Annotated in this window: 59 protein-coding genes (2 of these 59 cut by a window edge); 14 read left to right on the forward strand and 45 right to left on the reverse strand. The window is 70.9% G+C overall.

What is annotated here, in order from left to right; all coding sequences use genetic code 11:
* On the reverse strand, positions 1-186 hold the 5' portion of the coding sequence (locus tag LL239_RS02160) for an SDR family NAD(P)-dependent oxidoreductase (protein ID WP_228161792.1). The gene continues 549 nt to the left of window position 1, outside the view; the window shows 186 of its 735 coding nt (coding positions 1-186); the start codon lies at positions 184-186; the stop codon falls past the left edge of the window.
* 83 nt (positions 187-269) lie between these two features.
* Between LL239_RS02160 and LL239_RS02165 the strand changes: the two genes are divergently transcribed.
* On the forward strand, positions 270-1,118 hold the full coding sequence (locus tag LL239_RS02165; RefSeq protein ID WP_228161793.1) for an N-acyl homoserine lactonase family protein: 849 nt from the start codon (positions 270-272) through the stop codon (positions 1,116-1,118).
* A gap of 13 nt (positions 1,119-1,131) precedes the next feature.
* Here LL239_RS02165 and LL239_RS02170 read toward each other — a convergent pair whose 3' ends face one another.
* From LL239_RS02170 to pcaH, 8 genes are all read right to left on the reverse strand, one after another.
* Positions 1,132-2,283, reverse strand: coding sequence for a serine hydrolase domain-containing protein (locus LL239_RS02170; RefSeq protein WP_228161794.1), 1,152 nt, complete (start codon positions 2,281-2,283; stop codon positions 1,132-1,134).
* 61 nt (positions 2,284-2,344) lie between these two features.
* A complete protein-coding gene (locus tag LL239_RS02175) occupies positions 2,345-3,220 on the reverse strand; it encodes an NAD(P)-dependent oxidoreductase (RefSeq protein WP_228161795.1) in 876 nt (291 codons plus the stop codon).
* Complete coding sequence (gene pcaC / locus LL239_RS02180; RefSeq protein ID WP_228161796.1) at positions 3,213-3,602, reverse strand: 4-carboxymuconolactone decarboxylase; 390 nt, start codon at positions 3,600-3,602, stop codon at positions 3,213-3,215. The genes LL239_RS02175 and pcaC (LL239_RS02180) overlap by 8 nt, the downstream gene beginning before the upstream one ends.
* 111 nt (positions 3,603-3,713) lie before the next feature.
* Positions 3,714-4,121: a 4-carboxymuconolactone decarboxylase gene (gene pcaC / locus LL239_RS02185; protein ID WP_228161797.1), complete on the reverse strand. Its 408-nt coding sequence runs from the start codon at positions 4,119-4,121 to the stop codon at positions 3,714-3,716.
* Complete coding sequence (locus LL239_RS02190; RefSeq protein ID WP_228161798.1) at positions 4,118-4,882, reverse strand: alpha/beta fold hydrolase; 765 nt, start codon at positions 4,880-4,882, stop codon at positions 4,118-4,120. The genes pcaC (LL239_RS02185) and LL239_RS02190 overlap by 4 nt, the downstream gene beginning before the upstream one ends.
* A complete protein-coding gene (locus tag LL239_RS02195) occupies positions 4,879-6,204 on the reverse strand; it encodes a lyase family protein (protein ID WP_228161799.1) in 1,326 nt (441 codons plus the stop codon). Before LL239_RS02195 ends, LL239_RS02190 begins: the two co-directional genes overlap by 4 nt.
* On the reverse strand, positions 6,194-6,751 hold the full coding sequence (gene pcaG, locus LL239_RS02200; protein ID WP_228161800.1) for a protocatechuate 3,4-dioxygenase subunit alpha: 558 nt from the start codon (positions 6,749-6,751) through the stop codon (positions 6,194-6,196). The genes LL239_RS02195 and pcaG overlap by 11 nt, the downstream gene beginning before the upstream one ends.
* Complete coding sequence (gene pcaH / locus LL239_RS02205) at positions 6,748-7,560, reverse strand: protocatechuate 3,4-dioxygenase subunit beta (RefSeq protein WP_228161801.1); 813 nt, start codon at positions 7,558-7,560, stop codon at positions 6,748-6,750. Before pcaH ends, pcaG begins: the two co-directional genes overlap by 4 nt.
* Before the next feature lie 90 nt (positions 7,561-7,650).
* On the opposite strand from pcaH, the gene LL239_RS02210 reads away from it, so the two are divergent.
* Entirely contained in the window at positions 7,651-8,403 is a 753-nt protein-coding gene (locus LL239_RS02210) for an IclR family transcriptional regulator (protein ID WP_228161802.1), read from the forward strand.
* 87 nt (positions 8,404-8,490) lie between these two features.
* Complete coding sequence (locus tag LL239_RS02215) at positions 8,491-9,672, forward strand: 4-hydroxybenzoate 3-monooxygenase (protein WP_228161803.1); 1,182 nt, start codon at positions 8,491-8,493, stop codon at positions 9,670-9,672.
* Positions 9,673-9,678: 6 nt separating this feature from the next.
* On the opposite strand, the gene corA is transcribed toward LL239_RS02215, so the two are convergent.
* The 4 genes from corA to LL239_RS02235 form a co-directional block, all read right to left on the reverse strand.
* A complete protein-coding gene (corA, locus tag LL239_RS02220; protein WP_228161804.1) occupies positions 9,679-10,677 on the reverse strand; it encodes a magnesium/cobalt transporter CorA in 999 nt (332 codons plus the stop codon).
* 43 nt (positions 10,678-10,720) lie between these two features.
* On the reverse strand, positions 10,721-11,053 hold the full coding sequence (locus LL239_RS02225) for a DUF3140 domain-containing protein (protein WP_228161805.1): 333 nt from the start codon (positions 11,051-11,053) through the stop codon (positions 10,721-10,723).
* 74 nt (positions 11,054-11,127) lie between these two features.
* A complete protein-coding gene (locus tag LL239_RS02230) occupies positions 11,128-11,997 on the reverse strand; it encodes an EamA family transporter (RefSeq protein ID WP_228161806.1) in 870 nt (289 codons plus the stop codon).
* 19 nt (positions 11,998-12,016) lie between these two features.
* On the reverse strand, positions 12,017-13,285 hold the full coding sequence (locus tag LL239_RS02235; RefSeq protein ID WP_228161807.1) for a serine hydrolase domain-containing protein: 1,269 nt from the start codon (positions 13,283-13,285) through the stop codon (positions 12,017-12,019).
* A gap of 184 nt (positions 13,286-13,469) precedes the next feature.
* Here LL239_RS02235 and LL239_RS02240 point away from each other — a divergent pair, with 184 nt between their 5' ends.
* Entirely contained in the window at positions 13,470-14,123 is a 654-nt protein-coding gene (locus LL239_RS02240; RefSeq protein WP_228161808.1) for a biliverdin-producing heme oxygenase, read from the forward strand.
* Between the two features lie 7 nt (positions 14,124-14,130).
* On the opposite strand, the gene LL239_RS02245 is transcribed toward LL239_RS02240, so the two are convergent.
* The 8 genes from LL239_RS02245 to LL239_RS02280 all read right to left on the reverse strand — a co-directional run bounded on the left by LL239_RS02245 (position 14,131) and on the right by LL239_RS02280 (position 23,871).
* Positions 14,131-15,507, reverse strand: a complete 1,377-nt coding sequence (locus LL239_RS02245; RefSeq protein WP_228161809.1) for an ATP-dependent DNA helicase — start codon at positions 15,505-15,507, stop codon at positions 14,131-14,133.
* Between the two features lie 111 nt (positions 15,508-15,618).
* Positions 15,619-16,050, reverse strand: a complete 432-nt coding sequence (locus tag LL239_RS02250) for a MerR family transcriptional regulator (RefSeq protein ID WP_228161810.1) — start codon at positions 16,048-16,050, stop codon at positions 15,619-15,621.
* A 54-nt stretch (positions 16,051-16,104) separates the two neighbouring features.
* A complete protein-coding gene (locus LL239_RS02255; protein ID WP_228161811.1) occupies positions 16,105-17,229 on the reverse strand; it encodes a serine hydrolase domain-containing protein in 1,125 nt (374 codons plus the stop codon).
* Positions 17,226-18,818 (reverse strand): CocE/NonD family hydrolase, encoded by a 1,593-nt coding sequence (locus LL239_RS02260; RefSeq protein ID WP_228161812.1) that lies wholly within the window; start codon positions 18,816-18,818, stop codon positions 17,226-17,228. The genes LL239_RS02255 and LL239_RS02260 overlap by 4 nt, the downstream gene beginning before the upstream one ends.
* Positions 18,819-18,855: 37 nt before the next feature.
* Positions 18,856-19,710 carry a carbohydrate ABC transporter permease gene (locus tag LL239_RS02265; RefSeq protein ID WP_228161813.1) on the reverse strand — a complete coding sequence of 285 codons (855 nt, stop codon included), beginning with the start codon at positions 19,708-19,710 and terminating at the stop codon, positions 18,856-18,858.
* A 2-nt stretch (positions 19,711-19,712) separates the two neighbouring features.
* Positions 19,713-20,624, reverse strand: a complete 912-nt coding sequence (locus tag LL239_RS02270) for a carbohydrate ABC transporter permease (RefSeq protein WP_228161814.1) — start codon at positions 20,622-20,624, stop codon at positions 19,713-19,715.
* Complete coding sequence (locus LL239_RS02275) at positions 20,609-21,928, reverse strand: ABC transporter substrate-binding protein (RefSeq protein ID WP_228161815.1); 1,320 nt, start codon at positions 21,926-21,928, stop codon at positions 20,609-20,611. Before LL239_RS02275 ends, LL239_RS02270 begins: the two co-directional genes overlap by 16 nt.
* 14 nt (positions 21,929-21,942) lie before the next feature.
* Positions 21,943-23,871 (reverse strand): glycoside hydrolase 5 family protein, encoded by a 1,929-nt coding sequence (locus tag LL239_RS02280; RefSeq protein ID WP_228161816.1) that lies wholly within the window; start codon positions 23,869-23,871, stop codon positions 21,943-21,945.
* 93 nt (positions 23,872-23,964) lie between these two features.
* Between LL239_RS02280 and LL239_RS02285 the strand changes: the two genes are divergently transcribed.
* The 3 genes from LL239_RS02285 (at position 23,965) to LL239_RS02295 (ending at position 26,708) form a co-directional block, all read left to right on the forward strand.
* A complete protein-coding gene (locus tag LL239_RS02285) occupies positions 23,965-24,573 on the forward strand; it encodes a TetR/AcrR family transcriptional regulator (protein WP_228161817.1) in 609 nt (202 codons plus the stop codon).
* Positions 24,574-24,662: 89 nt separating this feature from the next.
* A complete protein-coding gene (locus LL239_RS02290) occupies positions 24,663-25,499 on the forward strand; it encodes an NAD(P)/FAD-dependent oxidoreductase (RefSeq protein ID WP_228161818.1) in 837 nt (278 codons plus the stop codon).
* 126 nt (positions 25,500-25,625) lie between these two features.
* Positions 25,626-26,708 carry a hypothetical protein gene (locus tag LL239_RS02295; protein WP_228161819.1) on the forward strand — a complete coding sequence of 361 codons (1,083 nt, stop codon included), beginning with the start codon at positions 25,626-25,628 and terminating at the stop codon, positions 26,706-26,708.
* Between the two features lie 13 nt (positions 26,709-26,721).
* On the opposite strand, the gene LL239_RS02300 is transcribed toward LL239_RS02295, so the two are convergent.
* The 14 genes from LL239_RS02300 to LL239_RS02365 form a co-directional block, all read right to left on the reverse strand.
* Positions 26,722-28,719 (reverse strand): cytochrome c oxidase assembly protein, encoded by a 1,998-nt coding sequence (locus LL239_RS02300; RefSeq protein ID WP_228161820.1) that lies wholly within the window; start codon positions 28,717-28,719, stop codon positions 26,722-26,724.
* Between the two features lie 79 nt (positions 28,720-28,798).
* Entirely contained in the window at positions 28,799-29,086 is a 288-nt protein-coding gene (locus LL239_RS02305) for an HU family DNA-binding protein (RefSeq protein ID WP_022878194.1), read from the reverse strand.
* Positions 29,087-29,309: 223 nt separating this feature from the next.
* A complete protein-coding gene (locus LL239_RS02310; RefSeq protein WP_228161821.1) occupies positions 29,310-30,182 on the reverse strand; it encodes a hypothetical protein in 873 nt (290 codons plus the stop codon).
* A 131-nt stretch (positions 30,183-30,313) separates the two neighbouring features.
* Positions 30,314-30,619, reverse strand: a complete 306-nt coding sequence (gene rpsN / locus LL239_RS02315; protein WP_022878196.1) for a 30S ribosomal protein S14 — start codon at positions 30,617-30,619, stop codon at positions 30,314-30,316.
* A gap of 2 nt (positions 30,620-30,621) precedes the next feature.
* Positions 30,622-30,792 carry a 50S ribosomal protein L33 gene (gene rpmG / locus LL239_RS02320; protein WP_013584775.1) on the reverse strand — a complete coding sequence of 57 codons (171 nt, stop codon included), beginning with the start codon at positions 30,790-30,792 and terminating at the stop codon, positions 30,622-30,624.
* Positions 30,792-31,028 carry a 50S ribosomal protein L28 gene (rpmB, locus tag LL239_RS02325; RefSeq protein ID WP_013584774.1) on the reverse strand — a complete coding sequence of 79 codons (237 nt, stop codon included), beginning with the start codon at positions 31,026-31,028 and terminating at the stop codon, positions 30,792-30,794. The genes rpmG and rpmB overlap by 1 nt, the downstream gene beginning before the upstream one ends.
* A gap of 139 nt (positions 31,029-31,167) precedes the next feature.
* The gene (locus LL239_RS02330; RefSeq protein WP_228161822.1) at positions 31,168-31,869 is read right to left on the reverse strand and encodes a DNA-3-methyladenine glycosylase; all 702 of its coding nucleotides are present in this window, start codon (positions 31,867-31,869) and stop codon (positions 31,168-31,170) included.
* Complete coding sequence (locus LL239_RS02335) at positions 31,866-33,272, reverse strand: hypothetical protein (protein WP_228161823.1); 1,407 nt, start codon at positions 33,270-33,272, stop codon at positions 31,866-31,868. The genes LL239_RS02330 and LL239_RS02335 overlap by 4 nt, the downstream gene beginning before the upstream one ends.
* The gene (locus tag LL239_RS02340; RefSeq protein WP_228161824.1) at positions 33,262-34,119 is read right to left on the reverse strand and encodes a TIGR03943 family putative permease subunit; all 858 of its coding nucleotides are present in this window, start codon (positions 34,117-34,119) and stop codon (positions 33,262-33,264) included. Before LL239_RS02340 ends, LL239_RS02335 begins: the two co-directional genes overlap by 11 nt.
* Positions 34,112-35,167, reverse strand: a complete 1,056-nt coding sequence (locus LL239_RS02345) for a permease (protein WP_374197604.1) — start codon at positions 35,165-35,167, stop codon at positions 34,112-34,114. The genes LL239_RS02340 and LL239_RS02345 overlap by 8 nt, the downstream gene beginning before the upstream one ends.
* Positions 35,127-35,534, reverse strand: a complete 408-nt coding sequence (locus LL239_RS02350; RefSeq protein ID WP_228161826.1) for a Fur family transcriptional regulator — start codon at positions 35,532-35,534, stop codon at positions 35,127-35,129. Before LL239_RS02350 ends, LL239_RS02345 begins: the two co-directional genes overlap by 41 nt.
* 41 nt (positions 35,535-35,575) lie before the next feature.
* Positions 35,576-36,436 carry a metal ABC transporter permease gene (locus tag LL239_RS02355; RefSeq protein ID WP_228161827.1) on the reverse strand — a complete coding sequence of 287 codons (861 nt, stop codon included), beginning with the start codon at positions 36,434-36,436 and terminating at the stop codon, positions 35,576-35,578.
* Positions 36,433-37,245 carry a metal ABC transporter ATP-binding protein gene (locus LL239_RS02360; RefSeq protein WP_228161828.1) on the reverse strand — a complete coding sequence of 271 codons (813 nt, stop codon included), beginning with the start codon at positions 37,243-37,245 and terminating at the stop codon, positions 36,433-36,435. Before LL239_RS02360 ends, LL239_RS02355 begins: the two co-directional genes overlap by 4 nt.
* Positions 37,242-38,255 (reverse strand): metal ABC transporter solute-binding protein, Zn/Mn family, encoded by a 1,014-nt coding sequence (locus LL239_RS02365; protein ID WP_228161829.1) that lies wholly within the window; start codon positions 38,253-38,255, stop codon positions 37,242-37,244. Before LL239_RS02365 ends, LL239_RS02360 begins: the two co-directional genes overlap by 4 nt.
* A 226-nt stretch (positions 38,256-38,481) precedes the next feature.
* Between LL239_RS02365 and LL239_RS02370 the strand changes: the two genes are divergently transcribed.
* Positions 38,482-39,924, forward strand: coding sequence for an MFS transporter (locus LL239_RS02370; RefSeq protein WP_228161830.1), 1,443 nt, complete (start codon positions 38,482-38,484; stop codon positions 39,922-39,924).
* Between the two features lie 157 nt (positions 39,925-40,081).
* On the opposite strand, the gene LL239_RS02375 is transcribed toward LL239_RS02370, so the two are convergent.
* The 6 genes from LL239_RS02375 to LL239_RS02400 form a co-directional block, all read right to left on the reverse strand.
* Entirely contained in the window at positions 40,082-40,726 is a 645-nt protein-coding gene (locus tag LL239_RS02375; protein WP_228161832.1) for a hypothetical protein, read from the reverse strand.
* 191 nt (positions 40,727-40,917) lie between these two features.
* A complete protein-coding gene (locus LL239_RS02380; RefSeq protein WP_228161833.1) occupies positions 40,918-42,231 on the reverse strand; it encodes a dihydrolipoamide acetyltransferase family protein in 1,314 nt (437 codons plus the stop codon).
* Positions 42,232-42,326: 95 nt separating this feature from the next.
* The gene (locus tag LL239_RS02385; protein WP_228161834.1) at positions 42,327-43,304 is read right to left on the reverse strand and encodes an alpha-ketoacid dehydrogenase subunit beta; all 978 of its coding nucleotides are present in this window, start codon (positions 43,302-43,304) and stop codon (positions 42,327-42,329) included.
* Positions 43,301-44,431: a thiamine pyrophosphate-dependent dehydrogenase E1 component subunit alpha gene (locus LL239_RS02390; protein WP_228161835.1), complete on the reverse strand. Its 1,131-nt coding sequence runs from the start codon at positions 44,429-44,431 to the stop codon at positions 43,301-43,303. The genes LL239_RS02385 and LL239_RS02390 overlap by 4 nt, the downstream gene beginning before the upstream one ends.
* Positions 44,432-44,523: 92 nt before the next feature.
* Positions 44,524-45,978, reverse strand: coding sequence for a glycoside hydrolase family 43 protein (locus LL239_RS02395; RefSeq protein WP_228161837.1), 1,455 nt, complete (start codon positions 45,976-45,978; stop codon positions 44,524-44,526).
* An 8-nt stretch (positions 45,979-45,986) separates the two neighbouring features.
* Positions 45,987-47,063, reverse strand: coding sequence for a histidinol-phosphate transaminase (locus tag LL239_RS02400; RefSeq protein WP_228161838.1), 1,077 nt, complete (start codon positions 47,061-47,063; stop codon positions 45,987-45,989).
* 57 nt (positions 47,064-47,120) lie between these two features.
* Here LL239_RS02400 and LL239_RS02405 point away from each other — a divergent pair, with 57 nt between their 5' ends.
* The 4 genes from LL239_RS02405 (at position 47,121) to LL239_RS02420 (ending at position 50,580) form a co-directional block, all read left to right on the forward strand.
* Positions 47,121-47,525, forward strand: a complete 405-nt coding sequence (locus LL239_RS02405; protein WP_228161839.1) for a phage holin family protein — start codon at positions 47,121-47,123, stop codon at positions 47,523-47,525.
* 34 nt (positions 47,526-47,559) lie between these two features.
* Entirely contained in the window at positions 47,560-48,066 is a 507-nt protein-coding gene (locus tag LL239_RS02410) for a low molecular weight protein-tyrosine-phosphatase (RefSeq protein ID WP_228161840.1), read from the forward strand.
* 26 nt (positions 48,067-48,092) lie between these two features.
* Positions 48,093-49,472 (forward strand): adenylosuccinate lyase, encoded by a 1,380-nt coding sequence (gene purB / locus LL239_RS02415; RefSeq protein WP_228161841.1) that lies wholly within the window; start codon positions 48,093-48,095, stop codon positions 49,470-49,472.
* 70 nt (positions 49,473-49,542) lie between these two features.
* The gene (locus LL239_RS02420; protein WP_228161889.1) at positions 49,543-50,580 is read left to right on the forward strand and encodes a zinc-binding dehydrogenase; all 1,038 of its coding nucleotides are present in this window, start codon (positions 49,543-49,545) and stop codon (positions 50,578-50,580) included.
* A gap of 154 nt (positions 50,581-50,734) precedes the next feature.
* On the opposite strand, the gene LL239_RS02425 is transcribed toward LL239_RS02420, so the two are convergent.
* Together LL239_RS02425 and LL239_RS02430 are read right to left on the reverse strand one after the other, a co-directional pair.
* Positions 50,735-51,079, reverse strand: coding sequence for an amino acid transporter (locus LL239_RS02425; RefSeq protein ID WP_228161842.1), 345 nt, complete (start codon positions 51,077-51,079; stop codon positions 50,735-50,737).
* Positions 51,076-51,711: an acyl-CoA synthetase gene (locus LL239_RS02430; protein ID WP_228161843.1), complete on the reverse strand. Its 636-nt coding sequence runs from the start codon at positions 51,709-51,711 to the stop codon at positions 51,076-51,078. The genes LL239_RS02425 and LL239_RS02430 overlap by 4 nt, the downstream gene beginning before the upstream one ends.
* A 313-nt stretch (positions 51,712-52,024) precedes the next feature.
* Here LL239_RS02430 and LL239_RS02435 point away from each other — a divergent pair, with 313 nt between their 5' ends.
* Together LL239_RS02435 and ppsA are read left to right on the forward strand one after the other, a co-directional pair.
* On the forward strand, positions 52,025-52,894 hold the full coding sequence (locus LL239_RS02435; RefSeq protein ID WP_228161844.1) for a pyruvate, water dikinase regulatory protein: 870 nt from the start codon (positions 52,025-52,027) through the stop codon (positions 52,892-52,894).
* Entirely contained in the window at positions 52,891-55,308 is a 2,418-nt protein-coding gene (ppsA, locus tag LL239_RS02440; protein ID WP_228161846.1) for a phosphoenolpyruvate synthase, read from the forward strand. Before LL239_RS02435 ends, ppsA begins: the two co-directional genes overlap by 4 nt.
* 21 nt (positions 55,309-55,329) lie before the next feature.
* On the opposite strand, the gene LL239_RS02445 is transcribed toward ppsA, so the two are convergent.
* Both LL239_RS02445 and LL239_RS02450 read right to left on the reverse strand, forming a co-directional pair.
* Positions 55,330-55,812 (reverse strand): hypothetical protein, encoded by a 483-nt coding sequence (locus LL239_RS02445; protein ID WP_228161848.1) that lies wholly within the window; start codon positions 55,810-55,812, stop codon positions 55,330-55,332.
* 11 nt (positions 55,813-55,823) lie between these two features.
* A protein-coding gene (locus LL239_RS02450) for a sporulation-delaying protein SdpB family protein (protein WP_228161849.1) crosses the window boundary here: on the reverse strand, positions 55,824-56,096 show its 3' portion. 744 nt of this gene lie beyond the right edge of the window; only the last 273 of its 1,017 coding nucleotides appear in the window; its start codon lies beyond the right edge, outside the window; it ends in the stop codon at positions 55,824-55,826.

Below are 56,096 nucleotides of genomic sequence, written 5' to 3' on the forward strand. Positions count from 1 at the left end.
GACGTCGGCCCGCACCGCGTCCACGCTGTCCGCGCCCAGCTCGCGCTCGAGTCTCTCGACGCCCTCGAGGTCGCGGTCCACGGCGACGACGCACCAGCCGTCCGCGACCAGTCGACGCGCGATGGCTTCGCCGATGCCGCGTCCCGCGCCCGTCACCAGTACGACCCGCTCGCTGTGCGCGGTCATGTGGACTCCTTCCGTCGGGATCGCGCCACCGCGCGGATCCGTGGCTGTCTGATAGTCCGATAGGCCGGCGATAGGATGCGGTGATGATCCCCGCGGCCCCCTGTCTCGCCGACGCCGCCGTTGCGCTGTGCGCCGCCGGCGGGGAGACCTGGGAGGTCCTGGCGGTGCGCCAGGGCAGCCTGCTGACGCGACGATCGCACGTGTTCCTCAACCACGACGTCTACGGCGAACCCGACGGACCACTGCTCATGACCTACTCGTTCTGGGTCCTGCGCAACGCCGGACGTGTGGTCCTCGTCGACGCGGGCATGTCCGAGAACGGCGCCCGTTCCCGCGGGCGCGAATACGAGAGGTCCACCACCGCCGCCCTCGCCGGACTCGGCATGACCCCCGACGACGTCTCCGAGGTCATCGTCTCCCACGCCCACTACGACCACATCGGCGGGCTGTCCGAGCTCTCCGGGCGGCCGGTGACGATGGCGGCAGCGGAGTACGCGTTCTGGGGCACCGACCGGTCGCGCCGCCCGCTGCTGCGCAGCGTCGTCGACGAGGTCGACCTGGAGCACCTGGATGCCGTGCGCGCCGCGGGCCGCCTGACCCTCGTCGAGGGCGTCCACGAGGCAGCCCCGGGCATCGTGCTCCTGCCGGCGCCGGGCCACACTCCCGGCGAGCTCGCCGTGCTCGTACGCACGACGACGGGGGTGGTGATCCTGGCGTGCGACGCGGTCCACCTCGACGAGGAACTCGATCGCGACATGCCCTTCCGCCACCAGACCGACCTCCTCGAGATGTACGAGACCCTCGAGATGATGCGGGCCCTGCGAAACCACCCCGCCGTAACCGCGATCGTCAGCGGTCACGACGGCGCCGTCGCGTCGCGGCATCCGTCGCGGGCCGGGTCCGAGCACGTCACGGTCATCGCCGAACGCTGAAGGGCACGCGCGGTCAGACGACCGCCGCGGCGACCATGTCGGACAACCGCTGGTAGCGCGCGATGTTGTCGGACTGCGTGAGGAGCCCCGCGCTCAGGCCGACGAACGAGACGTCGGAGACGGGGTCGACCCACACCAGCCCGGTCCCCGCTCCGTAGTTCCCGAACGTCGAAGGGCTGGTCAAGGTACCGAGCTGAGTAGTGAACATCCCCTCGCCCCGCACGTTGAACCCCAGGCCCAGGTGCGCCGGAGGCACCGCGTCGCCGTTGCGAAGGGCGACGGTGCGGTAGAGCTCGTTCGGCATGTCTCCCGTCCACACGGTGCGGGCGAGTTCGATCATGCGCGGCGACAGGATCCGCACGTCCCCCGCGCTGCCTCCGCGGCGGAGCATCTCCATGAACCGCTGCAGGTCCCCCGTCGTCGAGGCCGAGCCGGCCCATACCGCCTCGTTGCGCTCGGCCGTGTAGAGGCCGTAGTCGCCGGGGCTGGTCCGCGACCGCGACGTGATCGGCAGGACGCCACGCATCTCCGGCACCGCGTGGCGTTCGCGCATGTGGGGAAGGATGCCGAGGTTGGTGTCGGTCATCCCGAGGGGCTCCCACAGGTCCTCGCGCAGGATGCGCCCGATGTCCCGTCCCGCGGGATCCGTGCGTCGCAGCACCTCGCCCAGCAGAACGTGACCCGCCATCGGGGCGTAGTCGCAGCGCGATCCGGGCTCGACCGCCCCGTGGACGTGGGCGACGACGGCGGCGACGGACTCCTCGAGCTCCTCCAGCAGCATCCCGGGCACGGGCTCCCAGACCCCGGGCATCCCGGTGGTGTGGGTCAGGAAGTGGAAGATCGTCGCGCGGTCACGCGGACGCCCGGCGAACTCGGGCACGATGTCCACCATCGGCGTGGTCAGGGCGAACCGCCCGAGCTCGACCGCGCGCAGGACGAGCACGTTGACGAACGCCTTCGTGATCGAGAAGACGCTGAACACCGTGTCGGTGCGGATGGGGCGCGTGCCCGCCTGGTCCGCGTGACCCAGGGCCAGATCGAGAACCGTCTCGCCGCCCCTGGCGACCTTGATGGCCGCGCCGAAATACCGGCCGCGGTCGATGTCGGCCTGCACCACGCGCTCGATCTCGCGCAGACGCGCGGCATCCATTGCAATGTCGCCCATGTTTCCTCTTCCTCGAGTTGTTCCGGCCCGCGGGCCGCGTATCCGTGACCTTGGCCGGTCGTCAGCGGGATCGCGCCGCGGCGGCATCCCGCAGCCAGCGGACGATCTCGGTGTGGTCCGCGTCGGCGGGCAGGCTCTCGCGCGCCTCGGCCCAGCGCTGCACGGCGGCGTCGCCGAGTTCGACCGGCATCCCGAGGCGGTGACCCAGATCGCTCGCGATCCGCATGTCTTTGAGCATCAGCGCCAGGCTGAAGCCGGAGTCGAACGTGCCGGGCAGGACGAAGTCCGGCCACTTCTTCTGGGTCGAGCCGCTCCGACCGCTGGAGGTGTTGATGGCTTCGAGCATCGTGGCCGGGTCGAGGCCGAACCGCTCCCCGATCAGGACGGCTTCCGACGTCGCCCACAGGTGCGTCGCCGACAGCAGGTTGTTGAGGGCTTTGAGTGCGTGGCCGGCTCCCACCGGACCGACGTGGCGGACCGACCCGAGCGCACCGATGACGTCCGCGGCGCGCGAGGCGGCGGCGTCGTCGCCGCCCAGCATGATCGTGAGCGTCCCGGCGACGGCCCCGCCGACACCCCCCGAGACGGGCGCGTCGACGAGCGCGACACCCAGGGTCGCCAGGCGGTCGGCGACGGCCTGCGTGCGGGTGGGGGCCGAGGACGACATGTCCACGACGAGGGCCCCTTCGGGCAGCGCGGCCGCGAGCCCCCCGTCGAACAGGACCGCCTCCACGACGTCCGAGTCCGGCAGCATCAGGACGACGACCTCGGCGGCGGCCGCGGTGGCGCTGTCGACGGCCGTCCCGCCCGCCGCGGTCAACGCCGCGCGCGCGGCATCCACGGGGTCGTATCCGCGCACGAGGTGACCGGCGCGCACGAGGCGCGCGGCCATCGGCGCACCCATCTTGCCCAGACCGACGAACCCGACCTCAGTCATCGCTGGCGCGCAGTTCGTTCAGGGTCGCTTCGGCGATGCGGAACGACTCCAGGGCTGCCGGGACGCCGCAGTAGATCGCGGTCTGCATCAGCACTTCCTGGATCTCCTGCTCGGTGACGCCGTTCGCCACGGCGCCGCGCACGTGCACACTGAGCTCGTGTCCGCGATTGAGGGCGGTGAGCATGGCGAGGTTGATCATGCTGCGTGTGCGGTCGTCGAGACCGTCGCGGGTCCACACCGCTCCCCAGCAGTACTCGGTGACCAGCTCCTGCATGGGGCGGGCGAAGTCGCTGGCGGCCGCGAGCGAGCGCTCGACGTGCTGCTCGCCGAGCACCTTCTTCCGCTTGGCCAGGCCCGCTTCGTACAGTTCGTTGGTTGCCATGAGAACTCCGTCGGTCGTGATAGCTGTCAGACAGCTAGACACTAGCCGACGATCCTGAGCGGGACAACCGGATGCGGTCGACCACCGCACCGGTCGCCCGGAGGTTTCGACTCAGAGGGCGTCTTCGTCCGCGAAGACCTCGCTCGCGATGCGGAACGCCGTGTTCGCGGCGGGGACGCCCGAGTAGATCGCGGACTGCAGGATGACCTCGCGGATCTCGTCGACCGTGAGGCCGTTGCGCAGAGCGGCGCGCAGATGCATCGCGAGCTCCTCCTGGTGACCGTGCGCGATGAGCGAGCTCAGCACCGCGACCGAACGCGAACGGCGGTCGAGTCCCGGACGCGACCACACGTCGCCCCACGCGACGCGCGTGATGAAGTCCTGCCAGTCCGCGGTGAGCTCGGTCGCGGCGGCGGTCGCGCGGTCGACGTGCGCGTCCGAGAGCACCTCCCGGCGCACCGCCATGCCCTGGTCGTAGCGCTCGGCGTCGGTCAGTCCGGTTCCGTCGGGGCGGGTCATCGGGTCTCCTCGGGGGATGCGAAGAACGAGCGGAGCAGGGATGCCACGGCCTCCGGCTGCTCCGCGGGCGGCAGGTGTCCGGCGTCGTCGATGCGCACCGCGCGGCCGCGGGCGACGCCGTCCGCGATCTCGACGGCCTTCTCCTCGGGCGCGACGGCGTCGAACTCGCCCCAGGCGGCGAGCACCGGCACCTCGATCTCCCCGAGCGACGACCGCACGTCGTATGCGGCGAGCGCCTCGCAGCACCGGGCGTAGCTCCCGTCGTCGGCGTCCTGCAGGGCGTGGAGCAGCCGACCGGTCAGCTCGGGGCGGCGGGCGACGGAGTCGGGCGCGAACCACCGCTGCGCCGAGGCGATGATGAGGCTCGACGTGGACTGCGACCGCGCCTGCGCGGCCCGGTCGATCCAGGCCTGCGGTTCGCCGAGCTTCGCACCGGATGCCACGATCGCGGCCGCCCGCAGCCGGGATCCGTGGCGCAGCGCCAGCTCGAGCCCCGTCGCGCCGCCGAGAGAGACCCCCGCGTAGAAGAACGTCTCGTCCGCGACGGCCGCGGCCACGGCATCCGCGAGATCGGCGACGGTGAACGGCTCGGTCGCGACGGGACCGACGCCGTGGCCGGGGAGGTCCCAGGCCGAGACGCGGTAGTCATCGGCCAGAAGCGGCACGACGTCTTCCCACAGGATCGTGGACGTGCCGAGCGAAGGGCCCAGCACGACGAGAGGGGCGTCGGCGGGTCCGACGGGGGCGGTGAGCGCGATCATCGGGGGTCCTCCGTGCGAGCCAGGCGTGGCGCGAGCCCGACGTATCCCGCCGGGTCGAGCAGCGCATCCAGATCGAGGTCGCGGGTCTCGGGCAGTGCCCGCAGCGCCTCGCCGAGGTCGCCGTCGCCGCCGACGAGCGCCGCGAAGCGGTCCGCCCCGATCAGCGGGACGAGCACGCCCCGCAGGCGCTCGCTGACGATCCGGCCGCCGGTGAGCGCGAGGTTCCGGGCCACGGCATCGGTGTCGATCCGCAGGTGCGCCGCGAGCGAGGACGCGTGCCACGCGGCCCCGAGCGCGAGCCGCAGCAGCTCCCGCAGCGTCGGCCATTCGGCGTGCCAGGCGCCGTCGGGGCGCTCGTCGACGGCGAGTGCGGATGCCAGGTGCAGCGTCGCTGTCAGCTGCGGCGCGCGCAACGCGGCGGAGCGGATGAGAACCGCCTCGGCCGGGTTCTGCTTCTGCGGCATCGCCGAGGACCCGCCGCCGGTGCCCTCGGAGATCTCGCCGATCTCGGTGCGGCTGAGGGTCGCGACATCGGCGGCGAACGTGCCGACAGCGTCGATCGCCTGCGCGAGCGCGTCGCCGAGCTCGGTCACGGGCCAGCGCGTGACGTGCCACGGGGCGTCGGGCACATCGAGTCCCGCGGCCTCGGCGTACGCCGCGGGCAGGGCGGCCGCGGCATCCACCGATCCGGCGATCTCGACGAAGGACGCCAGGGTCCCCGCGGCCCCGCCGAGCTGCGCGGGGAAGACGAGCGCGTCGAGCCGCTGAACCGACCGGAGGATGCCACGCTCCCACGCCGCCGCGCGGGCACCGACGGTCGTCGGCACGGCGTGCTGCGTGAGCGTTCGGGCCGCCGCGACGGTGTCGGCGTGCGCCTCGGCGAGCGCGCGCAGCCACTGCCCGGTGTGGGTGAGGGAGGCGATCACCTGCTCCACCGCGGCACGGGCGACGATCATCGTCGCGGTGTCGAGGATGTCCTGGCTCGTCGCACCGCGGTGGATCCATGGTCGACACTCGGTGGGGACGCGGCCCTTCAGCTCGCCGACGAGCGGGATCACCGGATTGCCGCCGGCCACCGCCGCGGCCGCGAGCGCATCGAGGTCGATGCCCAGCGAGGGCGAGCCGTACTTCTCGTCCAGGCCGAACGCGTGGTCGACCGCGACCGTGATCTCGCGGGGGGCGATCCCCCGGTCGGCGTAGGCCGTGACGAGCGCGCATTCCGCGCGGACGAGCGCGTCCAGGTACGCCCGATCCGAGACGAGGATGTCGTGACCGACGGTCGCCGGCGAAAGGAGCCCGGCGTCGAGGGGGTCAGAAGGCAAGGAAGACCGTCTCCTTCTCGCCCTGCAGTCGGATGTCGTGGTGGAGGTGTCCGTCGGGCGTACGCGTCGCCACGAGGCTAGCGCGCTCGTCCGCGTCGAGCGAGGACAGCAGCGGGTCGGCGGCGAGCGCCGCGTCGTCGCCGGGGACGTAGATGCGGGTGTGCAGCTTGTTCGGAAGGCCCCGGGCGAACACGATCGCCGCGAAGAACCCGGGCCGCCCCGCGGATGCCCCGGGCGTGCGCGTCCAGAACTCGTAGTGCCCCTCGTCGTTCGTGAACGCGCGGCCGAAACCGGTGAACGTGTGGTCGTCACGGCGGAACGCGCCCCGCGCACGGGGCACCGAGCCGTCGGCATCCGGCCCGAAGATCTCGACGAGCGCGTCGGGGATGGGGGCTCCCGCGCCGTCGAACACGGTGCCCGACAGCACGATCGCGCCCGGCGAGTGCGGGAAGACGACCTCGTGCTGCTTCGGGAACTCCAGACCGTAGGCGAAGAACGGGCCGACCGTCTGGCCGGGGGTGGGGCGGTGGGTCTTCGGTGGGATCATGCGTCGCCCTCCTGCTCGAAGTACGTCTGGTCGGGGCCGTCGACGACGATGTCGAAGCGGTAGCCGGTCGCCCACTCGGGAGAGGTGAGGTCGTGGTCGTAGACGCCGACGAGGGCGTCGCGGTCCTTCTGCCGATGGATGCTGTTGTAGATCGGGTCGAGCGCGAACAGCGGGTCGCCGGGGAAGTACATCTGCGTCACGAGGCGCTGCGTGAAGGACGTCCCGAACACCGAGAAGTGGATGTGGGCCGGCCGCCAGGCGTTCCGGTGGTTCTTCCACGGGTACGGACCCGGCTTGATCGTCGTGAACGCGTACTCGCCCGCGTCGTTCGTGATCGCGCGCCCCGCGCCGGTGAAGTTCGGGTCGAGCGGGGCGGGGTGCTGGTCGCGCTGGTGGATGTAGCGCCCGGCGGAGTTGGCCTGCCAGATCTCGATGAGCTGGTTCGCCAGCGGCCGCCCCCACGAGTCGAGCAGCCGACCGCGCACCGTCATGCGCTCGCCGAGCGGCTCACCGGCGTGCTGGAGAGTGAGGTCGGACTCGATCGCCGCGACGTCACGCTGCCCGAACGCGGGCGAGAACAGCTCGATGGTCTCGGGGTCGACGAGCTTCGGGTTCTTCGTGGGGTGGCGCAGGACGCTCGACCGGTACGCGGGGAAGTCGTACGCGGTCGCCGGCAGCTTCTCGCCCGCGGCCTCGCGGGCCTCGAGTGCGGCATGGGCGGCCTGGATCTCGCGGGTGATTTCGTCCTGCGTCGCCTGGTCGGGGGCGGCGAGGAGCGACTCGGGCGCGGCGGCGGGGGTGCGGGTCATCGGGTCTCCTTCGACCGGACCATGTTCCGGCACGCGCCGCCGACGCGCCAGCACGTTCCCGCTGAATGGGAGTCATGCCATTCTGGCCTCATGGCCAACTCCCCCTCGGGTGACTCGGTGACCGACCGCCTGGTCCGCATCCTCGAGACTTTCACCCCCACGCGGACCGCGCAGACGACGGCCGACATCGGCCGCCGTGCCGGTCTGCCGAGCTCGTCGGCCCACCGCATCGTGAACGAACTGGTGGATGCCGGGCTCCTCGAGCGCGACGAGGAGCGCAGGGTGCGCGTCGGCATGCGGCTGTGGGAGCTGGCCACCCGTTCGTCGCACGCGCTGCGGCTGCGTCAGGCGGCACTGCCGTTCATGGAGCGGGTGCAGACGCGGGTGCGCGAACACACCCAGCTCGCGATCCTCGAGCAGGAGGAGGCGCTCTTCCTCGAGCGTCTGAGCGCCCCCGACTCGGGAGCGAACATCACGCGGGTCGCCGGGCGCCTTCCGCTGCACGCGTCGTCGTCCGGCCTCGTCCTGCTCGCCTTCGCCCCGCGTGACCTGCAGGAGAGGGTGCTCGGCCGGCCGCTGGCCGCGGTGACGCCCGCCACGATCGTCGACCCTGCGGCGCTGCGGCGCACGCTCGCCGAGATCCGCACGCTCGGGCGGGTCATCGCACCCGGCTACGTCGACGAGGTCTCCACGGGCGTCGCGGTGCCCGTCCGCGACGAGACGGGTGCCGTGATCGCCGCACTGTCGGTGGTGCTCCCGCGCGACGCCGAGACGCAGTTCGCGCTCGGGGAGCTGCACCGCGCCGCCCGCGACACCGAGCGCGCACTCGGGTACCGGCGCTGACGCGCGGCATCCCGTTCATTGGGAATGGGGCGGCGGCGGCGCGGCATCCACGCCAGCATCGGCGGGGTACCCGTCGAAGGAGACGCCATGACCACCACCCTCCGCACCCGCGTCGCGATCGTGGGCGCCGGCCCCGCGGGGCTGCTTCTGTCGCACCTGCTCGATGCCGCCGGCATCCCGTCGATCGTCATCGATCAGCGCTCGCGCGACGAGATCGAGAGCACGATCCGCGCCGGGATCCTCGAGCAGGGCACGGTCGAGCTGCTCGACACCCTCGGCGACGCGTCGCGCGTCCGCACCGTGGGCCACCGTCACGACGGCATCGAGCTGCGGTTCGCCGGCGAGGGCCACCGCATCGACTTCCCCGCCCTCGTCGGCCGCTCCGTCTGGCTCTACCCGCAGCACGAGGTGCTGAAAGACCTCGTCGCCGCGCGGCTCGCGGCCGGCCAGGACCTGCGTTTCGGCGTGACGGCCGAGAGCGTCCAGGATGCCGAGACCGACCGGCCGCGCGTCATGGCCCGTGATGCGGACGGACAGCCCCTCGAGATCGAGGCGGAGTTCGTCGTCGGCTCGGACGGATCGCGCAGCGTCGCCCGCGCCGCGGTGACCGGCTCGAGCACGGGCGGCTACTTCCGCGAGTACCCGTTCGCATGGTTCGGCATCCTGTGCGAGGCGCCGCCCAGCGCGGAGGAGCTCATCTACAGCAACTCTCCCGACGGCTTCGCGCTCATCAGCCAGCGCTCGGCGACCGTGCAGCGGATGTACTTCCAGTGCGACCCTGAGACCGACACCGCCGCGTACTCCGAGGCGCAGCTGTGGGACGAGCTGCAGAAGCGCGTGCCCGGAACGACGCTGAAGGAGGGGCCGATCTTCCAGCGCGACGTGCTGCGATTCCGGAGCTTCGTCGCGCACGAGCTGCTCCGAGGCCGTGTCGCGCTGGTCGGAGACGCGGCGCACACCGTGCCGCCCACCGGCGCCAAAGGCATGAATCTCGCGGTCGCCGACGTGCGACTGCTCGCCGACGCACTGCGCGCCCTCCTCCTCGAGGACGACGCGCGCCCGCTCGAGACGTACCCCGAGCGGGCCCTGCGGCGCATCTGGAAGGCGCAGCACTTCTCGTGGTGGATGACGAGCCTTCTGCACGTCGCCCCGGATGCCACGGACTTCGACCGCCGCCGCCAGCTCGGCGAGTTGCGCTCGGTCGTGGAATCGGCCCACGGCCAGGCCTATCTGGCCGAGGCGTACACCGGGTGGCCGCTCGGAGCGTAGCCCGGATCACAGCCAGCGCTTGCGCTTGAAGGTCACCCAGAGCCCCAGGGACGTCGCCGCCATCAGAGCCAACGCCATCGGGTAGCCGAACACCCAGTCGAGCTCGGGCATGTTCGTGAAGTTCATGCCGTAGATGGCCCCGACCAGCGACGGCCCGAACAGGATCGCCGCCCAACCCGAGATCTTCTTGACCTGCTCGTTCTGCTCGAGGGAGGTCTCGGTCTGCCGCTGCGCGACGAGCGTCGCGTTTACGGTGAGGGCGTTGTCGAGGATCGCCCGCAGCGCCGCCACCTTGTCGCTCTGCCGCAGCACGTGGTCGAGCACGTCGCGCAACGATCGCTGCAGCTCGATGTCGACGCCGTACTTGTCGGCGCCGCGGAGGAGCGCCTGCAGCATGTCGCGCAGCGGATCGGTCGCTCGTTGGAAGTGGATCACTTCCCGCGCGAGCTCGTAGATGCGCTGCGTGAGCTCGGCGTCTCCGCCGGCGAAGAGCTGGTCCTCGATCTCGTCGACGTCGTTCTGCAGCCCACGGGCGACGGGATCGTACTGATCCACCACCTCGTCGAGGATCGCGTAGAGCACCGCCTCGGGTCCGCGCGCGAGGAGTTCGGGATTCTGTTCCATCCGGCGGCGCACCCGGGAGAGATCGGGGACTTCGGCGTGCCGCACCGTCACGACGTACTCGGGCCCGATGAACACGTGGAGCTCGCCGAACTCGACGGTCTCGGTCTCGTCGATGTAGCGCGCCGGACGCAGGACCGCGAACAGGTTGTCACCGTACCGCTCGAGCTTGGAGCGCTGATGGCCCGCGAGCGCGTCCTCGACCGCGAGGGGATGGAGCGAGAACTCCGCGGCCACCCGCTCGAGCTCCTCCGGGGACGGGCGCAAGAGCCCGATCCACGCCATCCCGCCGTGCGCCTCCATGTACTCGAAGGTCTGGTCGAGGCTCGAGGGGTTCTCGATGCGGCGACCGTCGACGTACACCGCACTGTCGATGATGGGCATGTGTCCGTTGTCTCCCCGGGCGGATAAGTGAGGGCGGCGGCGATCAATCCTTGTTCGGATCGTGGCCCCAGTTCATCAACGAATACCGCCAATCGGTGTCGCTCACGTCGCCCTTCGGCCGCTGCGCGCTGTGGCGCTTCACGTAACCGACGACCTTCCGCATGTGCGCGAGGTCCGCGTCGGTGAGGTCGGCCTTCTTCGTGCCGAGGATCTCCACGATGCGCCGACCGCTGCGATGCCCGGTCGACTCGCCCCCGCCGTCCTTCTGCCCGACGGCCTTGGAGTCGTCGGTGTCGAGCCACTTCTTCAGCTCGCTCGCGGTCATGTTGACCGCGTCGTCGAAGTCCGCGCGGGTCTGCTCGTCGTCGTCGCTCATCCCGCCATCCTCGTGCTCCGCGAGGCGCCCGGACGTCCCCTTGCGCCCCGCGCCGTGACGTGGCATCCGTTCGATCAGCCGACCGGCTCGGGCTCGGCACGCCGAGAGGCGCCCGTGACCGCGCCGATGCTCGCCACGATCACGAGGGCGATGCCGGCGATCTCGAGCCACGACAGGTGCTGACCGAGCAGCAGGAAGCCGGCGACGGACGCCGTGGCCGGCCCGAGGCTCATCATGATCGCGAACGCCGACGCCGGCAGACGCCGCAGGGCGATGAGCTCGAGCGCGTACGGGATCGTCGACGACAGCAGTGCGACGGCGGCGCCGAGGGCGAGGATCTCGCCTCGCAGCAGGACACCGCCGGCCTGCGCGATGCCGAAGGGCAGAGCGATCACGGCGCCCACCGTCATCGCCAGGGCGAGGCCGTCCAGGCGCGGGAACTCCCGTCCCACCCGCGCGGAGGCCAGGATGTACAGCGCCCAGCTCACGGCGGCGGCGAGGGCGAAGGCGACGCCGAGCGAGTCGAGCCTGTCCCATCCGCCGGCTCCGAGCGACACGACGCCCGCGAGTGCGAGACCTGCCCACAGCCATCGCGCCATGCCCGTCGCGGTGATGATCGAGAGGGCGAGCGGTCCCAGCACCTCGATCGTGACCGTGACCCCGAGCGGGAGCCGCTCGAGTGCGAGGTAGAACAGCCCGTTCATGGATGCCAGCACGACGCCGAACCAGACGACCGAACGCCACGCGGAACCGGCGTGTCCGCGCAGCCGCGGCCGGGCGATCACGAGCAGGAGCAGTGCCGAGAACAGCAGCCGCAGCATGACGATGCCCAGTGGACCGGTCTGCGGGAAGAGCATCACCGCGAACGAGGCCCCGACCTCCTGGCACGTCAGCCCTGCCAGCACGAGGGCCGCCGCCGGCCCCCGGCCGGAGCGCACGGTCATGGCGCGACCACGCGGGCGATCACTGCGCGGGCGGGCAGATGGCGATCGTGCCGAGGTTGTCGCGCATCTGCTGCGCCGTCCACGGCAGTCCCGCCTCGGGCACCGAACGGCCCTCGGCCGCGGGCGCCTTCGAGGCGATCGCTGCGAGCTCCCACGCCAGCCAGGCGCCCGCCATCTCGTTCGCGCCGGAGTTGTTCAGGACGACGGCGACGGACATCCCCGTCGAGGGATCGGCGAACGCGCCGACGATGTACCCGGGCGCCGACCCGAACTGCCCGATGAGCGACCCGGCCTGGTACGCCCCGCCGGCGGCGGTGAACCACGTCGGCGCGTCGGCGCTGACGGGCACGGGCGCGGCGAACCGGTCGTTGTCGTCGTCCAGCAACGCGCCCGTGGCCAGGGCCTGGGCGTAGCGACCGAGATCGGTGATGTCGGTCACCGCGCCGGAGTCGCCCGCGCCGAAGCTCGCCGAGGTCACGGTGAAGTCGGCCGGTTCGGTGCAGTTCCAGGCGCCCTCCGCGTTGGGCAGAGACCAGTAGCCGTCCAGGGCGTTCGACGACGGCGCCGCAGCCGCCGATCCGGGCAGCGAGGTCGCATCGAGACCGAGCGGCTGGGCGACGCGCTCGGCGATCAGGTCGGACAGCTTCTCGCCCGTGGCACGCTCCACGGCCATACCGGCGAGGAGGTAGTTCGTGTCGGAGCCGGCGAACGCGGCGCCCGGCGCGTTGCGGCGGGGACTGGCGATGCCGTAGGCCATGAGCTCACGGTCGTCCCACACGCGATCCGGCTTGCTCAGCACCTGGTTGGCCAGGATCGACTGGTACCCGCCGAGGCCCGACGTGCCGTCGCACAGCTGACGCAGCGTGATGTCGTCGAAGCCGGGCAGACCACTGACCCACGTCGACACAGCGTCGTCGAGCGAGAAGGTGCCGCTTTCGGCGAGCTCGTAGACGATGTCGCACGTCATGGCTCGTGTCACATCGGCCGCGCGGAAGCCCATGTCGGCCGTGACCTCCGCACCGCCGGGACCCTGGGTGCCCAGACCCGACACCCATGTGCCGCTCCACGGCGCCCAGACACCGACGATCGCACCGCTGGATCCGGTGATGGCCATCGCCGAGGTCACGGCATCCCGCAGCTGGGCGACGGTGTCGTCGGGGAGGGACGCCTGCACCTGCTCGGGAATGTCGACGGATGCCGACGCCTGCGGCGTGCACCCGGAGAGGGCGACGGCGATGATGCTGGCTCCCGCGACCACCACGGCCGCCGATCGGCGCCAACCCCGCATGTCCACCCCCGAAAATCCGCGCGCGCCGAAGCGGCGCTCCAAGAATTCAAACACACGGCGAACAATCGGAGCGTCGGCTTGCGCTCCCCCGGAGTCACGTCTGCATCACAACTGCGGACGCGGCAGCGGCCACCCGCGGCAATCGGGGGTTAGGTTTGCCTAACTCGTTGCGTATGATGTCCGCATGAACGCCGTCGCTTCGTTCTCCGCCGCCCTGCGGGAACGCTCGAGCGCCGCTCACGCTCCGTCCGAGCTCGCAGACTTCATGGTCGATCTCATCACCGGGGCGGGGACGCGCGAGGACTACACCGCCCATGTCGCGCAGCAGTGGTTCATCTATGCGGCGCTGGAGGCCGGCGCCGATCGCCTCCGCGACGACCCGGTCGTCTCGGTCTTCCTGAGCGACAAGCTCACCCGCCTTCCCGCCATCGAAGCCGACCTCGGCTTCCTCATCGGCCCGGACTGGCGCGAGCGCATCGCACCCCTCCCCACGACCCAGGCGTACGTGTCGCGCATCCGCCGCCTCGCCGCGCGCTGGCCCGGTGGCTTCGTGGCCCACCACTACACCCGCTACCTCGGCGATCTCTCGGGCGGACCGTCGATCGGTCGCCTGCTGCAGCGCCGGTTCGGCTTCGAGACCAACGGCATCGGCCTGTACCTGTTCGCCGACATCGCCGATCCGACCGCTTTCAAGCGCATCTACCGGGAACAGCTGGATGCCGCTCCGTGGGACGACGACGAGAAGGAACGCGTCATCGACGAAGTGCTCGTCGCCTACCGCTTCACGACCGAGTTGTGCGCGGACCTGGCGCGGGCGAAGGCTACCCAGGTGGCGTGAGCCCTGCTCAGGTGGCCTGCGCCGCTTGCTGCCGACCGAGCCAGGCCTGCTTCATGAAACGCCGGACGTCCTCGTCGACGCGGATGTCGCTCGGACGCAGCGGACGCGACAGGTAGAGCCCGTCCAGCGAGGTCAGTCGGCTCAGTGCGACGTACGTCTGCCCGGGCGCGAACGCCCCCGCTCCCAGATCGACGACCGCGCGATCGTAGGTCTTCCCCTGCGACTTGTGGATCGTCACCGCCCACGCCAGGCGCAGCGGGAACTGGGTGAACTCGGCCACGATCTCGCGCGAGAGATTCTTCGTCCCGGGGTCGTAGGCGTACCGATAGCGCTCCCAGACGGCCGGCTCGACGTCGTGCTCGACGCCGTCCACCTCGACGCGCACACTGTCGCCGGCGATCCGCGTGACGGTGCCGATCGTGCCGTTGACCCACCGCGGCCCCTCGCCGAACTGCGCGGAATCGTTGCGGAGGAACATGACCTGCGCGCCGATCTTGAGCGTCAGCGCGAGCTCCGCCGGATAGTTGGCCTCCCCGCGGCCGAAGTCGCCGGAGATCTCGGCATTCGCCGTCTGCGTGCGGCCGACCAGTTCGTCGAGATGCCGGCGGTTGATCTCGTTGACGCGGTCGTTGCGGGTGGCGAGCGTGATGATCGGGTGCTCGCCGTCCGCCGGGTGCGGGGGCGTGCGCGCGCCCGCACCGTTGAGGATGCCGGCCATCTCCGCGGTGACGCGACCGTAGCGCACGGCGTTCAGCAGGGTCTTGAACCCCGGATCGGACTGCCGGTGGATCTCGACGAGCTCGTTGACGTGGAGGTCGGCGCCGTGTCGGCCGATGTCGATGAGCCCGTCTCCGGCGGACTCGCCGGACCACACCTTCGCGTCGAAGAACCAGAACGAGCGGTAGTGGTCGCGGATGTACCGCGCCTCATCGCCGCGCGGCGGCACCGGGGCGAGCTGGTACGGGTCGCCGAACATGACGATCTGGGTGCCGCCGAACGGCTCGGCGCGACGGCCGCGCGCCTGTCGGAGCGAACGGTCGATGGCATCCATCAGGTCGGCGTTGACCATCGAGATCTCGTCGATGACGAGGGTGTCGATCGCGTTGAGGATCTTGCGGGTGGCGTCGTTCTGCTCGATGTCGCCGTTCGCGATGAGCCCGATCGGCAGGCGGAACAGCGAGTGGATCGTCTGCCCCTCGACGTTGAGCGCGGCCACTCCCGTGGGGGCGCACACGGCGATCTGCTTCTGCGTGTTGCAGGCCAGGTGCTGCAGGAGCGTCGACTTGCCGGTGCCCGCCCGGCCGGTGACGAACACGTGCTCGCGCGTGTCCTCGATCAGTCGGAACAGCGCCTGCTGCTCGGCCGAGAGGGGTGGCGTGGTCACCGGTTCATGCTAGTTCGCGGGGGATGCCGGGGGCCGCGGTGTGGAGGGCGTTCGGGGATGGGAGCGCATTTCGGCGTTGGGGGAGCGGGATTTCACGCCCCGAACCGGGCGTCACACGGGCGCTTCGGTGTGGACGACGAGCCACCGCGCCTGGCCCGCCAGCACGTCGTCGACGTGGCTGCGGAACCGCGGGCACTCGGTGATGTCGTGCGCGCGGCACTGCAGCGCGTGCTCGGTCATCGCTCGGGCCTGCGCGATGTCCGCCGCGCGGCGGTCGAGCTCGGCGATGTGCTCCTCGAGCACGCGGTGACGGTCGGGAGCGCCCTCGTCGAGCAGCACCCTGATCTGATCGAGTGTCATCCCGGCCGCCTTGTTGCGGAGGATCACCGCGATCCGCACGAGGTCCGCGTCCCCGAAGCGCCGCCGGCCCGCCGACGTGCGCGCCGGACGGAGGAGCCCCTCATCCTCCCAGTACCGGAGGACGTGCGTCTCGAGTCCGAACCGGGCGGCGGCGTCGCCGATCGTCTCGCCGTGTGACGTCATGTCGACATGAAGTCACACCCGGGTCGCGAACGCAAGCGGAGCGCGCCGTCGACCTCAGACACCGGAGCGCGCGGCGCACTCGCGCGCGATGCGGGAGAGGACGATCGCGCGCGCATCCACTCCGCCCGGCGTGGTCATCCGCGTGGGGATGTACCCGAAGGCCAGATCGTGCAGCGGGTCGGCGAAGGCGAGGGCTCCGCCCGCACCGTCATGGCCGTAGGCGCGGAAGCTCGCGAAGGGCATGTCGAGGTGCGGTTTCATGAAGACGACGCCGAAGGCGAGGGAGGCATCCAGGACGATGTCGCGCCCGCGTACGTGGACCTGGGACATCTCCGCGAACGTGTCCCGCGGGGCGATCGCATCGCCGATGTGTCCGAGCGTCGCCGCGTACAGCCGCGCGAGGCCGCGGGCGGACCCGACCCCACCGGCCGCGGACGTCCCGCGGCGCCGCACCTGCGCGGAGTGCGGACCGAACCCGGCCAGGATCGCGTCGCCCTCGCGACCGAGACGTCCGAAGGCAGCGGCGGCGAGGTCGTCGTGGGGACCGGGGGCGGCGGCCTTGTCCAGCGGGGCCGGACGCGGGTCGACGTATCGAGCGGACTGATCGTCGGGGAGTCCGAGGAAGAAGTCGACGTCGCGGGGGGCACGGATGCGGGACTCGTAGAGGTCCTGGAGTTCCGCACCGCACACCCGGCGCACCAGTTCCTCCATGAGGATGCCGATCGTGATCCCGTGATAGCCGAACGCGCTCCCCGGTCTCCACAGGGGGCGCTGTCGAGCAAGCCTCTCCGCGCCCGCCCGCGAGTCGATCGCGTCCTCGGGGCGGATGCCGTCGTCCGTCGCAGGAAGCCCGGCCTGGTGAGACAGGAGTTGGCGGACCGTGATGTCGCTCTTCCCCGCCGCCGCGAACTCCGGCCAGTAGTGGGCGACCGCACGGTCCAGCTCGAGGTCGCCCTCGCCGAGGAGCAGGGCGACCACGGTCGCTGCGACCCCCTTGGTCACCGAGTACACCCCGGTGATCGCGTGAGCCCCCGGTCCGCACACCACGTCGACGGCGGCCTCGCCGCCGACGTACACGCACAGCTGCGCACCGTAGTCCGGATCGGCCGCCGACCACTCCGCGACGCGTTCCCGGACGGGCTCGAATCCGGCGCGTACCTGTCCGTGCACGCTCGTCACGGAATCCTCCTCGTCACGGTTGCTCCGGCGGCGCCCCAGCCGTCGACCACGACGGGCAGGTCGAGCACGCTCCGCGCGGCGACGGTGGACAGCAGTCGCCGGTGCTCCGGCCGGACCGGTCGGGGATGGAAGGGGTGACCCGTGCCCGCGATCTGCACGCGGACGCGGTGGCCGGGACGGAACGTGAAAGCCGCCGGCGCCAGTGAGACCGTCACAGCCGTCTCCCCCGCCGCGGCACGGACGAATCCGTCGGAGACGTTCCGCGAGACACCCCGCGGGCTGACGTCGCAGAGCCGTACGAACCAGTCCTGGGCGTGGGCCTCGACGTCGTCGGTGACGATCCGCAGCGAGGGGCGACCGGCGATGGTGAGCGGGTGCCGAAGGACGTGCGTCGTGAAGACCTTGACGTCGTCACGGCGCTCCCGGGCGTGCTGGCGACGCCGGCCCGCGAAGTCGGGGTTCAGGCCCCGGCCGCCGGCCGCCGGCGGCGAGTCCGCCGGGTCGACCTGCCAGACGAGATCCACCTCGCCACGCGGCTCGAGGCGGAGCGCGGCGTCGACGTCGAGAGCGAGAGATCGGACGGTGGCGGGGGGCGGCCACGCGTCGAGCTCCACCCAGCGGGAGAGCCCTTCGTCCCAGACCGTCGCACCTCCGCGCCCCGCGCCCGCGAGGAGGTGAAGGCCTTCACGGATCACCGTGGTCGCGATCGCCGGCGAGCCGTGGGTCCAGGGCCCCACCACCAGGCGCACATCCCGCCCCGCGGACGCGATCGCCTCGACGTCGGCGAGCTGGCCGACGACGAACGGGTCGTACCACCCGGCGACGAGCGTCGACGGGGGCATGGCCGCGCGGATCTCCCCCCGTCGGAGCGGGTCCCACCACGGGTCCCGCGGATCGTCGTAGCGCACCCAGTCCCGATAGGGCGCATACGTCTTCCCGTCCAGCAGCACACCGTCCGCCTCGGCGGGAGCGGCATCCAGCGCCGCCGGCATCCTCCGCCGGATCCTCCGTATCGTGCGCCACCGTTGGAACGGGGGCAGTTCCTGGGTGATCAACCCGGCGATCCACATGAGGGCGGTCTCGGGCGCGAACACCCCGTCCGGATACACGGCGGCGGCGTGCATGTCGGTGGCGGTGACCGCGGCGGCCGCCGATGACACGCGGCCGGGGTCGGCCGCGATCACCGAGTAGGCGGTGTGCCCGAAGTAGCTCGCACCGAGCACCGAGATCGGACGGTCCGCCCACGGCTGGTCAGCCAACCAGGCGAGCGTGTCGGCACCGTCCTCGAGCTCGTGGCCGAACGGCTCGAACTGCCCGCCCGAGCCGAAGGTTCCGCGGCAGCTCTGGACGACGACCGGGTGCCCGCGCTCGGCGAGCAGGCGGGCGAGGAGGTCCATTCCGTCGCGCCCGTACGGGGTGCGGATGAGGACGAGCGCCGACGAGGAATCGAGCGGTCGCGGGAGCCACACGTCGGAGAGCAGCACGACATCGTCGCGCGTGCGCGTCGGAACCGATCGCTGGACCTCCGGTGCCGCGGTGCGTCTCGGCAGGCGTCCGAGCATCCCGACGATCCGGCTGCGAAGAGTCATCCTCGTCCTCCCCTTCCGGTGATCGGTGTCGTGCCGCTCATCCCTTCACGGCCCCCGCGGCGAAGGCGTCGATGAGACGGCGCCGGAGGATCGCGTACATCACGAACACCGGGATGACGCTGATCACCACACCGGCTGCCAGTCGGCCGAGGTCGACGTCCGCTCCCTGGAACGCGCCCTCGCTCCGCAACAGCGGCAGCGCCACCTGGACGGTGTACGACGCGTTCGTCGTGATGACCTGGGCGAAGATGTACTCGTTCCACGCCGCGAGGAAACACAGGATCGCCACCGTCGTGAGCCCGGGGAGCACGATGGGCAGGAGAACGTGCCGCATCCGACTGACGATATTCGCTCCGTCGAGTTCTGCCGACTCCTCGATCTCCTTCGGGATCGCCCGGAAGAACGGGATCAGCAGGAGAACCGCGAGCGGCACGTTCATCGCGGCGTAGAACAGCACCAGGAAGAACAGGGGCACCTGGATCAACCCGGACCGCACCGCCATCAGGTACGTGGGCACGAGGACGGCGAACTGCGGGATCAGGAACGCCAGGCCGAAGGCGATCTGCGCGCCGGTGGCGAATCGAGAGCTGCGCCGGGCGATGCCGTGCGCGGCGGGCGCGGCCAGGAGGATCGTGAGCACGACCGATCCGACGGCGACGGCGAGGGAGTTCGCGGATGCCGCGATCAAGCCGACGGCGTTATTGGCATCCGCGAACTTGGCGAACGAGAACGATCCCGGAAGGCCGAGCGGGTCGAGGGCGATCCGGGTGTTGTCCTTGAACGCGCTGACGACCAGGTAGTACAGCGGCAGCACGATCAGCGCGGCATAGACGACGACCGGCACGTATGCCGCCGTCCAACCGATCACGCGACGGGGTGTGGACGCGGCCATGGTCACTCCTTGGTCCGGAAGGCGAAGCGGATGATGCCCATGCCGACCAGCCCGACGAGGAGCCCCACGACCCCGATCGCCTGGCTGTAGCCGATGCGGCCCGAGACGAACGCCTGGTCGTAGAGGTAGAACGCGAGCGTCATGGTGTTCGAGCCGGGGCCGCCGTTGGTCAGGAGCAGCACGGTCCCGGCCGACCCCAGCAGCAGCCACAGGAACTGCAGCATCGTCATGAGGCCGATGAAGTCCTTCGACATCGGCAGAGCGATCGAGACGATCTCCCGCCAGATCCCGGCGCCGTCCAGACGAGCGGCCTCGTAGACCTCGTCGGGCACCCGCCCCAGAGCCGCCGAGAAGATGACGGCCGTGGCCCCGATGCCGGCCCACGCCTCGGTCGCGATGATCGCCCACAGCGCGGTCGAGGGGTCGGCCAGCCAGAGCCGCTGCAGGTCGCCCAGACCGACCGCCGTGAGGATGCTGTTGATCGCTCCCCGCGGTTGGTAGAGGCCGGTGAACATCATCGCGCGGGCCGAAGCGGACACGATCCACGGGGTGAAGAAGATGATCGACAGCACCGCGTGACCGGGCGGGCGACGGCTGAGGAAGAACCCCAGCAGGAACCCGAGCGGGATGATCAGCAGCAACCCGACCCCGACGTACAGGACCGTGTTGACGATCGCGACGCGGAGGATCTGGTCTTGGAACAGGTAGGCGTAGTTCGCCAGCCCACTCGGTGTGGGGATCGCGACGAGGCTGTTCCAGGTGAAGAAGCTCAGCACGATCATCGCCAGCAGCGGCACGACCATGAACAGCCCGTACCAGAGGAGCGCGGGCGAGACCTCGAGCACCTGACCCGCACCGCGGCGGCGCGCTGACGCGCGCCGTCGCGATGCGGAAGCGATCACTGCGCTTGCCACGCCTGCTCCAGGCTCGTCGTGATCTGCTCGGCCGTCGAGCCGGCCACGAAGGCCTGGGTGGCCGCGCGGAAGAACGCCGAGGTCACCGTCGGGGACAGGATGTTGTAGGTCGGCTGGTAAACGGTGGTCTGCGACGGCAGCTCCGCCTGCGAGGCGATGTTCAGCGGCGGCAGCACCGACTCGTCGAGCGTGAGGTAGCCCTCGCGCGCCGGGGAGATGTAGCCGATGTCGACGAACTTCGCGAGGTTCTCCGGCTGGTACAGGAACGAGATGAACGCACCCACCTCGTCGATCTTCTTCTGACCGTTCGGGCTGACCCAGATGCCGGTGGACTGTCCGGCGAAGCTGACCGGCTTGGACACCGGGCTCCCCTGCGGCAGGGGGAAGCCGCCGAGCTGCACGTCGATCTGCGGGAAGGTCGCCTGCGCGTTGCCGTAGCCCCACGAACCGTCGAAGAGCATCGCCGCCTTGCCGGCCCCGAAGGCCGCCACCTGGTCGGGGTACTTCAGGCCCGCCGAGTCGTCGCTGAAGACGCCCGCGTCGCGCAGCTGCAGCATCCCGGCGATGACCTTCTGGCCGTTCGCTCCGGCCCAGTCGCCGCTCTCGAACAACTCCGTGACCTCGTCCTCGGTGAGGAGGGTGAGCGCGACGAGCGTCAGCACACCGGGTGCCGGGTAGTCGGCGCCGCCCACGACGAAGGGCTGCACGCCGTTCGCCCGCAGCGCGGCGGACAGCGAGATCAGCTCGTCCCAGGTCTTCGGCGGGGAGTCGAAGCCGGCCTGCCGGAGGAGGTCCATGTTGAACCACATCGGCCAGTTGTAGCCCTCGAGCGGGAACGCCTGCAGCTGCCCGTCGGCGTTCGTCCACGCCTTCAGCGCCGTGTCCGAGAACACGTCGTCCAGGCCCCACTGGTCGAGGTAGCCGGACACGTCGACGGTCGCCCCGTTCTTCAGCCATGTCGTGGGGTCGCCCACGAGGTTGGTCATGACGATGTCCTGCTCGGTGCCCGACACGACCGACTTGCCGTAGGTCGTGGGCAGGTCGGTCTGGACGACGAACTGGTTGGTCACGGTCACGCCGGGGTTCGCCTTCTCGAACTCCTCGGCCATCGTGTTCAGCCATGTCCCCGCCGGACTGTCGGCGGAGTACAGACTCAGGGTCGTGATCTCGTCAGCGTCGCCGCCGGAGTCGGTGGAGTTCTGATCGGTCGAGCACGCGGACAGGGAGAAGGCCAGGGCCGCGGCCGTGGCGAGGCCGACGACGGCGCGGAGGCGCCGACCGTGGCCGGGGGTGTGGTGCGTCATTGCAGGAACCTTTCTCAGCGTTGAGAGGGGGTGGAAAGGGGGACGACAGTGGCTCCGAGGGGCGGCAGAGACAGATCCCGGGTTCCCCGCGGGGTGGTGAGCTGGAAGTCGCGCCGCTGGTCGGACTGGCTCACGACCACGGCGAACTCGGCGCCGTCGGGGTGGCGCAGGAGGTCGGCGAAGACGTCGTCCGACGAGGTCGTCACGACCTCCCGGGCGCCCGACAGCTCGCCGAGGGCGCGGTAGAGACGGACGAGCCCGCTCCGGTCGACGAAGGGCACGCGCGCTGCGTAGAGCTCCACCGGGTAGGTGCACAGGAGCATGCGCCCCTCGCCCGTCACCCGCTCCACGATGGCGGGTCGGCCGCGGCCATCGCGGGCGACGACGCTGTGCTCGTCCGCGTCGACGGGCAGCATGACGCGCGCGACGTCGGACCCACCCACGGGGAGGACGATCTCCTCGCCGGCGGCGAGGTCGCCGAAATCCCGCTCGAAGTGAAGCGTGACGGTGTCCCCGTCCACCGGCTGCGTCAGCCCGTACCGGGCCTGATGACGGATGCCGAAGCTGGAGTTCACGTCGGGCCACCACCATCCGCGCTGGTTGAGGGATTCGCCGGAGCAGAAGCTGACCCACACGGTCGATCCCCGGTGCGCTGCCTCCTGGAGCGCGCGCGCACCCGGCGCTGTGATCGCCTTGGTGGCGGGCACCAGCAGCAGCGGAAGGGCGGGCACCCCGAGCGTCTCGCGCACGATCCCCGGCTGCAGGTCCGCCAACCGGCCGGCGATGTAGCCCTCGAGGAGGGAGTCGCGGATGCCGGGTGCCTCCTGCGGATTCCAGAACGGGTACTCCCCGTCGAGGAACGCACTGACGAAGAGGCCGGACCGGGAGGCGACGCGGCGCGCGGCGACGAGGTCGTGCTCCCGGACGGTCGCGGCGAAGGACGCGAGTTCGCCGAGCGCCGGCTTGGGCGTCCCGTCGGCGGTCGTGAGCCCGAAGTTCATCTCGTACGGGTGGTGCGAGTAGGGCTCGGCATCCGGGATCGCGAAGTCGGTGTTGTTCCACCCGAGCCAGCCCGTCACGCCGGCGGCCAGTGTGGAGTGCAGGACCTGGCGGTAGTAGTCGGCGGCGTTCTCGTGCGAGGCGAACTCGCTCGTGACGCCGAACTCCTCGAGCACGACGGGGCGGCCGAAGGGAGCACAGAGCTCCGCGTTGAACGCGGGGATCAGGTGCTGCCGGACCGGGTCGTCGCTCATGTGGTACGAATGCGGCCCGATCCAGTCGGTGAGCGGTGCCGTCCAGCTCAACCGGAAGCCGTTGTCCTGGCCCATGACCTCGCTGCCCCACGCCCCGTCCCCAAGCGATACCGGCTGTGTCCCGCCGGCGGCGCGCACGGCCGCGACCATGAGCTCGCCCCACGCGCGGACGGCCTCCTTGTCCGTCTGCTCCGCGGGGGCCATGAGCCCTCCGCCGCCGCCGTACAGCGGCATCTCGTTCGAGACGAGCCACGCCGACACGGCGGGGTGGTCGGCGAAGCGCCTCACCATCTCGCCGATGAACCACGCCTGCCGACCGACCATCCAGACGTCGCTGTAGAGATCGCGGCCCCCGCGCCACGCCGGGTCCCAGTTCTGTCCCGACATGTGGCCGACGATGAAGGTGGGGATCGTGCGCAGGCCCGCCTCGATGTGGAGGTCGAGGAAGCGCCCGAACAGCGCGCACTTCTCTTCGTCGATCCGGTAGGGCTCGGGATGGAAGTCGGGCCAGAAGAAGAACGATCGGGTCACCGTGAGCGAGTGCTCCGCCAGCAGCGCGAGCTCCTGCGCGACGACCGCCTCGTCGAAACGACGCCACATGTGCGGTCCGCCTGCGCGCGACCAGAAGTTGACACCGATCCAGGTGTCATCCATCGCCCGCATGGGTCGGTCGAAAATCGTCGTGGCCACGGCGCCCCATCTCATTCACGTCTTCGTCGAACGAGATGACAGTAACTCGAAAACAGCTCATGTGCAATATTTTGGCGCGACTACGCTGAGCGCGTGGAGCAGAAGAGGACCCGAGGGCCGTATGCCAAGTCCGCCGCGCAGCGGCAGAACATCCTCGCGGCAGCTCGCCGGACGTTCGCGCAGCTGGGCTACAGCGGTGCGTCGATGCGCGGTATCGCCGAGGAGGCAGGCATCACGTTCACCGGACTGCGCCACCATTTCGCCACCAAGGACGAACTCCTCGTGGCGGTCCTGACGCAGCGCGACGAGGAGCATCAGGCCCAGCAGGCCGACATCCACGGCACCGACTTCCTCAACGCGCTCGGAGCGCTCCTCCACCAGACGCTCGACGAGCCGGCGATCACCGAGATCTTCACCACGGTGTCGGGCGAAGCCGTGTCACCAGACCATCCCGCCCACGAGTTCTTCACCCGTCGATACGAACGCGTCCGACGCGAGTTCTCCACCGAATTGGACCCGGGCGTCGGAGAGCCGGCGGTCGTCACCATCGCTCCGGAGAACGCCGCGATCCTGCTGGCCGCCGTCATGGATGGCCTCCAGCTCCAGTGGCTCCTCGACGAGTCGGTGGACGTCCACGGAGCCTTCGCCGACTTCATCGGACTGCTCCGGCCTCCGCCTGCGTCGGACGGCAGCGCCACCTGACCCGCGGCGCTCTCGCGTCCGCCCGCGCTTGACTTCAGGTCGACATGAAGTCGCAGCATGGTCGCGAACGCAAGCGAGAGGAGCCCGTCATGTACGAGGCCATCATCATCGGCGGCGGTCCCGCCGGGCTGCAGGCCGCCCTCACCCTGGGGCGCATGCATCGCCGAACCCTGCTGCTGGACTCCGGCGAGTACCGCAACGCCACGGTCGACCACGCGCAGAATCTGCTCGGCAACGACGGTGTCGCCCCGGCCGATCTGCGCCGCCGCGGCCGCGATGAACTCGCCGCATACGCGACGGTGGAGATCCGGGATGCCATGGCGTCCGGGGTCGCGGCCGACGCCGACGGCGTGCGGGTGGAGGTCGCGGGCGAGCAGCTCCGTGCCGACCACCTCGTGCTGGCGACCGGTCTCGCCGACGATCTCCCGCCCATCCGCGGACTGTCGGAGCACTGGGGTGATCGCGTCGCCAACTGTCCGTTCTGCCACGGCCATGAATTCGCCGGGCGTCCGGTCGCCGTGCTGAACGCATCGCCGCACGCGGCGATGCTGCGCGGGATGCTCGAGCCCGTGGCATCCGAGGTCTTCGTGCTCGACCCGGCGCGCGTCGTGCAGGTCGAGAGCACCGGCGACGGACTGGCGCTCGTGCTCGACGACGCGTCGAGGTTCGACGTCGCCGGAGCCTTCGTCGCACCCGTCTCGCGCCAGCGGGCGCCCTTCGCGGCGCAGCTGGGCCTCGACCTGCAGGAGTCCGGGGCCGTCCGGATCGACCCCTTCGGGCGCACGAGCGTCGACCGCGTCTTCGCGGTCGGCGACATGGCCCACCCCGATCACTTCCCGGGGCCGATGGCGAGTCTCGCGGCGGCGATCACGGCCGGCCAGCTCGCGGCCGTGGCGATCGTGCAGAGCCTCGCAGCGCCGCGGTGAGTCCTGTCGGTCGCGGAGCACCCGGTCGTCCTGTTGCAGGGCGCACGGCGCGGACTTCGGATGCGCGAGCCCACCCGTGACCGACGCATTCCGCTGGCGCGCAGGTCGCTTTCCTAGACTGGGCGAGTGGACAGCGGGGGCAGAGGACCGGCGACGACCGAGGATGCCGGCCTCGGGCGCCCCCGCCGACTCGCCCGCGACCTGACGATCCTCGGCGTCATCGGCGCACTGCTCTTCGCCGCGCTGGGTGCCGGAGCGGCCGCCGCGTACCGCGAGCTCTACAGCCCGCGCGCCTTCGTTCTGCACTACCTCGAGCTGCTGCAGGACCGTCGAGCGGCCGAGGCGCTCGCGGTGCCCGGCGTCGCCGTCGACTCCACCGAGCTCGAGAGCGCGGGTCTGCCCGCCACGGCATCCGAGGCGCTCCTGCGCTCGGACGCCCTGCAGGCGATCACGGACGCGCGCGTGACGAGCGAGACCGTCGACGGCGACATCACCCGCGTCACCGTCGAGTACCGTGCCGGTGCGTACGACGGCCGCACCACCTTCGCCGTCCGCCAGGACGGATGGTCCGGCGTCGTGCCGCATTGGCGCTTCGACGTGAGCCCCCTCGCCGTCGTCGATCTCACCGTGCGCGGCTCGATGCGGTTCTCGGTCAACGGGTTCGAGATCGACAAGCGGCAGGTGTCCGTCGACGGGGCGGATGCCGACCCGTCCGCGGCCGTCCCCCTGCTGGTGTTCTCGCCGGGTCTGTACTCGGTCGCGGTGGACACCGCGATCTCGGCGACCCCGGGGGTGGCCATCCTCGCCGACTCCCCCCTCACGGGGGTGCCGGTCGACGTGCAGGCCGAGCCCACGGAGGAGTTCGTCTCCGTCGTCCAGCAGCGCGTCGAGGACTTCCTCACGACGTGCGCCGAGCAGAAGGTGCTCCAACCCACCGGCTGCCCGTTCGGATTCACCGTCCGCAACCGGATCGACGACGCTCCCACCTGGTCCATCGTCCAACAGCCCACGGTCTCGGTCGTGCCGGATGGCGCCGGTTGGCGCATCCCGTCCGCGAAGGCGGTGGCCCGCATCGAGGTCGACATCCGCTCGATCTTCGACGGATCGGTGCGCACCGTCGAAGAGGACGTCCCCTTCACCGTGGACGGCGAGATCACCGTGCAGCCGGACGGTTCGGCATCCATCGCCATCGGCGGCGGCACCGACTGACCGGGCGCCCGCCTCAGCGGCCCTTCGCCGCCTCGCGCTCGGCGATGCGTGCATCGCGCGCGGCAAGGCGCTGGAGCTCGGCGTTGTACTCGTCGAGCTCGATGTCACCGACCCGGTCGACGTGGCGGTCGCGGCGGCGCTGCTGTCGCTCGTCGCTGCGGCTCCACTGGATCGCGACGGTGATCGCGAGGATCAGCGTCGGGATCTCGCCCACGCTCCACGCGACGCCGCCGCCGGTGTACTGGTCCTGCAGCGGGGTGGCGCCCCACTCCCGGCCCATGGCCCCGAACCATTCGGCCGCCATGAGACCGGAGTTCATCATGATCGCGATGCCGAAGAAGGCGTGCATCGCCATGATCGCGATGAGCACCAGCAGCCGCATCGGATACGGCAGCCGGTAGGGGACGGGATCGATGCCGATGAGACTCAGGACGAACAGGTAGCCGGTGATGAGGAAGTGCGCGACCATCCAGATGTGGCCGACGTGGTCGTACAGCGACCAGCGGAACAGGTCGGTGTAGTAGAACGCCCACAGCGATCCGATGAACAGCCCCGCCGCGACGTACGGGTTCGTCAGCACCGTCGCGACCGGGTTGTGCACGGCCCAAAGGATCCATTCGCGGCCCCCGCGCGAACCGTCCTCGCGCTTGCGGATGGCCCGCGCGGCGAGGGTGACGGGCGCGCCGGCGACCAACAGCAGCGGGATCGCCATCGACAGCAGCATGTGCTCGATCATGTGCACGCTGAACAGGTAGTCCTGGTAGACGTTCAGCGGACCGGAGGTGACCCAGAAGATCGCGAACATGCCCAGCGACCACAGCACCGTGCGGTGGATCGGCCACGTGTCGCCGCGGCGGTGCAGACGCCATGCGCCCGCCCAGTAGAAGAACAGTCCGAAGCCGGCGACGAACGCCCACAGCAGATCGATGTCCCACGCCGTGAACCAGCGATCGAGGGTGAACTCCGGCGGCAGCGGCGACCCGGTGAGCACCTCCGCGGGTGTGCGGCCGATCGGGGGGAGGTCGGCGGCGGGCGGGGGCGTCCGGGCGAGGGCGACCGCGATCCCGCTGGCGACGCCCATGAAGACCAGCTCGAGCAGGACGACGCCCCAGAACCGGCGCGACCCGGCCTCGTCGCCCATGCCGGCGATGAGCCGGCGGCGATACCAGGCTCCCAGGACGCCCATCGCCACGAGAGCGGTGACCTTCACGAGCACGAGGACGCCGTAGGGCGAGAGGAGGTTCTCCCAGCCGATCAGCCCGATCGAGGCGCGCACCGTGCCGGACACGGCCACGACGATGAAGGACACCAGCGCGAGCGACGAGTACCGCAGCAACGCCGTCTGCAGCTGCGATCGGCTGAGCGCCGGCCGCACCACGACGAGCAGGACCAGACCGCCGAGCCAGACCGCCGCGGCGATGATGTGCAGCACGAGAGAGGTGACCGCCGCGGTGTGGCTCGCCTCGGTGCCGGCGTGTCCCTGCGTGCCCATCGGGATGAGCGCGGCGATCGCCAGAATCGCGACGAGGAGGGTCGGGACCCACGTGCGTACGGCGAACGTGAGCACGGTGAGCACGGCACCGGCGATCGTGGTGATGAGCCACGCGGGACCGATCTCGGTCTCGACGAGGAAGCGCCCGAGCTGTTGCCCGAAGACGGCGTCGAGGGTGGGCGTCGCGTTGATGACGTTGAGGAACGTCAGGAACCCGGTCGCCGCGGCGGCCACGGTGAAGACGGCCGCGCCGATGGATGCCGTGTCGAGGGCGATCTCGAAGGGACGCTCGCCCGCGGGCAGGGCGAACAGCGCCAGTACGAGCGAGCCGACCATCGTCGCCGCCGACAGGTTGACCACGAGCGTCGCGGCCGGAAGCCCCCAGCGGACGAACGGACCGGGGTCGGCCAGGAGCGATGGCGCGGCACCGCCGCCGTAGGCCAGACCCGCGACCACGCAGATCGCCGAGACCACGACGAGGATGACGGGTCCGGCCACGCGGAGGGCTCGGGGATTCACCCCCCAAGCCTACGTCGCCCGCACATGCAGGAGGGGGGATGCCGACGCGGCATCCCCCCTCTCACAGTGCGCTGTCGTCTTACTTGACGGCGGCCTTCAGCTTCGAGCCGGCGGTGACCTTGACACGCTTGCCCGCGGGGATCGAGATCTCCTCGCCCGTCTGGGGGTTGCGGCCGGTGCGGGCCGAGGTGGCGACCTGCTCGAACGCGATCCAGCCCGGGATCGAGACCTTGCTGCCCTTGGCGACGGCCTCGGAGACGGTGGAGAAGAGGGAGTCGAGCACGCTCGACACGGCGGACTGGCTCTGTCCGGTCGCGCTGGCGATGCTCGCGACGAGCTCGGTCTTGGTGATGGACTTGTCGGCCATGTGGTTGTCCTCCAGGCGACGGTCGTGTCGCCTCTCGTTACATCGGACGAGGAGGGATTCCCCTCCTCGGTGGTCGGGAGACCGCCTCGACAGTATCAACCGAACCGCGGAATTACGCGGATATTCGCGGATTTCGCCCGCGGAAGGGCGGCGTGTCGCTTCAGATCTGTGACGGAAGGGACGCGTGAGGCGGTCCCGGGGAACAGGACGGGGCTCCGCCCGCTCAGGCACCGGTGCGTCGACGTGACCGATGGGCGCTCAGCGCGAGTGCACCCACGAGAGCCGCCAGCCCCCACGGCACGAGAGCCAGCACCTCGGGTGCACCGCTTCGCGCGAGCACGGATCGCGCGGGCGCCGACGGGCCGGATGCCGCGGCGGCCGGGGTGGTCGCCTCGATCGACGGCGACGGGCCCGCGGCGGGTTCCTCGGAGTCGGACGGGGTCGGGCTCGGGGTCGGCCCGGTCCCCGCCGGCAGGACGAGCAGCTCCAGAGATCCCTGACGATCACCCACCCTCACCTCGACCGGGTGCTGCCCCGGAGCGAGTCCGGGGATCGTGAACGCAAGCGTGAACGTTCCGTCGGATGCGCTGCGACCGACGAGGGTGGGGTCCGGGCTCGCGCTGGTGGTCACGAGCACGTCGGTGTCGGCCGGGAAACCGAGCCCGATCAGCTGCAGCCGCTGCCCGACCGTCCCGGCGGGCGGTTCGAACCACACCGCGCCCTCGGTCTCGTCCGGATCCGGGGCGGAGGTCACGACGGTGTATTCCGCCTCCCACTCGTCGGGACCCACCCAGATGATCACCGCGTGCCGCCCCGGCGCGACATCGGGGATCGTGAAGGGCACGTCGAAGAATCCCTCGCTGTCGGTGTGCCCCGCGGTGACGGGCTCCTCGTCCGGATCCGTCGCCACGAGCACCTCGGAGTCCGAGGCGAAGCCGGTGCCCAGCAGGCGCAGCTCCTGCCCGACGGTGCCCTGGGCCGGCAGGAAGGAGGCGCTCGGCGCACCCGCCGCACCCGCTGCGGCTCCCCCTCCGAGTACGGCCGCGAGGCCGACCACGACACCCCACGCGATGACTCGATGCACCGTCGTCTTCACTCCCGCTCCTCGGCTCGGAAGGTCGGTGCCCCGCCGCCTTCGCGCGGAAGCTTAGCGAACCCCGCTCGTCCAGACACGACGAAGGGCGAGGGGCCTCTCGGAACCCCCGCCCTTCGTCGTGGAACTGGTGCTTACCAGGACGACTTGGTCACACCGGGCAGCTCGCCCCGGTGGGCCATGTCGCGGAAGCGGACACGCGAGACGCCGAACTTCGTCAGCACGCCACGGGGGCGGCCGTCGATGACGTCGCGGCTGCGCACACGCGCGGGCGACGCGTTGCGGGGCAGCTTCTGCAGGCCCACGCGGGCGGCCTCGCGGGCCTCGTCGGTCGCGTTGGGGTCGACCAGGGTCTTCTTCAGCTCGGCGCGCTTCGCGGCGTAGCGCTCGACGACGACCTTGCGCTGCTCGTTGCGCGCGATCTTGCTCTTCTTAGCCATGCTTAGCGCTCCTCTCGGAAGTCGACGTGCTTGCGGACCACGGGGTCGTACTTCTTCAGCACGATGCGGTCGGGGTTGTTGCGGCGGTTCTTGCGCGTCACGTAGGTGTAACCCGTGCCGGCGGTCGAACGCAGCTTGATGATCGGACGGACGTCCTGAGCCTTCTTCGCCATTACAGCTTCACGCCCTTCGCCTGCAGGTCACGGACGACGGCCTCGATACCGCGCGCGTCGATGACCTTGATGCCCTTCGCCGACACGTTGAGCTTGATGTTGCGACCCAGCGACGGAACGAAGTAGGTCTTCTTCTGCACGTTCGGGTCGAAGCGGCGCTTCGTCCGGCGGTGCGAGTGCGAGATGTTGTGACCGAAGCCGGGAACCGCTCCGGTCACCTGGCACACTGCTGCCATGGTGATGTCTCCTTCTGTACCGTGACACCGGACGGTGTCACCCAAGATCCCTTGTCTGCACCCCGTTCCGGGCACAGCACGAGGCCGGGATCGGAAGAAGGGGTACGTACTACGCGCTGGAGTGCGCGCAGACAAGCGATCAGTCTAGCACGCCCGGCGTGTCGCCTTGACGAGCCGTCTCCTCGGCGGCTCCCCGGCCCCAGCGGAACGCCGACACCGTCGGGTCTCCCGTCAGCCAGAACCGCCACGGGAACGCCGCGGTCCCCGCGACGCCCGCGACTCCCACCCGCGGGCCCGTGGCGATCGGCGTGGCGCGCCGCTCGGGCAGGAACAGCCGCGCCCGCGCACCGGCGCGCTCGGCCCCGGTGATGGCGTCGATCCCGTCGTGGGCCGGATGCCGCAGGCCCACGGCATCCCCCAACCGTCCGGGTCCGCGCGCGAGGTCGCGCGCCGTGCGCACGACACCGCCGCGCTCCCGACGACGCCGCTCGGCCGCAGCGGCACCCTCGATCACTTCGCCCCCGCGCAGCAGCACACCGCCGGCGACGCCGTCGGGCCCGCACACGACGTTGACGCAGGAGTGGATGCCATGGCTCAGATACACGTAGAGGTGCCCCGGCTCGCCCCACATGGTCGCGTTGCGCGCCGTCGGACCGCCGCGCGCGTGAGAGCCGGGGTCGGGCCGGTCGCCCGTTCCGAGCCCGTGGTACGCCTCGACCTCGCTGATGCGCAGCACCACGCGCTCCCCCGCGACGACGGTTTCGAGGTGCGCGCCGAGCAGGAGCGGGGCGACCTCGACGGGCAGAGCCTGGAGGTCGTGGCGCGCGGCGGGTCGCGTCATCCGGGAGGCACCTGGCACCACGACAGGTCGAAGCCCTGGAGAGCGGCGAGCTCCTGCCCGGTGTCGATCTCGACCAGGTGGGTCTGCAGCCGCCCCGGCAGGGGCAGCTGGTAGCGGTCGAAGGGGTTGTCGATCGCTCGCGGCGCGATCAGGACGGCCGCGTAGCGGCCGCTCGGCGACACGCACGTCTGCAGCACCGTGTCGGTGCCGGGAACCTCGAGAAGGGGGCGCACCGCGCCGTCGGTGTCGACGTGGCCGATGGTCGTGGCCCGGTAGGCGCCGTCCGCGTCGATGTCGGCGAACGAACGGATCGTGCCCGCGCCCGCGCCGGGGACGGGTGTTGCGCGCCCCGGCATCCCCGGCGGGTCGACCGGCTCCTCGAGTGCTTCCTCGGACCCGTCCGTGAGGTTGATCTCGCGGATGCCCTCGAGCCGCTCGACGATCGCCACCGCAGATCCGCGCGCAATGCCGTCGATCGATACCGCGGTCCCCATCGGAGCGGCGTTGCCGCCCTCGGCGTCGGTGAGCAGCAGGCGGGAGTCGAAGGTCAGCACGAGCATGCTGTCGGTGTCGGGGACGAAGCGCCAGTCGGCCACCCGGACATCGCCACCGTCGAGCCCGACCTCGACCGGCGGCGCGTCGTCCGCCGCCGATGCCGTGAACAGCTTGCTCTCGCGTCCGCCGGCGGCACCCAGGGTGGCATCCGAGAAGGTGAACCCGACACGCTCGCCGCGGTCGGCGGACTGCAGGTTGGAGACGAAGCCGGGCCCGGGCAGGGCGATGTCGTGCGCGTTCTGCCCGTCGAGGTCGGTGACGATGACGCGTGCCCGGTCGCCCTCGCGCACCGAGACGACGAGGTGGTTGGCGGTCGCCCGGAAGTCCTCGATGTGCTCGTGGGTGAAGACGGGCAGGCCTGCCTCGCCCTTCAGATCGGTGCGGAAGATGGTGTCGCCGTCGGCCGTGCCCCGCTGCATGAGGAACGCCTCGAGCGGCGGGGTCCGGAACGTCTCGCTCAACGTCGAGGCGGGGCCCGCGCCGAGTCCGCGCACGTCGCGGACGGTCACGCGGTAGTCGGAGTCGTCGCGCAGCGGAAGGGTGAACCGGATGCCGACGCTGCGACCGGACGTGTCGACGGTGAAGGGGGTCGCGGGCTCGACCTCGACCTGCGCCGGGTCGACATCCTCGAGGGACTGCGTCGTGGTGAGGATGACCCGGGCACCGGATGCCGCGACGGCGGCGGCCGGGTCGACCTGCACGTCGGTCACCCGGGGCCCTTGCGCGACGGACACGACGCCGCCGACGCCGCCGACGAGCACCAGGGCGCCGAGGACCGCCGCGAAGGCGAAGAGGAACCCGCGTCCGCGACGACGGCGAGCGCGGACACGCCGGGAATCAGTACTCATACGGATCCGCCGGCTCGTCGATGGCCGCCACCTGGTCGGCCCGGATCTCGAGCGCACCGTCGCCGGTGGAGCGCACCGTCCCGGTCACCGTCACCCACTGTCCCGTCGAGGGGGCCGACCCGGACGCGGTGATCGGCAGCCGTGCGGTCTGCGCGTCGATGACGCAGTGCGTGATGACGAGACGTGTGAGGTCGAACGTCGCCCCGTCCTGCCCGGGGGTGATGAAGCCGGTGAGCGTGACGGGCTTGCCGTCGAAGGTCTCGGGGTTGGTGGAGTGCGCGAAGATCGCCGACCAGTCGCCGATACCGAAGGTCGACGTATCACCCGAGGCCGCCAGCGTCACCACGTCGGAGCCGACGAACAGGGGCGGTGCGCCGACGTCGCGCGAGACGGCGAGCTCGGCGGAGAGCGAGGCGGGCGGGGTCAGCAGCACGGCCACGACCGCTCCCGAGGCGATGAGTCCCCCGCTGAAGGCCGCGATGCCGCCGGGCGTCAGGCGCGGACGAGCGGCGAGGTGCTCGTGCGCGGCGTGGTCGTGCGCGTCCGACGCGTCGACGTGCTCGTGGTCGGCGTGCGCGAAGGCCTCGCGCCGGGCGCGTGCCGGGGCGGCGGCGTGGCCGTGCTCGTGGTCGTGACCATGGTCGGCCTCGGCACCCAGCGGCAGGGCGAACGTCGCGATGGATCCGAGCAGCGCGATCACGGCCATCCCGACGGCGAACCACGCCGAGTCGGGATTGATGTACAGCGCGATGCGGCCGGTCAGCCACAGCGCGATCGTGGTGACGGCCAGGCACGCGGTGAGCCCGACCCCGAGCCAGCGCGTGGCGAGAGCACCCGTTCTAGACAAGGAGGTTCACCACCGTCCCGAGGGCGAAGGCCGAAAGCACGACCACCGCGGTCAGCCCGACGAGCACGCGCGTGGTGAAGGTCGTGCGCAGCAGCGCGTACATCTTCAGATCGACGATGGGACCCACGACGAGGAACGCCACGAGGGAGCCCGGGGTGAAGGTCGAGGCGAACGACAGCGCGAAGAACGCGTCGACGTTCGAACACAGCGAAACCACGACGGCCAGCAGGATCATCGCCGCGATCGACAGCGCGGGGTCCGATCCGATCGCCAGCAGGGCGCTGCGCGGGACGAGCACCTGCACGGCGCCGGCGATCAGCGAGCCGATGATGAGGGCCGGCATCACCGACCGCAGCTCGACGACGAACTGCGCGAGCGACCGGCGCCCGCGGCCGCCGCGTTCCTGAACGACGATCTCGCAGGTCTCGAGGAAGCGCTCGGTGAGGAGCGCGTCGGGATCCGGATGCCGGCTGTACAGCCACCCGATGAGGTTGGCGATGAGGTAGCCGCCGATGAGGCGGGCCACGAGGATGCCGTCGCTGAAACCGAACGCGGCATGCGTGCTGATGATGACGATCGGGTTCACGATCGGCGCGGCGACGAGGAAGGTGAGGGTGTCGGACACCCCGAAGCCGCGCATGAGCAGGCCGCGTGCGAACGGCACGTTGCCGCACTCGCACACCGGGATGAACATGCCCAGCAGCGACAGCACCGCTCGGCGCGCCCAGGGCGTGCGCGGCATCCATCGTTCGATCGCCCCCGGCGGCACCCACACCTGCACGACGATCGACAGCAGCACGCCCAGCACCACGAACGGCAGCGACTCGATGAGGACGCTGAGGGCGAGGGTCAGACCGTCCTGCGCGCGCGTGGGCAGCGGCGCCGGGAAGAACGTCGGGGCGAGCGCGTCGATGAGGAACAGCGCGGTGATGACGAGCACACCCAGGCCGAGCGCGACGAGGGTGCGGGAGGCGCCGGACCGCGGGGGAGCCGGCGCGGCGGTGCGACTAGTCGTCGCCACGCTCGCGGGCGCGCGCGCAGTCCGCACAGACGCCGAAGATGTCGACCACGTGCTCGGCCTGCGAGAACCCGTGCTGGGCGGCGGTGCGCTGCGCCCACTCCTCGACGGCGTCGGCCTCGATCTCGACGGCCACACCGCACGAGCGGCAGATCAGGTGGTGGTGGTGCCCGCGGGTCTCGCAGGCGCGGAAGAGGTTCTCGCCGTCCGGACTCTGCAGCGAGTCGGCGTCGCCGCGGGCGGCGAGGCCCGCAAGGGCGCGATACACGGTGGCCAGGCCGATGCCGGTGTTCTCGTCGCGCAGGGTGGCGTGCAGCGCCTGCGCGCTGACGAAGCCGCCGGCACCGGCGAGAGCTTCGCGCACGCGTTCGCGTTGCCACGTGTTGCGCTGAACCATGCGGGAAGTCTACCGAGGCGAGTAGTGAATCGGCTGGGCGGCTACACCGCCCGGGTGGTGCGGTCGCGACGTGCCCCGACGAGACGGCAGACGAGGTAGATCACGAACGAGATCGTCGTGATGTAGGGGCTGACCGGCAGGGTCCCGGCGACGGCGAGCAGCACTCCACCCACGGCCGACACGAACCCGAACAGTGCCGCCAACAGCGGCACCGACAGGGGACCGGATGCCACCCGCATCGCCGCGGCGGCCGGGGTGACCAGCAGAGCCATCACCAGGAGCGCGCCGATGATGTGCACGGCGACGGCGACGATGAGCCCGAGCAGCAGCATGAACCCGAGCGACACCGCCGTGGTGGGGACTCCGCGAGCCGCGGCGGACTGCGGGTCGAGGGAGTCGAAGCGCAGCGGACGCCAGATCATCAGCAGCGCCACCAGCACCACCACGCCGATCACGACGAGCCATCCGAGCTGAGCGCTCTGGACCGACACGATCTGCCCGGTGAGGAGGCTGAAGCGGGTGGCGCTGCGCCCGTTGTAGAGCGAGAGGCACAGGATGCCCACTCCCAGGCCGAACGGCATGAGCACGCCGATGATCGAGTTGCGATCCCGCGCGCGGGCCCCCAGCAGGCCGATGATCGCCGCCGCGATGACCGACCCGACGATCGAACCCGAGACGACGTCGGCACCGATGAGGAGGGCGACGGCGGCACCCGCGAACGACAGCTCGCTGATGCCGTGGACGGCGAAGGCCATGTCGCGCTGCATCACGAAGACGCCGATGAGACCGCCCACGAGGCCGAGGACGGCGCCCGCGTAGACGGAGTTCTGCACGAGCTCGAGGATCGCGCCGTATTGGCTCACGCCGCCGAACAGCGCGTCGCCCACGTCGGACCAGTTCATACGTCGTCCCCGTCGTGGTGGTGATGGGCTTCGTCGGCGTCGGGGGCGCCGACGACGACGAGTCGCCCGCCCGCCCGGGTCACGAACACCGGTGCGCCGTACAGCGCCGTCAAGGTCTCCGACGTGAGCACCTCGTCGGGGGTGCCGAGCGTGAATCGGCCGTGGGCGATGTAGAGGATGCGGTCCACGTGGGCGAGCACGGGGTTGATGTCGTGGGTGACCAGCAGCACGGCGGCCTCGCGTTCGCGGCGGTGCCGGTCGATGAGCCGCACGACCGCCTGCTGGTTCGCCAGGTCGAGGCTCGTCAGCGGCTCGTCGCACAGCAGCAGTCGCGGATCGTCGGCGAGGGCCTGTCCCACCCGCAGTCGCTGCTGCTCACCGCCGGAGAGCAGTCCGACCGGACGGTCGGCGAAGTCGGTGGCCCCGACGGCCTCGAGCAGTTCGTCGATGCGCGCGCGGTCCTTCCTCCGCGGCAGCGGCAGACCGAACCGGTGCCCGTCGACGCCGAGACCGACGATGTCGCGTCCGCGCAGCGGCGTCTCCCGCGGCAGCGGCCGTTGCTGCGGCACGTAGCCGATGCGGCGGTTCCCGGCGCGACGGACCGGGGAGCCGAGCGCCTCGATCGTGCCGCCGCTCAACCGCTCGAGGCCCAGGATGGCCCGCAGCAGCGTCGTCTTGCCCGAACCGCTCGGACCCAGGACCGCGACGAGCTCGCCGGGCTCGACGTCGAGGTCGAGCCCGGACCACAGCTCGCGTCCGCCGCGTTCGAGAGCGGCTCCGCGGATGCGCAGGGGGATGGCGTCGGTCACGCCGCCAGGGCGTCCGACAGCGCGGTGATGTTGCTCTGCATCCACGAGAGGTAAGTCTGGCCCTCCGGGAGGGTCTCGGTGAACTCGAGCACCGGAATTCCCTTGGCCTCGGCCTCGTCCATGACCTGCGTGGTCTCGGCGCCGCCGGTCTGCGGGTTCACGATCATCAGCGAGATCTCGCCCGAGTCGATGAGCTGCAGCGACTCCAGCAGGGTCGCGGGCGGGACGTCCTGACCCTCTTCGACGGACTCGCTGAACTCGTTCGGCGTCGCGTTGGTCAGCCCCGCGGCCTCGATGAGGTAGACGGGCACGGGCTCGGTGACGAACACCTTCGCGCCGGCATCCTTCGCCTCGATCTGGCCGAGGGAGTCCTCGAGCCCGGCGATCTCCTGCACGAACGCGTCGGCGTTGGCGGTGAAGTCGGCCGCGTGGTCGGGGGCGAGCTCGCCGAGGTGCTCGGCGATGGCCTTCGCGAGGTCTTCCACGGTGTGCGGGTCGTACCAGACGTGCTCGTTGAAGCCCTCGATGTGGTCGTGGCCGTCGCCCTCGGCGTGGTCGTGGTCGTCGGCGCTCTCGCTCGGGGAGGCGGACGCCTCGTCGGCGTGCGCGTCGTCGTGCGACTCGGCGCCGGGGTAGTCGTGGTTGTACTCGACCGCCGTGAGGACCTCGGCATCCGATCCGCTGGCGTCGATCAGCGACTCCATGAACGAGTCGTACCCCGCGCCGTTCTCGATCACGAGCTGGGCGCCCTTGAGCGTGAGCTGGTCCTGCGCGCTGGCCTCGTACTCGTGCGGGTCCTGCGTGGGCGACGTGATGATCGAGGTGACGGTGACGAAGTCGCCGCCGATGGACTCGGCGATCGAGCCGTACACGTCGGTGGATGCCACGACCGCCACCGTGCCGTCCGCACCCGCCGTGCTGCTGGAAGCGGGCGTGCTGCCGGCGCAACCGGCGAGGGCGAGCACGGAGGCCGCGCCGAGGACGAGGGGAGCGAGGAGGCGTCGGGTCATGGCATCCATCGTAAACGGTAGTGATAACCGTTCTCAAATCGGCCGCACCTCGGTCTGCCTGAAGCCCGCACTTCCCTCCGGCATAAACGCGATCCGCGCGCATAAACGCGCTCCCACCGTGTTTATGCGCGCAGCAAGCGTTTATGCGGAGCGCACCTCGCGGTCGGCAGGTCGACGACGCCCTCGAAGACCCGCCTGCCCCACACGGGCGGATAGCCTGAGACGGATGCCACGGGATGAGAACGCGCGAAGACGGCTCTCCCGAAGCACCCCGGACGGCGCGATCGTCGCCGTGCTCGCCCTCGCCGGTCTGTGCTCGTCGTTCCTGTTCACGCTCGTCGTGCCGATCCAGGCGAAGCTGCCCGAGCTGCTGAGTGCTTCACGGGACGACACGGCCTGGGTGGTGACGTCGACGCTCCTGGCGGCGGCCGTCATCACGCCGATCTCCGGGCGCTTGGGCGACATGTACGGCAAACGCCGCATCGTGCTCGTGCTCCTGGCCGTCATGATGCTCGGGTCGGTCATCGCCGCGCTCTCCCCCGGCATCATCGGCCTGATCATCGGCCGCGCGCTGCAGGGCGCCGTCGTCGGCGTCGTCCCGCTGGGCATCTCGATCCTCCGCGACGTCCTGCACGAGAACCGCGTCGACAGCGCGATCGCCCTGATGAGTGCGACGCTCGGGGTCGGCGGCGCGCTCGGCCTGCCGATCAGCGCACTCGTCGCGGAGCGGACCGACTGGCACTGGCTGTTCTGGATCGCCGCCGCGCTGGGTGCGGTGGTGTTCCTGCTCGTCCTCCGCGTCGTCCCCGTCAGCGTGCTGCGCACCGCCGGTCGCTTCGACTACGTCGGCGCCGCGGGACTCGCCGTGGGGCTGATCGGCGTGCTGCTCGCGGTGTCGCGCGGCAACTCGTGGGGGTGGACCTCACCGCTCACGCTCGGCCTGGCCGCCGGTGGCATCCTGGTCCTCGTCGTCTGGGGGTGGTACGAGCTGCGCATCCCGGAGCCGCTGCTCGATCTGCGCGTGGCCGCCCGGCGCCCCGTGCTGCTGACGAACCTCGCGTCGATCGCGATGGGCTTCGCGCTGTTCACCTCGAACGTCGCGCACCCGCAGATCCTCGAGCTGCCCACCGCCACCGGCGTGGGTCTCGGGCTGTCACTGCTGACCGCGAGCCTGGTCGTCATGCCGTCCGGCCTGGTGATGATGGTGCTCTCACCGCTCTCGGGAGCACTGGCGCGGACCATCGGACCGCGCGTACTGCTGGTCGCCGGATCGGTGTCGCTCATTCTCGCGTACGGGTTCAGCCTGATCTTCTCGACCGAGGTGTGGCACTTCGTGGTCGCGAACATCCTCATCGGCTTCGGGATCGGGTTCGGCTACGCCGCGATGCCGATGCTCATCATGCGCTCCGTGCCGCCCAGCGAGACCGGCGCGTCGAACGGACTCAACGCGCTCGCCCGCTCCCTCGGGACGAGCACGTCTGCGGCGGTGGTGGGCGTCGTGCTCGCGACCCTCGCGACGGGCGAGGGCGAGACCCGCGTCCCGACGGCGCAGGCCTTCGACCTCTCGTTCGCGCTGGGCCTGGGCGCCGCGATCGTCGCGCTCGTGCTGGCGCTGCTGATCCCCACGCGGCAGGCGCCGAGCGAGCGGCATCCCGCACTCCCGGATTAGGCGCCGCCGCCCCGCTCCTTCCCCGGCGAACGCGTCCGTTCGTTCGTGGCACGGCGCACGCGCACGGGGACCGGGCAGGGGTCGACGCGCGTCGGGCTGCCCCACACGCGACAGCGGCGCCACCCCGAAGGGCGACGCCGCTGAGATCTCCCGCGGATCAGCGCAGGATGCCACCGAGGTCGAGTGCGCCGTCGACCACGTCGTCCACACCGGTGGTGACGTCGCCGACGACGTCGTCCACGGAGCCGGAGGTGTCGCCGGACGAGATGCCTCCCACGACGTCATCCACCGCGCCGGAGATGTCGCCGGTCGAGGCGCCGTTGTTGCCTGTCGAGACGCCCGCGTCACCCGTCGACACGGCGGTGTCGTTGCCCGAGCCGACGTCGTTGCCCGATCCCAGCTCGTTGCCCGAGCCGATGGGCGCGGTGGTGTCGTTGCCCGACCCGACCGGCGCCGTGGTGTCGTTGCCGGAGACGACCGGGGTCTGGTTGCCCGAGGCGACGTCGCCGTTGAGCGAGTCGCTGACGAGCGGACCCTGCACGAGCGGTCCGATGTTCGCGATGTCACCGACCGCGGTCTGCGGGGCGGCGACGAAGTCACCACTGTCGATGAGGTCGCTCACCCAGGTGTAGAACGGGTCGGACGCATCGACGAACTGCGTCGCGGTCGTCGAGGCATCCGTCGACGTGATGGTGTCGTCGGCCGAGGCCGGCAGCGCCAGCCCGGCCACGGCGAGAGCCGCAGCTCCGGTGCCGGCCGCAGCGATCATGCCGATTCGGGTCTTCGTGGTGTACGTACGCATCAGGTTTCCCTTTCCGTTTCCGTCTACGACGCTTCCGTCGCACGAGGGGTCATCCGAAGAGGACCTCGAAATCGGATGGGTGGGAACACGACAAGATGCAGGAATGCGGCCTCCGGCGACAGCCGACATCCGCGTCACGACGGCGATCGCGGGAGACCCTGGCAGAAACCTGGCAATGCCCGATCCGCGTCTCAGTCGAGCAGCAGCGCCGGCTCTTCCAGAACGGATGCCACGTCGGCGATAAACCGCGAGATGCCGTCGCCGTCGACCACGCGGTGATCGAACGAGCCCGAAACCGTGGTCACCCAGCGGGGACGCACCTCGCCGTCGACGACCCACGGCTTCTGCCGGATGGCCCCCAGCGCGATGATGCCGGCCTCGCCGGGATTGATGATCGGCGTGCCGGCATCCACCCCGAACACGCCGATGTTCGTGATCGTGAAGGTGCCGCCGGTCTGATCGGCGGGGCTCGTCTTGCCCTCACGGGCGGTGAGCGTGAGGTTCTCCAGCGCCTTGGCGAGTTCGCGCGTGTTCATGGCCTGCGCGTCCTTGATGTTCGGGACGAGAAGGCCCCGCGGGGTCGCGGCGGCGATGCCGAGGTTGACGTAGTGACGCATACGGATCTGCGCGCCGTCGTCGCCGTCGACCCAGGCGGCGTTGATCATCGGGGTACGACGTAGGGCCCAGATCACCGCGCGCGCCATGATCAGCAGCGGCGAGATCTTCACGTCGGCGAAGTCGGGCGAGGCCTTGAGCCGCTTGACGAGCTCCATGGTGCGCGTCGCGTCGACGTCGACCCAGACCGAGACGTGTGGGGCCGAATAGGCGCTCGAGGTCATGGCGTTCGCCGTCGCCTTGCGCACGCCGCGGACGGGAATCGACTCCTCGCGGGCGTCGTCGACCGGCGCCGGGGCGGCGGGCGGCGGGACCGGGATCGTCTCCTCGCGCACCGCGCCCCACTCGGGCGTCTCGATGTTGCGGAAGACGCTCGCCTGCTCGGCGTGCTTCACGACGTCCTCGCGCGTGACCTCGCCGGCGGGACCGCTCGGGGTCACGGCCGACAGGTCGACGCCGAGGTCGCGTGCGAGCTTGCGGATCGGAGGCTTGGCGACGACACCCACGGATGCCTTGACGGGTCGCTCCGCAGGCTTCCGCCGTCGCGACGACACAGCGCCGCCGGTGCCGTAGCCGACGAGAACGGACCCGCCGGGGTCGGTGGGCTCGGGAACCGTCGTCGGCTGCGCGGGCGCGGGGGGCGCGGCATCCGTCGAGCCGATGGTGATGATCGGGGCACCGACCTCGACCGTGCTGCCCTCGCCGGCGAGCAGCTCGCCGACGGTACCGGCGTACGGCGAGGGAAGCTCGACGAGCGACTTGGCGGTCTCGATCTCGACGAGGACGTCGTTGACGGCCACGGCGTCGCCGGGTGCGACGCGCCACTGGACGATCTCGGCCTCGGTGAGTCCTTCCCCGACGTCGGGGAGGACGAAAGTCTGCTCGGTCACGGTGTGTCCTTTGCTCGCGAGACTTCAAGTGACCAGCGAGACAGCGGCAGGATGTCGCGGTCTCGTCGGCGCAATGAAGTCTCGCGGATCTTTGGTCAGTAGGCCAGGGAGCGGTCGACGGCCTCGAGGATGCGGTCGGCGTCGGGGAGGTACGTGCCCTCGAGCTTCGCGGGCGGGAAGGGCACGTCGAAGCCCGACACGCGCAGCACCGGCGCCTCGAGCGCGAAGAACGCCTTCTCCATCACGGTCGCGGCGATCTCGGAGCCGAGGGAGGTGAAGCCCGGCGCCTCCTGCGCGTAGACCATGCGACCGGTGCGGCGCACCGAGTCCAGCAGCGGACCGTAGTCGACCGGTGAGAGCGAACGCAGGTCGATGACCTCGCAGCTCGTGCCCTCGCTCTCGGCGAGCGCCGCGGCCTGGAGGAGCGTCGTCACCATCGCGCCGTGGCCGACGAGCGTGACGTCGGTGCCGCGGCGGACGATGCGGCTCGCGTGCAGCGGCAGCGCGGGGGCGTCGGTGTCGACCTCGCCCTTCTGCCAGTACTTCGCCTTGGGTTCGAGGAAGATCACGGGGTCGGGCGAGTCGATCGCCTGCTGGATCATCCAGTACGCGTCGTTCGCGGTCGAGGGACTCACGACGCGCAGACCCGCGGTGTGCGTGAAGTACGCCTCGGGGCTCTCCTGGTGATGCTCGACCGCGCCGATGTGCCCGCCGTAGGGGATGCGGATGACGACGGGCATCCGTACCGTGCCCTCGTGACGGTTCGTGAGCTTGGCGAGCTGCGTCGTGATCTGGTCGAACGCGGGGAAGACGAACCCGTCGAACTGGATCTCCAGCACGGGGCGGAAGCCGCCCATCGCCAGGCCGATCGCGGTCCCGACGATGCCGGACTCCGCCAGCGGCGAGTCGATGACCCGGCGCGGCCCGAAGTCCTTCTGCAGCCCCTCGGTGACCCGGAAGACACCGCCCAGCGGACCGATGTCCTCGCCCATGAGGAGGACGCGGTCGTTCGTCTCGAGCGCGCGACGCAAGCCCGCGTTGAGGGCGCGACTGATCGGGAGGTTCTCGGTCACTGCGCTCCCCCTTCCATCGAGGCCTCGTAGTCGTCGAGCCAGCGCTGCTCCTCCTGCACGAGGGCGTGCACCTCGGAGTAGACGCTTTCGAACATGTGGGCGCGCGGGATCATGCCGAGCTCGTTCGTGCGCACACGGACGTCGTCCGCGAGCGCGCGACCCTCGGCATCCGCGTCGTCGAAGAACTGCTGCGACGCGCCGCGGCCCTCGAGGTAGGCGCGCATCCGGGCGATGGGGTCGCGTCCGGCCCACGCCTCTTCCTCGGCGGAGGTGCGGTACTTCGTGGGGTCGTCGCTCGTGGTGTGGGCGCCGCGGCGGTAGGTCATGGCCTCGATCGCGCGGGGGCCCTCACCGGCGCGGGCCTCATCGAGCGCGAGCTTCGAAACCGCGTAGCTGGCGAGGACGTCGTTGCCGTCGACCTGGACCGAAGGGATGCCATAGCCCGCGGCGCGCTTGTAGAGCGGCGTGCGCGACTGGGTGGCGACCGGGACCGAGATGGCCCACTGGTTGTTCTGCAGGAAGAACACCTCGGGCGTCTGGAAGCTCGCGGCGAACACCATCGCCTCGTGCACGTCGCCCTGGCTGGACGCGCCGTCGCCGTAGTAGACGATGACGGCTTCGTCGCGCTCGGGGTCTCCGGTGCCGCACTTGCCGTCGAACACGAGCCCCATGCCGAGGCCCGTGGCGTGCAGCGTCTGCGCGCCGAGCACGAGCGTGTAGATGTGGGTGTTGCCGTTCTTGGGGTCTGCCGGGTCCCACCCGCCGTGCGTCAGCCCGCGCATGAGGCGGATGATGTCGATCGGGTCGACGCCGCGGATGCGGGTCACCACGTGCTCGCGGTACGAGGGGAAGATGTGGTCCTGCGGGCGGGCGGCGCGCGCCGAGCCGACCTGCGCGGCCTCCTGCCCGAAGGACGGCGGCCACAGGGCCAGCTGCCCCTGGCGCTGCAGGTTCGTCGCCTGGACGTCGAAGGCGCGGATCGAGACCATGTCGCGGTAGAACGTCTCGAGTTCCGCGTCGGTGAGGGCCTCGATCAGGGGCAGATAGCGCTCGGCCTCAGGGGTGGGCGCGAGGGTGCCATCGGCCGCCAGGACGCGCACGAGAGCCGGGTCATCGAGCGGGGTCATGTCCCTACGCTAACGGGCGCGTCATGCCCCGCACCGCATGAGGTGCACAACGGATGCCGCGATCCGGCGTGGGTTTCCGACAAGCGGCGGTGTCACTCACTGCCGAGCGGCGTGTACCGCACCCCGCCGACACGCACCGGCGTCGGGCCGAGGGCGCGGAGTCCGAGCGTGCGGCCGGTGAAGCCGCCCGCGACCTCCGTGGAGAGGTAGCGGCCGTCGAGGGCGGCGATCCACCGCTCGCCGTCGGCGTCGATCAGCCCGAACCGGAGGTCGTCGGGGCCGTCGTGAGTGGCATCCACCGCCTCGACGAGGAGCGTCACGACATCGCCCGTCGCGCGAGCGGAACCCACGGACGCCTCGAGCGGACCGATGCGCGCCCGGACCTCGGCCGCGGTGCCGTCGAGCGTGATCTCGTACCAGTGGTGATCGTCGAGCCGGACCCGGAGGGCCACGGCAGCCGTCGCGTCGACAGGCGCCTCGAACCGCCAGCGAAGGTCGCGGACGCGCACGGCGAGGTCGTCCGGCCCGAGCGCGACACCGCCGGCGGGATGCGGCCCGGGGAGCACCCCGTGGGGCGACACCCACCGCGGGTGCAGCTCGGCGGCGGAGAAGTCGTCGACGAACGCCGTATCGGCACGATCCGGCAGCACGTCGTCGGTGTGCACCACCGGCCAGTCGTCGACCCACGCGATGCGCGCGAGGAAGGTCTCGCGGCCCACGACGTGGAACCCCGGGGTGAATCCGCGCGGTCGGACGCCGAGGTACACCATCGCCCAGTCCCCGTCGCAGCGCTCGACGAGATCGGCGTGCCCGGTGTTCTGCACTGGGAAGCCCGTGCTGCGGCGGCTGAAGATCGGGTTCGTCGGCGCGGAATCGAACGGCCCGTCGATCGCCCTGGACCGGGCGACGCACACCGCGTGCCCGCGCTCGGTGCCGCCCTCGGCGGTCAGCAGGTACCACCAGCCGTCGTGCCGATACAGGTGCGGCCCCTCGGGGTGCGCGAGGCCCGACCCGCGCCAGATCACCCGCGGCTCCTCAAGCAGGATGTCGCGCTCCAGGTCGATCCGCGCCTGCGCGATCACGGGCAGCGATCCATCCTCGGGCCGCAGCGCCTCATCGAGCGCGCAGTACGTCAGGTGGCACGAGCCGTCGTCGTCCCACGCCAGGTCGGGGTCGATGCCCCCGAGCCCCGGGAACACGATCGGGTCCGACCACGGCCCCGCCGGATCGGTCGCGGTGACGACGAACTGCTCGCCGCCGCGGTCGACGTTCGTCCCGACGACGAAGAACAGGCCGTCGCGGTGGCGGATGGTCGGCGCGTAGATGCCGCGGCTCGCGGCGGATACCCCCGCGGGGAACTGGCTTTCCCGCGTCAGCACGTTGCCGAGCTGCGTCCACGTCCGGAGATCGCGGCTGTGCCAGATCGGGATGCCGGGGGCGTACTCGAACGACGAGTTCACGAGGTAGTAGTCCTCGCCGACGCGGCACACCGAGGGGTCGGGGAAGAATCCCGGGATCACCGGGGTGGTGGCGGCATCCCGAACCATGCTTCGGCTCAGCGCGGGGCGACGGAGGCGGCGACCTCGACGATCCGGTCGAGCGACTCCTCCTCGCCGACGGAGATGCGGATGCCATCCCCCGCGAAGGGGCGCACGATGAGGCCCGCCTCCTCGAACGCCGCCGCCACCTCGAGGGCGCGGTCACCGGCGGGGAGCCAGACGAAGTTGCCCTGGGCGTCGGGAACGTCCCACCCGGTCTCACGCAGACGCGCGACCAGCGCGTCGCGCCGCTCCGCGATCACGGTGACACGGTGCAGCAGTTCGGACTCGGCATCCAGGCTCGCCAGCGCCGCCTCCTCGGCCGCCGCCGTGACCGCGAGCGGGATCGCGGTGCTGCGCGCGGCGTCGAGCACGCGCGTGTGGCCGATCGCGTACCCGACGCGCAGGCCCGCGAGGCCGTACGCCTTCGAGAACGTCCGGAGCATCACGATGTTGGGGCGCGCGAGCAGCGCGCGGACGCGGTGGCCCTCGACGGCATCCGGGTCGGTCACGAACTCGGCGTAGGCCTCGTCGAGGACGATGAGGATGTCGGCGGGGACCGCGTCGACGAAGGCGGTGAACTCGTCGAAGCCGACCGTCGGCCCCGTGGGATTGTTCGGGCTGCACACGATCACCAGACGTGTGCGGTCGGTGACGGCGGCCGCCATCGCGGGCAGGTCGTGGCGCGCGTCCGCGGTCAGCGGCACCTGGACGCTCGTCGCACCCGACACCGCAACGAGCGACGGGTACGCCTCGAACGACCGCCACGCGTAGACGACCTCGTCACCCGGACCCGCCGTGGCCAGCAGCAGCTGGGCGAGCAGTGAGACGCTCCCGGCGCCGATGTGGATGTCATCCGCCGAGACCCCGTACCGGGCGCCGAGGCGCTCACGCAGCCGCGCGGCCGTGGCATCCGGGTACCGATTGATCGCCGTCGACGCCCGCACCGCGTCGAGCACGCCGGGAAGCGGCTCGAACGGGTTCTCGTTGCTCGACAGCTTGAACGCGTCCGAGCTCGCCTGACGTCCCTGCCGGTACGCCGGAAGGGCGGCGATCTCGGGGCGGATACGGGGAAGGACCGGCTCTTCGCTCACGAGCCGAGCCTAACGGCGCGCCTCGTGCATGTCGGAACCCCGTGCCACGATGGAGGCATGCGCTTCGTCGTCCGCGTGGCCGTCAACGCCTTCGCCATCTGGATCGTCACCCTGCTGCCGGCCCTGCAGGTGACGCTCATCCCCTTCGCGCCCGGCGAAGGGTTGCAGGTGGCTCTCACGCTGCTCGTGGTCGGGCTGATCTTCGCCCTGGTCAACGGCATCGTCGGGACGATCGTGAAGATCGTCGCCATCCCGCTGTACATCCTGACGCTCGGCCTCATCTCGCTCGTGATCAACGGCTTCCTGCTGTGGCTCACGGCCGTCATCACGTCGAACTGGGACTGGGGGCTGCGCACCGGCGAGTTCTGGCTCACGGTCGTGGCGGCGCTGCTGATCGCCATCATCAACGCGATCCTCGGTGGGCTGCTCCGCCCCCGTCGGGACGAACGCTCACGCCGCTGATGCGCTCGGGGCCCGTCCCGGCCATGATGGAGGGATGACCGCGAGTGCCGACGCGCCCTTCCGCGTCGTGTTCGTCTGCAGCGGCAACATCTGCCGGTCGCCGATGGCCGACGTCGTGTTCCGGCGTTTGGCCGACCAGGCGGGCCTCGGGTCGCGGGTCGTGTCCACTTCGGCGGGAACGGGCGACTGGCACGTCGGCGAACGCGCCGACCACCGCACCCTCGCGGCGCTGGAGCGCCTGGGCTACGACGGCGCCGCACACCGCGCCCGGCAGTTCACGCTCGCGGACTTCGCGCACAACGACCTCGTCGTCGCCCTCGATCGCAGCCACGAGCGCGTCCTCCGCGGTTGGGCGCGGCACGACGACGACGCGGACAAGATCGCCCTGCTGCTCTCCTTCGTCCCGGATGCCGAGACCCTCGACGTCCCCGACCCCTACTACGCCGGCCCCCCGATGTTCGACGAGGTGCTCGGTATGATCGAACGCGCCAGCCGAGCCCTGTTCCGGCAGCTCGAGCCCGCCATTCGTTCCGCGGGCTGACCTTTCGCGCGACCCCCGGGAGACCCGTGTCCGCTCTGCCCCCGCAGCCCCTCAGCCCGCTCGACGGACGCTACTTCGCCACCGTGTCGGAGATCGGCGACTACCTGTCGGAGGCGGGACTGAACCGTGCGCGCGTCGAGGTCGAGGTCGAGTGGCTCCTGGCCCTCACCGACCGCTCGCTGTTCGGCACGTCACCGGTGAGCGACGCCGACCGCGCACGCCTGCGCGCGCTCTACGAGGAGTTCGGCGCGGACGAGATCGCCTGGCTGAAAGAGAAAGAGGCGGTCACCCGCCACGACGTCAAGGCCGTCGAGTACCTCGTGCGCGACCGCCTCGACAGCCTCGGCCTCACGGCCCTCGCCGAGCTGACCCACTTCGCCTGCACGAGCGAAGACATCAACTCCACCGCCTACGCCCTCACCGTGCAGCGCGCGGTGCAGCGCGTGTGGCTGCCCAAGCTCCGCAGCGTCACCGCCGCCCTCGCTGCCCTCGCGGTGCAGCACCGGGATGCCGCGATGCTCTCGCGTACCCACGGCCAGCCCGCGACGCCGACCACGATGGGCAAGGAGATCGGCGTCTTCGCCTGGCGCCTGGAGCGCGTCATCCGTCAGCTGGATGCCGGGGAGTACCTCGCGAAGTTCTCCGGCGCGACCGGCACCTGGTCGGCGCACGTCGCCGCCGAGCCCGACGTCGACTGGCCCGCGCTGACGCGAGATTTCATCGAGTCGCTGGGCCTGGGCTTCAACCCGGTCACGACGCAGATCGAATCGCACGACTGGCAGGTCGAGCTGTACGACCGCGCGCGTCACGCGGGCGGCATCCTGCACAACCTCGCCACCGACATCTGGACGTACATCTCGCTCGGATACTTCACGCAGATCCCCGTCGCCGGGGCGACCGGCTCCTCCACGATGCCGCACAAGATCAACCCGATCCGGTTCGAGAACGCCGAGGCGAACCTCGAGATCGCCGGTGGGCTCTTCACCACCCTGGCATCCACCCTCGTCACGAGCCGCCTGCAGCGCGACCTCACCGACTCGACGACCCAGCGCAACATCGGCGTCGCCTTCGGCCACTCGCTGCTGGCACTCGACAACCTGCAGCGCGGCCTCACCGAGATCTCGCTCGCCGAGGATGTGCTCCTGGCAGACCTCGACGCGAACTGGGAGGTGCTCGCCGAGGCGATCCAGACCGTCGTGCGCGCCGAGATCGCCGCAGGCCGCTCGCGGATCACCGACCCGTACGCGCTGCTGAAGGACCTCACGCGCGGCCGCCGGGTCGGCGCTGCCGAGCTCGCCGAGTTCGTCCGCGGCCTCGATATCGGGGACGCCGCGAAGGAGCGCCTGCTCGCGCTGACCCCCGCCACGTACGCCGGTCTGGCGTCGGGCGTCGTCGACGCGATCTGACCCGCCGGGTCGGCGCCGGCCCGGTGCCGGTGCCGTCGTCCGTGTCGGCACGGACGGGAGAATGGATGCCGTGCGCGCGATGATCATGGACGCCCTGGCCGGACCCCTCGAGGTGCGGGAGGTGCCGGCGCCGACGGCTCCCGAAGGCGGGGTCGTGGTCGAGGTGCACGCGACCGGACTGTGCAAGAGCGACTGGCACGCGTGGGCGGGGCACGACGACATCGCCCTCCCCCACGTGCCCGGGCACGAACTCGCCGGCGTCGTCGCCGAGGTCGGGGCGGGCGTGGAGGACTGGGCGGTCGGCGATCGGGTCACCGTGCCGTTCGTCATGGGGTGCGGCGCCTGCGAATGGTGCCGCGGCGGCAACGCCCAGGTGTGCCCGCGCCAGGAACAGCCGGGCTTCACGCAGTGGGGCTCGTTCGCCGAACGCGTCGTCGTGCGCGCCGCAGACACCAACCTCGTCGGCATCCCCGACGGGGTCTCGTTCGAGGCGGCGGCGGCCCTCGGATGCCGCTTCGCCACCGCCTATCGAGCCCTCACCGGCCGCGCGCGCGTGCGCGCCGGCGAGTGGGTCACCGTCGTGGGGGCCGGGGGCGTGGGGTTGAGCGTCGTGATGATCGCCGCCGCCCTGGGGGCGCGCGTCATCGCGATCGACCGGACGCCCGCAGCACTCGAGGTGGCCCGCCGTCTCGGCGCTGAGCACACGATCCTCGCCGACGGCGCCGACGTGCCGGCATCCGTCGCCGCTCACACCGACGGTGGGAGCCACGTGTCGATCGACGCCGTCGGCAGCGCGCAGACGGCGCGTGACGCCGTGCTGAGCCTGCGTCGCCGCGGCCGGCATGTGCAGATCGGGCTGCTGCCCACCGCGGACGGCCAGACGCCGATGCCGATGGCGCGTGTCATCGCGTGGGAGCTCGACCTCCTCGGCAGCCACGGGATGGCCGCCGCCGACTACCCCGAGATGCTGGACCTCATCGCACGCGGGGCGCTGCGCCCGCACGACCTCGTGCAGCGGGTGATCGGGCTCTCCGAGGCCGCCGACCTGCTGCCACGCATGGACACCGCGGCGCCGGCGGGCATGACCATGATCGACCCGCGGGCCTGACATCCCACCGGCGTCTCAGACCGGAGCCGCACACAGCGCGCCGTCGTGCGGAGAACGTCCGCGACACGCCGGACCACGGCATCCACCACCAGCGCGTCAGGGACGGACTCCGCCGAACGGCACAGGCAAGAGACCCGCGAGGCGGCGACCGGCGTCAGGAGCGGGGCGCCTCGGGCGCGTCGTCGGGGCGCTCGGCATCCGTGGCGGGCGTTTCGTCCTCCTGCGGGACGAGCAGCGGTCGATCGACCTGCTTCGCGACCTGCGACGGGTCGACGGCGAGCAGCAGGAGCGCGACGCTCACGAGGACGACGATGAAGGTCACACCCGCGGCGATGAGGCCGATGACGATGGCGCGCTGGATCTCTTCGGCCGGGCGGGCCTGGAAGGCCCCCATCGAGACCAGGGTCACGACGCCGGCGAACACGGCGGCGATGAACGCGAGCCCGATGAGCTGGACGGGCTTCATGAGATCGCGGCGGGTGGGCTTGTCGTCGGTCATGGTGCGGCCTCCTCGGCGGGTGCGGCCGGAACCGGCTCGGGGCCGCGGGGCGAGAAACCGGCGATCGCCAGGTACACGGCGATGATCGCCGCGTAGCCGCCGAAGATGCCGACGGCGATGGTGATCCCGGTGAGGGTGAAGGTCCCCGCGCCCTCGATGGTGTAGTCGTACGAGAACGCCGGGCTGGTCGCGAGGAATCCGATGACGAGAGCGAGCGTGAGGATGCCGACGGTGACACCGTCCCGCGCGAGCGACGCCGACCCGCCGGCGCGACGGTCGCGCACCGCGCCGATCGTCTCGATGACTCCTGACAGCGTGGCCCACACGATGACGACGCCGAAGAAGAACGTCGTGGTCCGCCACGCACCGATGCTCGCCGCCAGACCGGCGAGACCCGTCACGACCGCGAGGAGCAACGGCGTCGCCCGTTGGCCACGGCCGTAGACGAGCCACGCCGACAGCGCGAGGACCAGCGCCGTCGCGAGCGCGAACCCGCTGAACACGCTGCCCCCGACCGCTGCGGAGTGATCCGACGAGAACGTGACCATGACGGCGGCCAGGGCGGCGAAGAGCGCGCGCGCCAACTGAACGTGGCGCACGTCGAAGGAGCGCACAGAAGAAGGAGTGGTCACGGAGTGTCCCGGTGAGACGGAGTCGATGGCATCCAGTCTATTCCCCGGCGGCTGAGCGCCCTCCGTGTGCCCCGACGTCGAGATATCCCCGATCAGGGGGTCGGCCCCACCACCTCCTCGGTGTCGGCGAGCGTGGCGCGCGACCGCCTCGGCCACGGCACCGCCCAGCCCACCGCCGACGCCGTCACCGGGTCGGGATCGGTCGTCGAGCCCGAGGGGTCGGCCCTGTCGCGCTTACCACCGAAGAAAATTCGACGCTTCTTTCGTTCATACTGGTCAACAAATCGGCGTTTCTCCCCCCTAACGTCGACGCATGCCGCCGACTTTCGATGACACCATCGCGCACGCCAGCACCGCGCGTTCGGTGTTCTTCGTGTCCGACAGCACCGGGATCACCGCCGAGACGCTCGGCAGCGCGCTCCTCGCGAACTTCCCCGGCGCGCGTTTCGAGCGGCGCACGATCCCCTTCGTCTCCGGCACGAACGCCGTCGACGCGCTCGAAGCCGACCTCCGGCGCGCCGCGGCGGCCGGCGCGGCGCCGATCGTGTTCGCCACGATCAAGGACGCCGGCATCCGGTCCCGCCTCGCCCGAGCGGGAGCGGTCGTCATCGACCTGCTGGCCGGCCACCTGACCGAGCTCGAGGCCGAACTCGGCGCGACCGCCGAGACCCGCGCCGGTCAGTACCACGGGCTCGGGGACCTCGAACAGTACTTCCGCCGCATGCGCGCCGTGGAGTTCGCCATCGAGCACGACGACGGCCAGAGCGATCGCGACCTGGCCAACGCCGACGTCATCATCATCGCGCCCTCACGCTGCGGGAAGACCCCGACCACGATGTACCTCGCCCTGCACTACGGGCTGCTGGTGGCCAACTACCCGCTCACCGACGACGACTTCCCCACCGACGGCCTGCCGCGCATCGTCGCGCCGCACGCCGCCCGCTGCTTCGGCCTGACCACCACGGCTCTGCGCCTCAGCCAGGTCCGCCACGAGCGCCGCCCGCACTCGACCTACGCCAGCCTCGCGCAGTGCACCCTCGAGATCCGCCGGGCCGAAGACCTGTACCGACGCACCCACATCCCGTTCCTCAGCTCCGCCACCCGGAGCGTCGAGGAGATGTCCGCCGTGATCCTGCAGTCCATGAGCCTGCGGGACCGACCCCACGAAAGGCCCCTCACATGACCAACATCCTGCGATTCGACGAGATCGGCATGGGCGACCTCACCCAGGTCGGCGGCAAGAACGCCTCTCTCGGCGAGATGGTCTCTCATCTGGCCTCCGCCGGTGTCCGCGTCCCTCCGGGATTCGCGACGACCTCGGGCGCGTTCACGCGGTTCCTCGCCGAGAACGCTCTCGCCGCGCGCATCCGCTCCGCCGTGGAGGGCATCGACGTCGACGACGTCGCCGCCCTCGCCCAGCTCGGATCCCGTGTCCGCGCCTGGATCGAGGATCAGCCGTTCCCCGCCGACCTCGAGGCCGACATCCGGTCCGCCTACGCCGCCCTCGTCGCCGATGAAGCGGACCCGGGCGCGGTCACCTGGGCCGTGCGCTCCAGCGCCACGGCCGAGGATCTCCCGGATGCCTCGTTCGCGGGGCAGCAGGAGACCTTCCTCAACATCGGCGGCATCGACAACATCCTGCAGGCGATCCGACGCGTCTTCGCCTCGCTCTACAACGATCGCGCGATCGCCTACCGGGCGCACCACGGCTTCGACCACCACGAGGTCGCGCTCTCCGCCGGCGTGCAGCGGATGGTCCGGTCCGACATCGGCGCGTCCGGCGTGATGTTCACCCTCGACACCGAGTCCGGCTTCGACGAGGCGGTGTTCATCACCAGTTCCTACGGCCTCGGCGAGGCCGTGGTGCAAGGCGCCGTGAACCCGGACGAGTTCTACGCGTACAAGCCGTCCCTGCGGGCCGGACGTCCCGCGATCCTCAAGCGCTCCGTCGGAGAGAAAGCCATCGCGATGCGCTACACCGACGGCCGGCACGTGGACGGGAGCACCGCCTTCGTCGAAGTGGATGCCGCCGACCGCGCGCGCTTCTCCCTCACCGACGCGGAGGTCGAGGAGCTCGGCCGGATCGCCCTCGTGATCGAGGAGCACTACGGCCGCCCGATGGACATCGAGTGGAGCAAGGACGGCATCGACGGGCAGCTCTACGTCCTGCAGGCGCGCCCCGAGACCGTCGTGTCGCGGCAGTCGGCCAACGTCCTGCGCCGATTCGTCCTCGCCGAGCGCGGAGCGGTCCTCGTCGAGGGCCGCGCGATCGGACAGCGCATCGGCGCGGGGCGCGTGCGAGTGCTCGACTCCATCGACCAGATGGCCGATTTCGCGCACGGCGACGTGCTCGTGGCCGACATGACGGATCCCGACTGGGAGCCCATCATGAAGCGCGCCTCGGCGATCGTCACCGACCGCGGCGGACGTACCTGCCACGCCGCGATCATCGCCCGCGAGCTCGGGATCCCCGCCGTGGTCGGAACCGGCGTCGCCACGCGCGCGCTCACGGACGGTCAGGAGGTCACCGTCTCGTGCGCCGAGGGCGACGACGGTCTCGTCTACGACGGCATCCTGGCCTTCGCCGAGGAGACCACGGAGCTGGATCGGATGCCGGCCGCCCCGGTCAAACTGATGATGAACGTCGGAACCCCGGACCAGGCCTTCGCCTTCTCGCGTCTGCCCAACTCCGGGGTCGGCCTGGCACGCCTGGAGTTCATCATCAATCGGCAGATCGGCATCCATCCGCGAGCCCTCCTCGAACTCGAGCGCCTCGATGGGGAGCTCGCGCGGGACATCCGCGCGCGCATCGCCGCATACCCCTCACCCGAGGAGTACTTCATCCAGCGTGTCGCCGAGGGCGTGTCGATGATCGCCGCCGCGTTCGCGCCGGAGCCCGTGATCGTCCGTCTGTCGGACTTCAAGTCGAACGAGTATGCGGGCCTCATCGGGGGGACGCTGTACGAGCCCGAGGAGGAGAACCCCATGCTGGGGTACCGCGGAGCAGCGCGCTACGTCTCCCCCGAGTTCCGGGCGTGCTTCGACATGGAGTGCGAGGCGCTGCGTCGCGTGCGGGACGACATGGGCCTCACGAACGTTCAGATCATGGTGCCCTTCGTCCGTACCGTTGCGGAGGCCGCCGCGGTGATCGACCTGCTCGCGAGCAACGGACTGCGCCGCGGCGAGAACGGACTGCGCATCATCATGATGTGCGAGCTGCCCGCCAACGCGATCCTCGCCGAACGCTTCCTCGACCACTTCGACGGCTTCTCGATCGGCTCCAACGACATGACCCAGCTCACCCTGGGCCTGGATCGCGACTCGGCGCTCATGGCATCCGCGTTCGACGAGCGCGACCCGGCCGTCCTCCACCTGCTGGGGATGGCGATCGACGCCTGCCGGCGCCAGGGCAAGTACGTCGGCATCTGCGGGCAAGGCCCGAGCGATCACCCCGACTTCGCCGAGTGGCTCGTGGCGCGCGGCATCCAGTCGCTGTCGCTGAACCCCGACACCGTCGTGGAGACGTGGCTCGCGCTCGCGGCGAACGACCGTCCCAAGGCCGAGATCCTCGCGCAGGCGCACCTGTCGCGGTTGTGACGGAGGGCTCCGGTCTCGTGGTCATGCCGTGAACTCGACGCGGGCGGAGGGCGGCGCGGACTCGCGGAGCGCGTGGACCGCCGCCTCCGCCCCGTCGCCGAGCCCGACGAGGTAGCGGCGCCCGTCGGTCGTCGTCAACCGCACGGTGCGGGTCTCGCCGGCGCTGAGGAGGATCCCGTGCCGACGCTGACTGCCCTTGATGCCCCAGCCCCCGAAGTCCTCGAAGGGGCGGACCTCCTCGACATCCACGCGCGCGAGCTGCTCCCACCGCAGGCGTCGTCCCCAGAACGGGACGAGGGAGAACGACACCCCCTTCACACCGGCACGCAGGAGCACCCCGGAGAAGAACGTGACCACGACCAGGAGCACGACGGCGAGGAGGGCGACGATCGCTCCGGCGGGGGTGTCGACGTTGAGCACGCCCACGAGCAGGATCACGGCCGGGCCGACGAACAGCATGGCCCGCAGCGGGGCGTTGAAGGGGCGACGAGCCAGGGTTCGCATCGGGTCACCTTTCACGGGGCGGGGACGGGAGGACGGTCGTGGGACGAGGCCGGCGTCTCCGCCCCCGCGGGCGCCTCGGCGAACGGGACGAGCGAGGGCCGCACGAGGTACAGCAGGAGCGCCGCGAGCATCGTGGTCGAGAACGACCACAACCCGAAGCAGATCGCGATACCGAGGTGGAAGAGGGCACCCACGACGAGCATCACGGCACGATAGCGCGGGCCCGCGACGAGCGCGAAGGCCAACAGCAGCTCGACCAGGAGCGAGCCGTACGCCAGGATCGC

It is taken from the genome of Microbacterium testaceum (assembly GCF_020781835.1).
Taxonomy (GTDB): domain Bacteria; phylum Actinomycetota; class Actinomycetes; order Actinomycetales; family Microbacteriaceae; genus Microbacterium; species Microbacterium testaceum_H.

Coding starts and splice junctions, on each gene's coding strand:
- LL239_RS02165 (WP_228161793.1), top strand. CDS start 270: ATGATCCCCGCGGCCCCCTGTCTCGCCGACGCCGCCGTTGCGCTGTGC.
- LL239_RS02170 (WP_228161794.1), bottom strand. CDS start 2,283: ATGGGCGACATTGCAATGGATGCCGCGCGTCTGCGCGAGATCGAGCGC.
- LL239_RS02175 (WP_228161795.1), bottom strand. CDS start 3,220: ATGACTGAGGTCGGGTTCGTCGGTCTGGGCAAGATGGGTGCGCCGATG.
- pcaC (WP_228161796.1), bottom strand. CDS start 3,602: ATGGCAACCAACGAACTGTACGAAGCGGGCCTGGCCAAGCGGAAGAAG.
- pcaC (WP_228161797.1), bottom strand. CDS start 4,121: ATGACCCGCCCCGACGGAACCGGACTGACCGACGCCGAGCGCTACGAC.
- LL239_RS02190 (WP_228161798.1), bottom strand. CDS start 4,882: ATGATCGCGCTCACCGCCCCCGTCGGACCCGCCGACGCCCCTCTCGTC.
- pcaG (WP_228161800.1), bottom strand. CDS start 6,751: ATGATCCCACCGAAGACCCACCGCCCCACCCCCGGCCAGACGGTCGGC.
- pcaH (WP_228161801.1), bottom strand. CDS start 7,560: ATGACCCGCACCCCCGCCGCCGCGCCCGAGTCGCTCCTCGCCGCCCCC.
- LL239_RS02210 (WP_228161802.1), top strand. CDS start 7,651: ATGGCCAACTCCCCCTCGGGTGACTCGGTGACCGACCGCCTGGTCCGC.
- LL239_RS02215 (WP_228161803.1), top strand. CDS start 8,491: ATGACCACCACCCTCCGCACCCGCGTCGCGATCGTGGGCGCCGGCCCC.
- corA (WP_228161804.1), bottom strand. CDS start 10,677: ATGCCCATCATCGACAGTGCGGTGTACGTCGACGGTCGCCGCATCGAG.
- LL239_RS02225 (WP_228161805.1), bottom strand. CDS start 11,053: ATGAGCGACGACGACGAGCAGACCCGCGCGGACTTCGACGACGCGGTC.
- LL239_RS02230 (WP_228161806.1), bottom strand. CDS start 11,997: ATGACCGTGCGCTCCGGCCGGGGGCCGGCGGCGGCCCTCGTGCTGGCA.
- LL239_RS02235 (WP_228161807.1), bottom strand. CDS start 13,285: ATGCGGGGTTGGCGCCGATCGGCGGCCGTGGTGGTCGCGGGAGCCAGC.
- LL239_RS02240 (WP_228161808.1), top strand. CDS start 13,470: ATGAACGCCGTCGCTTCGTTCTCCGCCGCCCTGCGGGAACGCTCGAGC.
- LL239_RS02250 (WP_228161810.1), bottom strand. CDS start 16,050: ATGACGTCACACGGCGAGACGATCGGCGACGCCGCCGCCCGGTTCGGA.
- LL239_RS02260 (WP_228161812.1), bottom strand. CDS start 18,818: ATGACTCTTCGCAGCCGGATCGTCGGGATGCTCGGACGCCTGCCGAGA.
- LL239_RS02265 (WP_228161813.1), bottom strand. CDS start 19,710: ATGGCCGCGTCCACACCCCGTCGCGTGATCGGTTGGACGGCGGCATAC.
- LL239_RS02275 (WP_228161815.1), bottom strand. CDS start 21,928: ATGACGCACCACACCCCCGGCCACGGTCGGCGCCTCCGCGCCGTCGTC.
- LL239_RS02290 (WP_228161818.1), top strand. CDS start 24,663: ATGTACGAGGCCATCATCATCGGCGGCGGTCCCGCCGGGCTGCAGGCC.
- LL239_RS02305 (WP_022878194.1), bottom strand. CDS start 29,086: ATGGCCGACAAGTCCATCACCAAGACCGAGCTCGTCGCGAGCATCGCC.
- rpsN (WP_022878196.1), bottom strand. CDS start 30,619: ATGGCTAAGAAGAGCAAGATCGCGCGCAACGAGCAGCGCAAGGTCGTC.
- rpmG (WP_013584775.1), bottom strand. CDS start 30,792: ATGGCGAAGAAGGCTCAGGACGTCCGTCCGATCATCAAGCTGCGTTCG.
- rpmB (WP_013584774.1), bottom strand. CDS start 31,028: ATGGCAGCAGTGTGCCAGGTGACCGGAGCGGTTCCCGGCTTCGGTCAC.
- LL239_RS02330 (WP_228161822.1), bottom strand. CDS start 31,869: ATGACGCGACCCGCCGCGCGCCACGACCTCCAGGCTCTGCCCGTCGAG.
- LL239_RS02335 (WP_228161823.1), bottom strand. CDS start 33,272: ATGAGTACTGATTCCCGGCGTGTCCGCGCTCGCCGTCGTCGCGGACGC.
- LL239_RS02350 (WP_228161826.1), bottom strand. CDS start 35,534: ATGGTTCAGCGCAACACGTGGCAACGCGAACGCGTGCGCGAAGCTCTC.
- LL239_RS02355 (WP_228161827.1), bottom strand. CDS start 36,436: ATGAACTGGTCCGACGTGGGCGACGCGCTGTTCGGCGGCGTGAGCCAA.
- LL239_RS02365 (WP_228161829.1), bottom strand. CDS start 38,255: ATGACCCGACGCCTCCTCGCTCCCCTCGTCCTCGGCGCGGCCTCCGTG.
- LL239_RS02370 (WP_228161830.1), top strand. CDS start 38,482: ATGCCACGGGATGAGAACGCGCGAAGACGGCTCTCCCGAAGCACCCCG.
- LL239_RS02375 (WP_228161832.1), bottom strand. CDS start 40,726: ATGCGTACGTACACCACGAAGACCCGAATCGGCATGATCGCTGCGGCC.
- LL239_RS02390 (WP_228161835.1), bottom strand. CDS start 44,431: ATGACCCCGCTCGATGACCCGGCTCTCGTGCGCGTCCTGGCGGCCGAT.
- LL239_RS02395 (WP_228161837.1), bottom strand. CDS start 45,978: ATGGTTCGGGATGCCGCCACCACCCCGGTGATCCCGGGATTCTTCCCC.
- LL239_RS02405 (WP_228161839.1), top strand. CDS start 47,121: ATGCGCTTCGTCGTCCGCGTGGCCGTCAACGCCTTCGCCATCTGGATC.
- LL239_RS02410 (WP_228161840.1), top strand. CDS start 47,560: ATGACCGCGAGTGCCGACGCGCCCTTCCGCGTCGTGTTCGTCTGCAGC.
- LL239_RS02425 (WP_228161842.1), bottom strand. CDS start 51,079: ATGACCGACGACAAGCCCACCCGCCGCGATCTCATGAAGCCCGTCCAG.
- LL239_RS02435 (WP_228161844.1), top strand. CDS start 52,025: ATGCCGCCGACTTTCGATGACACCATCGCGCACGCCAGCACCGCGCGT.
- ppsA (WP_228161846.1), top strand. CDS start 52,891: ATGACCAACATCCTGCGATTCGACGAGATCGGCATGGGCGACCTCACC.
- LL239_RS02445 (WP_228161848.1), bottom strand. CDS start 55,812: ATGCGAACCCTGGCTCGTCGCCCCTTCAACGCCCCGCTGCGGGCCATG.